Source organism: Micromonospora sp. WMMA1947 (genome assembly GCF_027497355.1).
GTDB lineage: Bacteria > Actinomycetota > Actinomycetes > Mycobacteriales > Micromonosporaceae > Micromonospora.
In genome coordinates, this window is the sequence record NZ_CP114909.1 from 1,424,023 (window position 1) to 1,478,817 (window position 54,795).

Genomic DNA, 54,795 nt, shown 5'->3' on the forward strand with positions numbered 1-54,795 from the left:
GACCGGCGCCGGCGCGGCAGTCGGTGTGGGTCGGGCGTCCGGTTCGGGCGCGCTCGGTGCCGCCGCCGGCACGGTCCGCCGCACGTCGATGCGGTCCAGCAGGTCCGGGTGCCGGGCGGCGTACCCGCCTGCGGCGAGCGCGGCCCCGACCAGGACCACCGCCAGGAGCCGCGGTGATCGCGACCTCCGCCGTCGCCGGTGCAGCCCTCCGTCATGCCCGCCCACGTGATCTCCGTCCGTCGCGCCGCCCCGCTCCGGGCAGGAGTACGGACGCCGGGCACGGACGGTTGAACGGGCGGGCCGGGTACCGTCGGTGCCGGGGTGGGCGACCTGCCGCCTGTCGGAGTCCAGGGAGAGCCACCCGTGTCACCAGCCGAGCGACTGCTCGACGCCGCCGTCGCGACCGCGCGCGGCACCGACGTACGCGCTGCCGAGCGGGCCCTCGACGGGCTCGTGGTGGCCGACGGCGCGGCGGTGGACGCGGCGCTGCTCGCCCGGCTCACGCGGGACGTGGGCCGGCTCTGGCCGCGTGGCTGGCAGCCCGCCGACCTGGACCGGCTCGCCATCCGGCGGCTCACGCCGCGTGGCGCCCGGCTGCTGCGCGACGCGATGGCCGCGCAGCGACGCACGCTGCCCCCGCCGGTCCCGGCCTGGTTCGACGAGCAGCTCACCGAGACCGGCGCCCGCTGGGACGACGACGCGGGCTGGCTGGACCGGCGCGCCGACGGCGACCGGATCACCACGTTGCGGGACGCGGTCGACGCGGTCGTCCTGGTGGCGGGGCTGCCGCCGATCGCGGCGCTGCGGCCGCCACCCGGCTCGGCCGGCACCGCACTAGCGGCCGCGACACCGAGCGGTTCCCGGATGCTCGACCGGGTACGCGCGCTGCTCGCCAAGGCCGAGTCGACCGGCTACCCGGCCGAGGCCGAGGCGTTCACCGCGAAGGCGCAGGAGCTGATGGCCCGGCACAGCATCGACGTGGCGCTGCTCGACGCCGGGGCCGAACGTTCCGGCGGCCCGGGTGGGGTACGGATCGGCGTCGACGCCCCGTACGCGGCCGCGAAGGCGCTGCTGATCCAGGAGGTGGCGGCGGCCAACCGGTGCGAGTCGGTCTGGTCCGACGACCTCGGTTTCGCCACCGTGCTCGGCTTCCCGGCCGACCTGGCGGCGGTCGAACTGCTGCACACCTCGCTGCTCGTGCAGGCCACCGCCGCGATGCTGCGCGGCCGGGGCGAGCGCGGCAAGGCCGGCGGGCGGCGTACCAAGGGCTACGACGAGTCGTTCCTCAACGCGTTCGCGCTGCGCATCGGCGACCGGCTGCGGGAGGCGAGCGCGGCGGCGGCCGAGGAGTTGGCCGACGACCGGCTGCTGCCGGTGCTCGCGGCCCGCTCCGACGCCGTCCGGGAACGCGTCGACCAGCTCTTTCCCGGCACCACCCGGCACCGCCTCCAGGTGCGTGACGAGCAGGGCTGGGTCTCCGGGACCAGCGCGGCCGACCGCGCCTCGCTCGACCCGGGCCGCCCGGCACGCCGTCCGGTACGCGGTGGTCGCTGACTTTCCCGGGTGATGATGTCGGATCGGGCGGACCGGCTCCGACCCGTCTGCGAGGCGCCACCGCCGGTGGCCCGCATCCGAGGAGTACACCGTGAAGTACATGCTGCTGATCTGGAACCGGCCCGGCTTCGTGGAGGAGCTGACCGAGGCGGAACGCACCGCGATCTTCGGTGAGGTCGACGAGATCATGAAGGAGCTGACCGAGTCCGGCGAACTGGTCGGCGGCGAGGCGCTGGCCCACCCCTCGCAGACCCGCACGGCCCGCCCGGCGGCCGGTGGCGGCACCGAGGTCACCGACGGGCCGTTCATGGAGAGCAAGGAGCAGTTCGCCGGCTACCTGACCGTCGACTGCGAGACCCCGGAGCGGGCCGCCGAGATCGCCGCGCGCTGGCCGGACGTACGGCACGGTTTCGGGGTGCTGGAGGTGCGGGCGGTGATGGAGCAGGCCGGGACGGAGATGTGACAGCACCTGTGGTCGAGGACCTGCTGCGTACGCTCGCGCCGCAGGTCCTCGGCGTGCTCGTGCGCCGGTACGGCCAGTTCTACGCCTGCGAGGACGCCGTGCAGGAGGCGCTGCTCGCCGCCGCCGTGCAGTGGCCGGAACAGGGCCTGCCCGACCACCCCCGCTCCTGGCTGGTCACCGTCGCGACGCGGCGGCTCACCGACGAGTGGCGCAGCGAGCACGCCCGCCGGGCACGCGAGGTCGCGGTGGCGGTGCGGCAACCCGCGTACGCCACTGTCGCCCCGCCCGCCGACGAGGAGCCGCCGAGCGGGGACGACACGCTGAAGCTGCTGTTCCTCTGCTGCCATCCGGTGTTGCCGGTGAGCGGGCAGGTGGCGCTCACGCTGCGCGCCGTGGGTGGGTTGAGCACCGCCGAGATCGCCCGCGCGTACCTGGTGCCGGAGGCGACGATGAGCCAGCGGATCCGCCGGGCGAAGCAGCGGATCGAGGCGGCCGGCGCGCGATTCACGCTTCCGTCACCGGCCGACCGCGACGAGCGGCTGAGCGCGGTGCTGCGCGTGCTCTACCTGATCTTCAACGAGGGCTACACCGCGTCCAGCGGCGAGGCGCTGCACCGGGCCGAGCTGACCGGGGAGGCGATCCGGCTGACCCGGGAGCTGCGCCGGCTGCTCCCGGACGACGGCGAGGTGGCCGGGTTGCTGGCGCTGATGCTGCTCACCGACGCCCACCGGGCCGCCCGTACCGGGCCGGTGGGCGAACTGGTGCCGTTGGCGGAGCAGGACCGCACCCGCTGGGACCGGGACGCGATCGCCGAGGGGGCGGCGCTGGTGACCGAAGCGCTCACCTGGTCGGCGCCGGGGCCGTACCAGGTGCAGGCGGCGATCGCCGCGGTGCACGCGGAGGCACCCACCGCCGAGGACACCGACTGGCGGCAGATCGTCGCGCTCTACCGGGTGCTGGCGCGGGTCGCGCCGAACCCGATGGTCACGCTCAACCAGGCCGTCGCGGTGGCAATGGTGGACGGCCCACGCGCGGGGCTGGCGCTGCTGGCCACGCTCGACGCCGACGACCGGACCGCGGGCCACCACCGGCTCGCCGCCGTCCGCGCGCACCTGCTCGACCTGGCCGGTGATCGTGCCGGGGCCCGGGTCGCGTACCTGGCCGCCGCGCGGGCCACCACGAGCCTGCCGGAGCGGCGTTATCTGGAGGTGCGCGCGGCGCGCCTGGCCGACAGGTGAGTCCCGTGCGGATCGGCTCGGGTCAGAACAACCGTCCCCGGTACGGATGCGGCCGCCCCCACCGCTCCTCCCACTGGAGCAGCTCCGCCTGCCACCGCGGCAGGTCGGGCCGGTACTCGCGAATCAGTTCGCGGTTCTCCGGGCGGTCGACCAGGAACCGCCAGTAGGACTCGACCGCCTCCCGGGTCTCGTCCAACGAGTAGCGACCCCGCTCGTCCGCGACCCACTCGTTGACGAACTCGACCCCGTCGGGCGAGAAGCCGACCTCGTACTTGTCGCTGTCCCACGCCTCGTCGAGCGGACGGCCGTTCGCCACGTCGTCGATCATCTGAAGGGCGTCCAGGCAGGCCGAGTAGGAGACGGAGATGTCGGTGATCAGCCAGGCGCCGAGAGCCCGATAGCGCTGATCGGCCACGTTGAACAGCGGGAGCCGGAACTCATCGACGGAGAAACTGATGAACGCCAACGGAAGTCCTCCGGATCATGGGATGACGACCGGCCATCCGTGGGTGAAGCCGCCCGAGCCATTGTAGAAACCCTCGATCACCAGGCCCTTGTGAGTGCCGCGCCACATGCTGGTGCCGGGCACCGGCTTCGCGTTCTGGAAGGCACCGGTGATGGCGTTGTCGACCTGGGCCGGCGTCCAGTCGTCGGGGAAGAAGGAGCTTTCGCCGCCGTTGCCCTTCTTCGGCTTCCAGGCCCCGTGCGGAGGGTTCAGCGTCGGATCGAAGAACTCGGGTTTGGCGGTGTAGGCGCCGGTCTTGGGGTCCTTGACGACGCTGCCGGGCTGGAGCCGCCGGCCGGGAAAGTCCTCACCGCCGGGCCGGTAGTGGTAGCCCGACCCCTTGGGCATGCCCGGCTTCACGTGGCCGCCCATCACGTGCTCGGTGAAGTGCGGGTTCATCCGGTCGGGCCGGTTACGCGTCTTCGTGCGCTTGAGAAAGCGCAACGCGGCCCGCATCAACCGGCCGCCTGCTTTGCCCCCGCCCATGTCACCTCACCCGTCGACGAGTTTCCAGAGGGCTTCCTGGACGAGGTTGCCGACGATGGTCCGGGCCAGCGCATGGAAGATCGGGATCTCCAGCAGCGAGGCGCCGAACGTGACCGCCGCGGTGGCGATGGCCTGCGCGATCTGGATGGCGAGGACGACCAGTTGCACGATGACGGCGACCTTCAGGGCGAGCACGATCGCGCCGCAGATGATCAGGCCGGTGCCGGTCAGTACGGCGGCGGTGACGCCGTCGCGCAGGCTGTCGGCCGGGCTGTCCTCCTTGTTCCACCAGGTCTGGAACGCGGTGATGTCCTGGCCGGTGTGCTGGGTCCAGACCGTAGCGGCGCCGGTGTTCGCCTCGCTCACCACGCCGGAGAGGGTGTCGGAGAACCGGATCCAGGCATTGCCCATCTCGAACAGCTTGGTCTCGTCCGCCTCGGGCCAGGTGTAGCCGAGGACGCCGAGCAGCGAGCGCAGCTCGCCGGGGAGTTCCATGCCCATGCTCAGCCTCCCAGCATCCGGCGCAGGCCGTCGAGGTTGCTGGTGATGGCCGCTTCCGTCTCGGCATAGCGGACGGCCATCTTGCCGAGGTCGGCGCCGGCGGAGGCGATCTCGGTGAGCGCGCTGTCGAAGCACTCGAACGCGAACGCGGAGACCTCGTCGTGGGCGGCACCGATCAGCGAGCCGATGTCGTCGGTCCCCCAGGGCCGGCCGAAGGCCGACAGCTCCGCCCGGAAGGCGGTGAGCGCCGTGCCGAACCGGGTGGCGACGGCGTCCAGCGCGGACCCGGAGGCGCCCAGCCGCTCCGGATCGATCTCGACCGGCATCAGCGCCCGTCCTGGCGGGCGAGCCGGTCCTGCGCCTGCATCAGGGCGTCGGTGAACATGCTGAACTGGCGTCCCGCGTCGGCCTGGACGCGGCGCAGCTGCTCACCGAGCGAACCCAGGTCGACCTCGCCCGGGGCGGTGGTGGCCTGCTCCCGCAGGTCGGCGAGCGCGGCGTTCACCGCCGCTTCGATCTCCTCGGCGAGGGCCTCGCTGGCCATCCGCATCACGCGGGGATCGAGCGTCAGCCCGGTGACCTGACCGGGTGGGCCGGCGGTGACCCGGATCAGGCCGTCGGCGGCCTCGCCGACACCTTCCGGTGGTGCCACCTGTTCGCTCGCGTCGGTCTGCCGCTGGAGCGCGGCCATGGTTTCGGACAGCACCCGGCCGAAGCCGGACGGGTCGGCGGCATCGGCCATCGAGAAGCTCCTCCGCGTTCGAGGTCGCCTCGCATCCTATGCACCGGAGCCGATCCCGGTGGTCCCGCCGGATCGCTGTGGACGGTGGCATCCGCCACTGGGGACGGTCACCGTCCGTACACAGCACTCCGGGCCGGCCCGTGGGCCGACCCGGTGGTGTGTGTGCGTCGCGTGCTCAGCTCTTGAAGGCGTCCTTGACCTTCTCGACGGCCTGCTTGAGCTTGGCACCGGCCTGGTCGTTGCGGCCCTCGGCCTCGAGGCGCTCGTTGTCGGTCGCCCGGCCGATGCCCTCCTTGACCTTGCCCGTGGCGTCCTGCGAGGTGTTGTCGATCTTGTCGTCGAGACCCATGATGACCTCCACTGGTGCGGTTGCCTGACGACAACTGGTTACCCCGGGGGCCGTCCGCTCAATCCCATCACCCGATCGGGCGAAAGCGTCGTAGCCGCAGGCTGTTGCCCACCACGAAGACCGACGAGAACGCCATCGCCGCCCCGGCGAGCATCGGGTTGAGCAGCCCGGCCGCCGCCAGCGGCAGCGCCGCGACGTTGTAGGCGAACGCCCAGAACAGGTTGCCCTTGATGATCGCCAGGGTCCGCCGGGAGAGCCGGATGGCGTCCGCCGCGGCCATCAGGTCGCCCCGGACCAGCGTCAGGTCGGCGGCCTCGATGGCCGCGTCGGTGCCGGTGCCCATGGCTAGCCCGAGGTCGGCCCGGGCCAGCGCGGCGGCGTCGTTCACCCCGTCGCCGACCATGGCGACCACCCGGCCCTCGCGCTGGAGCCGCTCGACCACGTCGACCTTGTCGGCGGGCAGCACCTCCGCGATCACCTCGTCGATGCCGACCTCGGCCGCCACCGCCTTCGCCACCGTGGTGTTGTCGCCGGTGAGCAGCACCGGCTTGAGGCCCAGCTCACGCAGCCGGGCGACGGCCGCCCGGCTGGTCGGCTTCACCGCGTCGGCCACCGCGAGCACGCCCCGGGCCCGCCCGTCCCAGCCGGCCAGGATCGCCGTCCGCCCGGCGGCCTCCGCGCCGGTCGCGGCCCGCTGGACCTCCTCGGGTACGTCGAGACCCCGCTCCCGCAGCAGCCGGGCCCGGCCGACCACCACGGTCCGGCCGTCGACGGTGCCGGTCACGCCCAGCCCCTCGGCGTTGGCGAACTCGCCGACCGGCGGCAGCGGCCCGGCGTCGGCGGCAGCCTCGGCGACGGCACGCGCGATCGGGTGCTCGGAGGCGGCCTCCAGCGCGCCGGCCACCCGGAGCAGCTCGGCGGCGTCCTCGCCGTCGGCGGGCAGTACCTCGGCCAGCGCCATCCGGCCGGTGGTGACGGTGCCGGTCTTGTCCAGCACCACGGTGTCGACCCGGCGGGTGGACTCCAGCACCTCCGGCCCCTTGATCAGCACACCGAGCTGCGCGCCGCGCCCGGTGCCGACGAGCAGCGCGGTCGGCGTGGCCAGGCCGAGCGCACACGGGCAGGCGATGATCAGTACGGCCACCGCGGCGGTGAACGCGGCGGTCGTACCGGAGCCGGTGCCGAGCCACCAGCCGAGCGTGCCCGCGGCCAGCGCGATCACGATCGGCACGAACACGCCGGAGATCCGGTCGGCGAGCCGCTGCACCGCCGCCTTGCCGGTCTGCGCCTGCTCCACCAGCCGCGCCATCTGGGCGAGCTGGGTGTCGCCGCCGACCCGGGTGGCCCGGACGACCAGCCGGCCGCCGGCGTTCACCGTCGCGCCGACCACGGTGTCGCCCGGCCCCACCTCGACCGGCACCGACTCGCCGGTGAGCATGCTGGCGTCGACGGCCGAGGTGCCCTCCTCGACCACGCCGTCGGTGGCGACCTTCTCGCCGGGCCGGACCACGAAGCGGTCACCGACCGCCAGCCGGCCGACCGGGATCCGGGTCTCCTGCCCGTCGCGCAGCACCGCCACGTCCTTGGCCCCGAGTTCCAGCAGCGCGCGCAGCGCCGACCCGGCGGTGCGCTTGGAGCGGGCCTCGAAGTACCGCCCGGCCAGGATGAACACGGTCACCCCGGCGGCGGCCTCCAGGTAGATGTTGCCGGCGCCGTCGCCGCGGGTGATGTCGAAGCTGAACGGGTGTTTCATCCCGGGCATGCCGGCGGTGCCGAGGAACAGCGCCCAGAGCGACCAGCCGAACGCGGCCAGCGTGCCGAGCGAGACGAGCGTGTCCATGGTCGCCGCGCCGTGCCGCAGGTTGACCAGTGCGGCGCGGTGGAACGGCAGCCCGCCCCAGACCACCACCGGGGCGGCCAGCGTGAGCGAGGCCCACTGCCAGTAGTCGAACTGCCAGGCCGGAACCATGGCGAGCACGATCACCGGCACTGTGAGCACGGCGGAGACCCAGAGCCGGGTACGCGCGGTGCGCAGTTCGTCCACCGGCTCGCCGCCCGCCGCGGCCTCCGCCTGCTCGGGCGGCGGCGGCACCACTGCGGTGTAGCCGGTCTTCTCGACGGTGGCGATCAGGTCGGCCGGCGCGATGTCGTCGGCGTACCGGACGGTGGCCTTCTCGGTGGCGTAGTTCACAGTCGCCTCGACGCCGTCCATCCGGTTGAGCTTCTTCTCGATCCGGGCGGCGCAGGACGCGCAGGTCATCCCGCCGATCGCCAGTTCGATCAGGTTCGGCGCGGTGGGCAGCGCCTTTCCCGTGGCAGTCATCGCGGCACCTCCGGCGCTCAACTGTGCCCGTGCCCCGGAGTGCCGTGTCCGGCGTCCGGGGTCGGTGCGGTGGTGGATGCCGGCGCGGCGGGCGGCGGCGCGGTCGGGTCGCCGGCCAGGACGGTGAACTCGGCGGTGTGCACCGCGTCGCCGTGCCGGAAGTCCAGGTAGAGACGGTACGCCCCGGGTGAGGGCACCTCGGCGGCGAACGTGATCGCCGGACCGGCCGGCGTGCGCCCGTCGCCGGGCCTGCCCTCCGGGTGCACGTGCAGGTACGCCAGGTCGCCCTGCCGCAGCGCCACCAGGTGGCCGTACGCGCCGAGGTAGGGCTGCAGGTCGGTGACCGGCTGCCCGTCGCGGCTGACGGAGAGCGTGAGCCGGCTGGTGCGGCCCGGCTCCGGCGTGCCGGTCAGGGTGACCGTGTAGCCGTCGACGGTGGTGCTGGTCGCCGGCGCCGGCAGCGGCCGGGCGGTCAGCTCGCCGGGGACCGTGACGTCCAGGCCGAGGGTCAGCGGCTCCCCGCCTTCGGGGGTGAAGTCGGCGAACGCCCGCCAGACACCGGGGCCGCCCAGCGGCGAGGCGATCCGCCAGGTGCCGTCTCCGGTCATCTCCGGGTGGACGTGCCGGAACCCGGACAGGTCCCGGCGGGCGACGATCAGGTGCATGCGCTTGTCGTGGGCCACCTCGAAGCGGGTGACAGGCGCGCCGTCCGGGCCGGTGATCCGGAAGGCGAACTGCCCGGCCGGCGCGGCGGCGGGCTGGAACGTGTAGCCGCGTTCGGAGACGAGCAGCCCGCCGGGCAGGTGCGCGGAGGCGCCGCCCGCGTTGCTCTCGTCACCGTGACCGGCGTCGCCGGCCCCGTGGTCGCTGTCGCTGTCGTCGTGGCGGGTCTCGGCGGCCGGGGCGACGGGATCGGCCAGGTTGCCGATCCCGTACGCCGCGCCGAACACCGCCACGAGGCCGAGGGCGAAGCCACTGAGCTTCGTCGCCGTGTTCATGGTGTCTCCTCGGTTCTCGCGGGTCCGTCGGACCCGTCACGCACCGACGAGGTCGTAGCCGGCCTCGTCGACCGCCGCGCGGACCGCGTCCGCGTCCAGCGGGTTCTGACTGGTGATGGTGACCCGGCCACTGGCCAGGTCGACCTGGACGTCGGTGACGCCCGGAAGCGCGCTCAGCTCGGTGCTCACCGAGTTGACGCAGTGCCCGCAGGTCATGCCGCTCACCTGGTAGGTGGTCTCCATCTCGCCCTCCGATCCGATACCCCCCAGGGGTACGTTCGGAACGTTAGCATACCCCCGAGGGGTACGCTATCCTCGGTGTCATGACCGCGCCGTCCAGCCCCACCCGGGGCTACACCGCCAGCAAGGACCAACTCCTCGCCCGGCTCCGCCGGATCGAGGGTCAGGTCCGCGGCATCGAGAAGATGGTCGAGGACGACCGCTACTGCATCGACGTGCTGACGCAGATCTCGGCCATCCAGGCGGCGCTGGACAAGGTCGCGCTGGGCCTGCTCGACGGGCACGCCCGGCACTGCATGCACGAGGGCGCCGCCGAGGGCCGGGCCGACGAGATGGCGACCGAGATGATGGCCGCCGTCGGCCGCCTGATGAAGCGCGGCTGAGCGGGACCTCCGACCCCCGGGGCAGGGCACATCGACCCGCGCCGACGCGTCGTGCCGGTCGTACCGTCGAAGTGGCGGGCAGGCCGGACCGGCGGACCCGCGGCGACGGACGGAGGGCGGCCCGATGATGTGGCAGAGCCCGATGATGGGCTGGATGTGGATCTGGTCCCTGCTGGTGCTCGCGGTGCTGGCGGGGCTCGTCTGGGCGGCCGTGCGGTGGACCGGCCCGCAGTACCTGGGCCCGACGACGGCCCGGCGCATCCTCGACGAGCGGTACGCCCGCGGCGAGATCGACGAGGACGAGTACCGGCGACGCCGAGCCGGACTGACCTGACCCGCGCGGCTCGCGTGTCACCGGCCACGGCGTCCGGGAGCGCCCGACCGGGCTGCCTACCATGGCCGGGCGACGACCCGGACGTGGTCGACACGTCCGCGCCGGCCGGGTGACCACACCGGTCCGGCGGACCAGGCGTCGCCGCGACCGTTGGGAGAGACCTCATGGGTGCCGACCACACCCACCCCGCGCCCGCCGCGCCGCCGGGCGTACGACGGCTGCTCGTCGCCGTGGTGGTGCCGCTGTTCGCGCTCACCGTGATCGCGGCGCTGGTGCTCTGGCCCCGGCAGGACCGGGAGCCGGTCGGCGGGGCAGACGTCCCCCGCTACCACGGCACGGTGACCCGGGTGGTCACCGAGCCCTGCCCGCCCACCCCGGAGGCCCCGGAGGGCGGCGGTGGCCCGTGCGGCACCGTGACGGTCACCGCCGAGCAGGGCCCGGACGCGGGCCGGCAGGTCGAGACGCCGATCCCGGCCGGGCCGGGCGCGCCCCGGGTCGCGGTCGGCGACGAGGTCGTCCTGGTCGAGCTGACCGACCCGGCCGACCCGTCGGCGAAGTCCTACAACATCGCCGAGCACCAGCGCGGTACGCCGCTGATCTGGCTGATGGTGCTGTTCGCCGCCGCGATCGTGGCGTTCGGCCGCTGGCGCGGGCTCGCCGCGCTCGGCGGCCTGGTGGCCAGCTTCGCCATCCTGCTCGGCTTCGTGCTGCCCGGTATCGGTGCCGGCCAGCCACCGCTGCTGGTGGCGATCGTCGGCGCTGCGTTGATCATGTTCGTGGTGCTCTACCTGACGCACGGGATCACCGCGCAGACGTCGGTGGCGGTGCTCGGCACGCTCGGCAGCCTGGTGATCACCGGCGTGCTCGGCCTGCTCGCCACGTCCGCCACCCACCTGACCGGCTTCGGCAGCGAGGACGCCACCACGCTGTCCATGTTCCAGGGCGACGTGGACCTGCACGGACTGCTGCTAGCCGGCATCATCATCGGCTCGCTGGGCGTCCTGGACGACGTGACGGTCACCCAGGCGGCCACCGTCACCGAACTGGCGCACGCCAACCCCGGGCTGTCCCGGCGGCAGCTCTACCGGGCCGCGACCCGGGTCGGCCGGGCCCACATCGCGTCCACCGTCAACACCATCGTGCTGGCGTACGCGGGCGCCTCGCTGCCGCTGCTGCTCCTGCTGGTCGCCGACTCCCGCCCGGTCAGCGAAATCCTCACCAGTGAGTTCCTCGCCCAGGAGATCGTCCGCAGCGCGGTGGCCACGCTCGGCCTGATCGCCGCCGTACCGCTGACGACCGGACTGGCCGCGATCGTGACCACCGCCGGACGGCGCTCACGCGGCGCGGAGCCGGCGCCGCCCGCGCCCCGGCCGCCGGCCGGACGGGACGACGCGCTGGAGGCGCTCGGCGGCGGAAAGAGTACGGAGGCCGCATGGTGACACTCCGCAGCGTGACCATCGATTTCAAACGCGACGCTGGTCACGGTGCGCCACGGCGAAATCTCGCTATTGGTCGGCTTCCGGACGTAGATCCTCAGGAGTGCTGTCAGGTAACCTCGCTGCCGGTCACCGCCGAAGGCGCGCACCGGCGCCAGCGGTGCCGCCGCCCAATCGCCCGCGGGCGAGCCGGGGAACCAGGTACATGGGGTGAATCCGCGACAGCGGTAGGGGCCACTTCCGTCCCGAACCCGTCAGCTAACCCGGTCGGCGGCCGACGGAAGGGAACACTGTGACGGCACCCCTGCGCCGCTGGCTGACACCCGTGGTGGCCGTAATGGCCTCGCTGGCCGTGCTGGCCGGGCCGACCCCGGCGACCGCGGCACCCACCGCGGCGGCCCCCGGCACCCCCTCGGGCCACGAGGAGGACGGCGAACCGCCGCTCATCACCGAGGCGATCGACGCCGCCAACCGGAACTACCTCCAGGCCAAGGCGAAGCTCGCCAAGTCCCAGGACCGCCAACGGCGGCTGGCGGCCGAGGTGAAGACGGCACAGGCCGAACTCGACGCGCTCAGCCCGCAGGTCAACCAGCTCGCCGCCCAGTCCTACCGGACCGGCCGGATGGGCGCCATGGCGATGCTGCTGGAGAGCAACTCGCCCGACTCGTTCGTCCGCCGGGTCAACGCCCTGGACGAGCTGAACCTCCTCAACGCGCAGCGCCTGGCCGCCATCAACGCGGTCAAGACCCGCGCCGAGCAGGCCAAGATCGCGCTCGACGCCGAGGTGCGCGAGCAGGAGAAGCAGAAGAACGCGATGGAGCGCGAGAAGGTGCAGGCCGAGCGCGCGCTGAAGCTCGTCGGCGGTCTCGGCTTCACCGGCGGCCTGGTCTCCGCCACCTCACCGGTCGCCAGGATCGCCCCCGGCCGCACCGCGGACGGCGGCTGGAAGTCCGAGTCGTGCAGCGAGGACGACCCGACCACCTCGGGCTGCGTCACCCCGCGCACGCTGCACGCGTACAAGGAGGTCCGGCGCGCGGGCTTCAAGCGCTTCGTGGGCTGCTACCGGTCCGGCGGGCCGTGGGAACACCCCAAGGGCAAGGCGTGTGACTGGTCGCTGCAGAACAGCGGCTTCGCGCCGTGGCACAACAACGACACCCGCCGGTACGGCAACGAGGTCGCCGCGTTCCTCATCCGCAACGCCGACCGGCTGGGCATCTACTACGTCATCTGGAACCGGCAGATCTGGTTCCCGGCCACCGGCTGGCGTTCCTACAGCGGACCGTCGAACCACACCGACCACGTACACATGTCGCTGCTCTGACCCGGACACCACGAAAAGGGGCCGCCCTCGGGCGGCCCCTTTCGCGTCCGAATGTGTCAGCTCGCCAGCGCCGGGTCGGCGGGCGCCGCCGGCGCGGGCACCGGGGCCGGGGACTGCGCCACGGTCCGCACCTCGCCGCCGGCGAGCCGGTACGACATGCCCACCACCGTGCACCGCCCGGCCGCCACCCGCTCGGCCAGCACGGCGGACCGGGCCAGCAGCGTCTCCACGGTCTGCGCGATGTGCACGTCGATGATGCCGTCGAGGTCCTCCACGCCCTGACGGGCGGCGCGCAGCAGGCTGGGCGAGACCGCGTCCACCACCGCGCCCAGGTGCCCGACCGGGGCGGCCCCGGTCCGCACCCCCTCCCGGGCGGCCTGGACCGCGCCGCACGAGTCGTGCCCGAGCACCACCACGAGCGGCGTGCCAAGCACGGTGACCGCGTACTCGACGCTGCCGAGCACCTCCGGTCCGGCGGTGTGCCCGGCGGTACGCACCACGAAGAGGTCACCCAGGCCGCGGTCGAAGATGATCTCGGCGGCGAGCCGCGAGTCGGAGCAGCCGACGATCACCGCGAAGGGATGCTGACCGTCGGCGACCGCTGTCCGGTGCCCGGCGTCCTGATTCGGATGCTGCGGGGCGCCGGTGACGAACCGGTGATTACCGGCACGCAGCTCGTCCAGTGCCTGCTCCGGGGTGCTCGGCGTCATGTCCCTCACCTCGTCTACCTGGGGAACCACCAGGCCGAACGGCCTCGCGACCCACGGTCACACGCACCTCGGGGCCCGTCAAGATTCGTGATACGCATTTCATACTTTCCCCGTCGCCGGACGCACCGGCCCGCGCCGATTCGGCCGGTGACGCGGGTGGCCATAGCATGACCACCATGGCGACCACACCAGTTGAGGACGGGAGCCGCCGTAACTGGACCTTCCTCACCAACCACGGCCATGTGCTGCTGGCGATCGCGCGCAACCCCACCGCCCGGCTGCGGGACGTGGCGGACGAGGTGGGCGTGACCGAACGGGCGGCCCAGGCCATCGTCGCCGACCTCGAGGCCGGGGGTTACCTGCGGCGTACGCGGGTGGGACGGCGCAACGAGTACACGATCAACCCGAAGGGCCGCTTCCGGCACCCGGCCGAGGCCGACCAGCAGGTCGGCGCGCTGCTGGCCCTGTTCGCCGCCGAGCCGGCCGGCGACGCCACCGCCGGCAGGTGACCCGGACGGGCACCACGTGTGCCCGCGCGGACGGGTGCGGCGGGTAATCTCACCGCGTGCGCGACAGCTTGCGGCCGGGCGCGACCACGGGACGCGTCCGGGCCGGACACCGGATCAGGTCCGTCCTCTCCGGAGCGGCGGTGACCGCCCTGCTCGGCGGCGCGCTGGCGGTGCCCGCGCCCGCGCTGGCCGCCCCGAAGTGCGGGCCGACCGGCGGCCCCGCACCCACCGAGGTGCCCTGGGCGCTGAGCCGCCTCGACCCGGCCGCCGCCTGGCGGGTCGGCAAGGGCGCCGGGATCACCGTCGCGGTGATCGACTCCGGGGTCTCACCGACCCATCCCCTGCTGCGCGGACGGGTGCTGCCGGGTGACGACTTCAACCAGCTCGTCCGCCTCCAGGGGCAGTGCGACCTGGTCGGCCACGGCACCATGGTCGCCGGCATCATCGCCGGCCGGGAGGGCACCGGCTCGCCGTACACCGGCATCGCGCCGGAGGCGAAGATCCTGCCGCTGCGGGTACTGGCCGAGAACAAGGAGAACTTCGACCCGGACGTGCCGGCCGAGATCGGCAAGGCGATCCGCTGGGCTGTCGACCACGACGCCGACGTGATCAACCTGTCCCTGGTCACGCTCGACGACCCGGCGCTGAAGTCCGCGGTGCAGTACGCGCTCGCCAAGGACGTGGTGGTCGTCGCCTCCGCCGGCAACCGCCAGGAGAACCGGGAGGACCGGCCGGCCTATCCGGCGGCGTACGAGGGTGTCATCGCCGTCGCCGGGATCGACGAGCAGGGCGGGCATGTCGGCAGCTCGGTCAGCGGGGACTATGTGGACATCGCCGGCCCCGGCCTGAACATCGTCGGGCCCGCGCCGCAGGGATCGGGCTACCGCGCCGAGCCGCAGGGCGGGACGAGCTTCGCCACCGCGTACGTCTCCGGAGCGGCCGCGCTGGTGCGGGCCGCGCACCCGGACCTCAGCGCCGACGAGGTCGCCTACCGGCTGACCCGTACCGCCGACAACCCGCCCGACGGGCACAACGCCGAGGTCGGCTTCGGGATGGTCAACCCGTACCGGGCGGTCACCAGCCTGCTGGGCACCCGGGACGATCCGCCGCTGGGCGCGATGCCGCCGCCGGCGCCGCCGGCCGACCCGCTGGCGTGGCAGCGCACCGTCGCGATCTGGGTCGCCGTCGTGGGCGCGCTGCTGGCCGGCGTCCTGCTGACGCTACGGCCCGTCGTGGTACGCGGACGGCGGCGTGGGTGGCGCCCCGGACGGCGCGACGTCCCGCAGGACGCCTGAGAACGCACGACGGCTCCGCCCGGCACGAGCCGGAGCGGAGCCGTTGTGCAGACCGGTCGGGGGTCAGCTGCCCCAGACCTTGGAGTTGCTCATCTCCGTGGTCATGTAGTTCTCGCGCGCGATGCCCACAGCGCCGCCGATCTCGTTCAGGACCTTGTTGATGTCCCGCACGGCGGCGTCCCACTGGGCCTGGTGCTGCTGGTAGGCGGCCCGGTCCTGGCCCTCCCACTCGAGCTTGGTCAGCATCGCCCGAAGCGTGTCCAGCTTCTCGTCGATGACCCGCGAGATGGCCTGCATCTGCTGGTTGCTGCTCTCCAGAACAGCGTAATCAACCTTGATGCTCATCGATTCCTCCTCTGCCTGTCTTCGCGGATCACGGGTTGAGAGCAGCGTGGAACTTGTCCAGCATCTGCTGCTGCTCTTCGTCGTTGACCTGGTGCGTGGTGCCCGACTTGTCGAGCAGGTCCGCGATGTTGTCCATCGCGGTCAGCAGCTTGCTCGTGTCCTCGGTCCAGCGGTTCATCAGGCCCTGGAAGCCCGTGGACGCCTGGCCCTTCCAGGCCATCGCGAGGTCGTCGACCACGTTCCACAGCTTCTTGAGCTCGCCGTCAACCTCGCTGCGCGTGGACCGCACGTCACTCGCGGCGGTGTGCAGAGTTGCTGCGGTTACCTCGAACGCCATGCTTCACACCCTTCCGTCATCTTGTGGCGGCGGTTCCGCCGCGCCCCTCCCCCGCGGCAAGGCGGACACACCCCACCGACGGACACTTCATCCGAACCGTAGCGGACGATGTCCAACCCGCGCAGCCCTGCCGGCCCGTCGTTCGCATTCGGACACCCCATTGTCGACAGACGCGACCGGGGGTCAGGACCGTTCGCGTGACGATTTGACGACCGTCGACACGCCGAAGGCCAGCACCGCGACCAGCAGCACCACCACGATCCACAGCACCGGCTTCTCGAACGCCCGCTGAAACGCCAGGACCAGCAGCGCCGCGCAGGTGCTCAGCGACACCACCTCGGCGGCCCGCCGCAGCCGCGCCGAGCGGGTCAGCCCGGCGACCAGCATCAGCACCACGAAGACCGGAATGGTCAGCAGGACGTACAGCAGCAGCGAGAAGAGCAGGGTGTCCACGCGTCGCCCCCGTCAGCCGTAGAACTTGGAGTCCCGCACCCAGTCGATCTTGATGTCCTTGATGTCGGGGTCGGTGCCGGTCGGCGCCCAGCCGGGACGGGAGTCCGCGGTGAAGGTGAACCGGTTGTCGGTGTGGAACGCCGCCAGCAACGCGTGCAGCAGCGCGCTGATCTCACCGAAGACCAGGACCAGGATGGCAGCGGTGGCGGCCAGGCCGGCGATGCCGATGGCCTGGGCCAGCGCGGTGGTGGCGGGGAAGAACTGGAGCGCGATCGAGGCGATCACCGCGACCAGGATCGGCATGAGCGCCTGGGCCAGGCCGGAGACCGCGTCGTTGTACGCGTCCCGGGCGGCGGTGAGCGTGTCCCGGTTGGCGGCGAACGCCTCGGCCAGCGAGTTGATCTCCGCGCCGAGCTTGCGCAGGAACAGGTCGAACGCGTCCCGGTCGTCGAAGTCCCACTCCGCCGCGTCCGGCGGGACCGCCGCCATGGCCGCGCCGAACTGGTCCGCGCCGAGCAGGCGGGCCGCCTCGTCCCACTTCTTGATGGCCTCGTTCACCTCCTGGTTGTCGAACGACTCCAGGTAGAGGATCGTGCCGATCAGTGCCGCCGAGGCGGCGATCCAGACCAGGTTGCCCTTGGCGATGGCCGCCGCCGACCGGACCGGCGCCGTGGTCTGCGCGACCGACACCGAGCCGGTCACCGTCCCGGACGCGTTGGCGATGAGGATCTCCGGTGGCATCAGGCGCCCCTCCCGTGACGGGCCCGGCCGGTCACTTGACCACCCAGGGCTGATCCGACTTCTCCCAGTTCTTCGCGGTCTGTTCGAGCTGCGCGGCGGCCCGGCGCAGATGCTCCACGCCGGTCCGGACGTTGTCCAGGTGCCCGTCCACCGCCGCGTTGTGCCGCTCGACCGCGCCGGTGCCGAACCAGCTCAGCGCACACCCGGGCAGCTTCACCTCGGCCAGCAACGTCTCGACGTTGCGGAGGTACTGGATCGGGCCGTCCGGGGCGTCGAGCCGCCGGCCCGCCTTCCGGATTGCGTCGACGTCGACCGTGTTCGGCATCCTCGGCCTTCCTCTCGCTCAGCGCCGCAGATTGCGGGTCGGGTCGGACAGGTCCACCCCGAACTGGCGGAACCAGTCCTCCGGGGTCAGCGTGCCATCCTGGGCCCGGCGGACCATCTCCGAGTCGCCGAGCATCTCGCCCAGCAGCTCGCGCTGCCGCTCCTCGAAGGCGGCGTAGGCCGCGTCGATCGCCGCCTGCATCGCCTCGGCCAGAGAGAAGCTGTCCAGCCGCATCGCCCGCGCGTTCAGCTCGATGTCGCCGACCTTCATGTCGCCGTCCACCGTCACCCGCACCAGGCCGTCCGGGCTCTCCCCGGTCACCCGCAGCTCGGCGCGCTGCCGCTGGACCTCGGCCAGCCGGCGCTGCTGCTCCTGAGCCTGCCGCAGCAGGCCCTCCAGGGCTCCACCGATACCCGACGGGCTGCTCAACTCCGGGCCCTCCCCGTAATCGCGACGATCGATCGGGCCGACGCTACCGGAAACCCGCGACGATCGTCCGTCCCGTCAGGCCGGCTCCGTCCACGCGGTCTGGATCAGCTGCTGGCCGTCGCGGCGGCGCACGAGCGTGCCCCGGCCCGGCGGCTGCGGAGTCGGCCGCAGGTTGCCGAACACCGCGCCCTCCTCGCGGCTGCCGGACATCAGCAGGCCCGGCGAGTCCAGCTCGCGCAGGCGCTGCAGCACCGGCTCGTACAGCGCCCGGGCCACACCGCCGACCCGGCGCGTGATGATCAGGTGCAGGCCGATGTCCCGCGCCTGCGGCAGCAGCTCGTGCAGCGCGCTGAGCGGGTTGCTGCCACCGGAGGCGACCAGGTCGTAGTCGTCCACCAGGATGTACAGGTCCGGGCCCTTCCACCAGCTCCGGTCGCGCAACTGGGCGGTGGTCACGTCCGGGCCGGGCAGCCGGTTCTGCAACGCGCTGCGGATCGAGCCGAGCCCCTGGCTGAACACCTGGTTCGACGGCGCGTAGTCGAGCAGGTGGTCCCCCTCGACCGCGCCCAGCAGACCGCGCCGGTAGTCGGCGATGACCAGCCGCGCCTGGGCCGGGGTGTAGCGCTCGGCGATCCCCCGGGCGATCAGCCGCAGCAGGTTGGTCTTGCCGCACTCGGCGTCGCCGAACACGGTCAGGTGCGGCTCGCTCGCCAGGTCCAGATAGACCGGGGCGAGCGCCGACTCGTTGACGCCGATCGGGATGCCCGGCGCCGACCTGTCGACCACCTTCGCCAGCTCGGTGACCGCGAGCTTGCGCGGCAGCAGCCGGACCTTCGGCGCCGGCTGCCCCGGCCAGTTCGCCGCGACGTGGCCGGCGAGCGCCACCGACGCCTCGGTCAGGTCCTCGATGTCGCGCTTGCCGTCGATCCGCGAGATCGCGGTCAGGAAGTGCAGCTTGTCCCGGGTCAGGCCGCGACCCGGCGCGCCCACCGGCACGTTCTGCGCGGCCCGCCGGTCGATCTCCGACTCCGACGGGTCACCGAGCCGCAGCTCCAGCTTGGTGCCGAGCAGGTCCCGCATGTTGATCCGGATCTCCGCCCAGCGCACCGCCGTGATCACCACGTGGACGCCGAAGCCCAGACCCCGGTTCGCCAGGTTCGTGATCGTCTGCTCCAGCTCCTCGTACTCCTGGCGCAGCGTGTTCCAGCCGTCCACGACGAGGAAGACGTCACCGAACGGGTCGTCGGCGAACTCACCCGCCGCCCGGCGGCGCCGGTAGCTCGCCACCGAGTCGATGCCGTGCTGGGTGAACCGGTTCTCCCGCTCGTCGATCACGGCGACCACCTCGGCCACCGTCCGCCGGACCGCCTCGGTGTCCCGCCGCCCCGCCACGCCCGAGGTGTGCGGCAGTCCGTCCAGGCTGCGCAGCGCGCCGCCACCGAAGTCGAGGCAGAAGAACTGCACCTCGCGCGGCGTGTGGGTGAGCGCCAGCGACGCCAGCATCGAGCGCAGCATGGTGCTCTTGCCGCTCAGCGACGCCCCGACGATCACCACGTTGCCGCCGGCCCCGGCCAGGTCCACCATCATCGGGTCGCGGCGCTGCTCGTACGGCCGGTCCACGATGCCCACCGGCACCGCGAGCCGGCCACGGCCCGGCCAGTCGGCGGTGGTCAGCCCGTACGCCGGGTGCACGCTCAGCTTCGGCAGCAGCTCGGCCAGCCCGGACGGCTCGGCCAGCGGCGGCAGCCACACCTGGTGCGCCGGCTTGCCGCGGCCCTTGAGCTGCTCGATCAGCACGTCCAGCATCGCCACTGCCTTGCCGTCGCCGCTCTGCTCCGGCTCCGGGGCGGACTCGGCGGGGCTCGGCTGGGCGGGCACCGGCACGTAGTCGATGCCGTACGGGACGATCCGGCGCTGCACCTGCGCCCGGGTGGAGCGCTGCACCTGCCCCGGCGCCCGGTACGGGCCGGACACGTACGCGGCGCGGAACCGCAGCATGGTCGCGGTGTCCGTCTTCAGATAGCCGTGACCGGGCGCGCTGGGCAGCTCGTACGCGTCCGGCACGCCGAGCACGATCCGGCTCTCCACCGCCGAGAACGTGCGCAGACCGATCCGGTACGACAGGTGCGTGTCCAGGCCGCGCAGCTTGCCCTCCTCCAGCCGCTGCGAGGCGAGCAGCAGGTGCACCCCGAGCGAGCGGCCGAGACGGCCGATCATCACGAACAGGTCGATGAAGTCCGGTTTGGCCGCGAGCAGCTCGGAGAACTCGTCACAGATGATCAGCAGACTCGGCATCGGCTCCAGCGGCTCACCCGCGGCCCGCGCCTTCTCGTAGTCGTACCGGGAGACGTAGTTGCCCGCCGCCCGCAGCACCTCCTGGCGGCGGTTCATCTCACCGGCCAGCGCGTCCCGCATGCGGTCGACCAGCGGCAGCTCGTCGGAGAGGTTGGTGATCACCGCGCTGGTGTGCGGCAACGCGTCCAGCGAGGCGAACGTGGCGCCGCCCTTGAAGTCGACGAGGACGAAGTTCAGCTCCTCCGAGGAGTGCGTCACCGCGAGCGCCGCGACGACCGTACGCAGCAGTTCGCTCTTGCCGGAACCGGTCGCGCCGATCACCAGGCCGTGCGGGCCCATGCCCTCGTGCGCGGACTCCTTGAAGTCCAGCTCCACCACGTTGCCGTCCGGGCCCAGGCCGAGCGGGATGCGCAGCCGGTCGCGGTTGCTGCGCGGACGCCAGGTCTGCCGGACGTCCACGGTGGCCGCGTCGCCGACACCGAGCAGGTCGGGCAGCTCCATGCTGCGGGACAGCGGCTCCTCGGTGCTGGCGCCCTGCTGCTGGGAGAGCCGGAACGGGGCGATCTGACGGGCCAGCCCCTCGGCCGCGCTCAGGGACAGCCGGTCCGGGCGGCCGAGCCGCGAGGTGGCGGTGCCGCGGACCAGGTCGAGCCCGGTGCCGTCCCCGGCGTCCAGGCAGAGCAGCCAGCGCCCGGCGTCGCGCGGGACCGCGCCGGACAGGTCGAACACGGTCGTGCCGAGCAGACCCGGCCCGGTCAGCGCGCAGGTCGCCGAGACCTCGCCGCCGTCCAGCACCACCACCACGTGCGGCGCGGTCGTCAGCGGCTTCGCCTCCGGCGCGAACCGGGGCCGCCCGCCCAGGTCCTGCGCCAGCGCGGTCTCCGCCTCGTCCAGCGCGGCGAACACCATCCGGCGCGCGCCCGCCGCGTCCGTACGCCCCGGGTGCTGGGCGTGCGGCAGCCACTTCACCCAGTCCCAGGCCGGCTGCCGGTCCGGCGCGGCCACCACGACCACCAGGAGATCCTCCGGGGCGTGGAACGTGACCAGCTGGCCCAGCGCGGCCCGGGCCAGGTCCAGCACCGGCTCCCGGTCGCCGCGCAGGGCGATCCGGCTGAACGCGCGCAGCGACAGCGCGGTCGGCAGGTCCGGCACGCTGGAGTGGGCCCGGACGAACCGGCGCAGCGCGATGGCGCTCATCGGCTCCAGGTCCTCCACCGGCTTGGTCTCCGGCGGCACGATCTCCACGGCGAGCCGCTGCGGGCCGAGCGCGATCCGCACCTCACCGAAGTCGTCCTCGGTGATCCGCCGCTCCCAGAGCCGGCGCGAGGCGGCGATCGACCAGAGCGCGTCCGGCTCCGGGTGCCGCCAGGTCATCGCGGCGCGCTGCTGCTCGGCCGCCCGCCGGGTGCGCTTGCGCATCTGCGCGAGGTAGCGCATGTAGTCGCGCCGCTGCGCGTTCAGCTCGGCCTTGTCCTTGCCGCCGTTGCCGAGCGTGCCGATCGCCATGCCCAACATGGACACACCGAACAGGCCACCCGCGACATACGTCATCATGCCGCCGCCCCGGCCGGCGTAGAGGAACGCCATCGCGCCGACGCCACAGAGCATCGGCAGGATCATCAGCACCTGGCCCATGCCCTTGGCCTGCGGCTCCGGCAGCTCGGGCGGGGATTCCAGCAGCACCTCGCCGCGCGGCAGCGCAGGCCCCGGTTGACGCGGAAGTCGGCGGAACACCACCGTACTCACGGCTCTCCCCTCCCCAGAAGCGGCCCTGATCGTGGTCTGCCACCGCCGGTGAGCGTCGGGTGGGCAACCTGTGCGACCGCCATCGTAGGTAATCTCCGTCAGGCGTCGTGGACCCGTGGGGGCGACGCCGACGGCCCAGCGGATCGTATGCGAGCACGAGGAGGCCACTGTGGCGACGAAGACGGCGACCGGCGGGCTGAGCCGGATCACCATCGTGGCGCCGCGTACCAGGATGGATCTGGCGCTGCCGTCCGACGTGCCGCTCGCCGACCTGCTTCCCACGCTGCTGCGGTACGCGGGCGAGGACCTGGCCGACGAGGGCGTACGGCACGGCGGCTGGGCCCTGTCCCGGCTCGGCGGGCAGCCGCTCGACGGTGGCCGTACCGCCGCGCAACTCGGTGTCCGCGACGGTGAGGTGCTCTACTTCAACCCGCGTGCCGCGACCGCCCCCGAGATCGTCTTCGACGACGTGGTGGACGCGGTCGCCACCTCCACCACCCAGCGGGCGGGCGCCTGGCAGGTGGGCACGACGCGGGTGTTCGCGGTCCTGCTGGCCGCCTCGGCGCTCGCCGGGGGCGCGGTGGCGGCGCTGCTCACCGGTCCGCCGCAGCTGCCCGGCGCGGCGGCCGCGTTCGTGGCCGCGGTGGCGCTGCTGGTGGGCGCCGCCGTGCTGTCCCGCGCCGCCGGTGACAGCCGCACCGGCGCGGTGCTGGCCCTGGTCGGGATCGGTTACGCGGGCGTCGGCGGCCTGCTGGTGCTCGCCGGGGACCGGACGCTCGGCGAACTGGCCGCGCCGCACGTCCTGATCGCCGGGACCGCCGTGGTGGTCTTCGGCGCGATCGCCGCCCTCGCCGTCGGCGACCGGCTGCCGCTGTTCCTCGGCGCGGTGGGCGTGGGTGCCGCGGTCGGTCTCGGCGCGGTGCTCAGCCTGTCCTTCGGCATCGGGGCGGCGGCCTCGGCGGCGGTGGTGGCGACAGTCGCGTTCGGCGCGCTGCCCGCGCTGCCGATGCTCGCCTACCGCCTGGCCCGGCTGCCGGTGCCGTCCATCCCCACCGGCCCGGACGACCTCAAGACCGACACCGAGTCGGTGGACGGGCCGTCGGTGCTGCGCAACAGCGAGCGCGCGGACGCGTTCCTCACCGGTCTGCTCTGGACCGTCTCGCTGCTTGTGCTCGGCGGCGAGGTGGTGCTGGCCGAGGACGGCCGGCTCCCGGCGGTCCTGCTCTGCCTGGTGCTGGCGCTGCTGTCGCTGCTGCGGGCGCGCCCGTTCCTCAGCCGCGCCCAGCGCACGCCGGTGCTGCTGTCCGGCACCGTCGGCCTGGGACTGGTCGCCGCCGCCACGTTCGCCGCCGGCTCGCTGGCGGTACGGCTCGGGCTGATCCTCGGCGGCCTGGCCGTGGTGGCCGTGATCAGCCTGGTCTACGGCCTGACCGTGGCCGGCAAGCGGATCTCCCCGGTCTGGGGCCGGACCCTGGACATCATCGAGATCCTGCTGATCATCGCGCTGGTGCCGCTGGCCGTCTGGGTCTGCGGCGCGTACGGCTGGATCGTCAACCTTCGACCGTGACGGTGCCCATCGCGGTGCCGACCGGTGCGGTGGCGTAGACGCCGGGTCCGTGCTGGCCGTCCAGTGGGCGGGCCGGCACGCCCGCACGCCGGGCCATCTCCCGGACCGCCTTCACCAGCGCCTCGGCGTGCCCGTCCATGGCGGCCACCCGCAGCAGCGGCGGCACCCGCCGGCCGCCCGGGAGCACCACCGCGGCGACGGTGTGCGAGGGCGCGGAGGTGGCGGTGACCGCGTCCACGAGCGCGCCGAGTGAGCCGTTGGGGCGTACCCGCAGGGCCAGGCAGCGCTGCGTCCAGCCGCCCCCGCGCAGGCTGGTCCACGTCTCCACCGGGGACTCCGGCGCCAGGTCGAGCCCGGCACCGGACACCACCGCCGCGTGCAGCTCGTTGCGGTCGAGCACCCGGTGACCGAGGCCGGCGGCGTTGAGCGCCTTGCCGAGCCGGCCGACCCCGGCCGCCACCGTGCGGTGCACGCCGCGCAGGCCGCCGCCCCGGCTCACCGTCTCGGCGCGCGCGTCGGACACCGACAGGCGCAGCGCCACCCACACGGTCCGGTACGCGGACGGCGGCGCGCCGGGTGCCGGGTACCAGACCAGGGTGTGCGAGACGACCTGGGTCTGGGTGACCGGGCCGGAGAAGTCGGCGAGCACCGCGAGTGCGCGGTCCACCGCCGCCGCCTCGATCGTGCCGGCGGGCGCGCCGGGACGGCCGGTCAGCGCCAGCGCGGCGAACCAGCCCCGGTCGTCCTGCCCGATGCCGAGCCGGGTGCCGCGCTCGGTCAGTTCCACCACCGACAGTTCCGGGGCGAGCGCCGCCAGCCGCGGGTCACCGCCGGGCACCGCGCCCCGGGCCCGGTCGCGGCGCCGGCGCAGCCGGCGGCGGAGCATCAGATCCTCGTACCACCAGCGGCCGCCCCGGCGCGCGAACGCCGCGACCACCGCCAGCAGCGCCAGGACGGCGACCACCGCGAGCAGCCACGTCGGGCCGGCGGTGGCGAACCAGACGGCGAGCGCCGCGCACTCCACCACCACCAACTGCCCGACCACGACCGGGCCGAGCCGTCCCCGGCGGCGCTTGTCCGCCGGGGCGACCGGCCGGTCCCCCGGTACGGCGGCAGCGGTGGCGGTACGACCGGGTGGCGCCTGGAGCTGCGTCATCGGTGTGCGTCCCTTCTGGACATCCTGGGCATCCGCCGGGCGGGTGCGGTCGTTCGGGCGGCGGACGGGGTCCGGCGCACCCCCGACGGCCCCTTATCGTAGGGAAGCCCGCGGCGCTGTTCGGACCTGTCGCCGTGGACCCACCCCCGCCGGAGGTTAGTCATGCGGACCCGCCGCGATCAGGTGCAGGCGTACCGCTTCGTCACCCGCCGCATCGTCTCGGCGCTGCTCGCCGGTGATCCGGAGACGAACGACCTGCCGATGCGCCGCCTCGGCATGGCGGTGTTCGGCAGCGTCATCGCGGCCGCGGTGGTGCTCGGCGCCGTCGGCGCGTACGGGCAGCTCACCAGCAACTCCGCGCCGTTGGAGCCGAACACGGTGGTGATCGAGCGGGAGACCGGCGCGACGTACTACTTCGGCGAGGACAAGGTGCTGCGCCCGACGCTCAACTACGCCTCGGCGCGGCTGATCGTCAACGACGCCGGTGCGACGCCGCGCACCATGTCGCAGGCGTCGATCAAGGACCGTCCGCGCGGGCGGCTGGTCGGCATCGTGGGCGCCCCGGACGACCTGCCCGATCGCAAGTCCCTGGTCGGGCTCCCCTGGTCGGTGTGCGACGTACCGGATCCGAACGACCCGCGGCGCTCGACCACGCACCTGGTGATCGACCGCGCGCTGCCCGGCGGGACGGCGCTGACCGACCGGGCCGTGGTGGTGCGGACCAGCGACGCCCGTTACCTGCTCACCGGCGGCTCCCGGCTGCGGGTGGCGGGCGACGAGCAGGCGCTGGTGGCGTTGAAGATGGCCGGTGCGACGAACCTGACCGTCGGGCAGCAGCTGCTGAACGCGGTGCCGGTCGGGCCCGTGCTGCGCAAGCCGTCGATCGCCGGGGACGGCGGCGCGAGCGGGCTCACAGTGGCCGATCGGCCGGCCCGGATCGGCCAGGTGTACCAGGCCGCCGGCCAGTACTACGTGCTCACCCGGCAGGGCCTGGCGACCGTCCGTGAGGTCACCGCGCTGCTGCTGCTCGGCAGCGGCGGCGAAGTGACGCAGATCACTCCCGACGAGGCCGGACGGCTCCTCACCGATCAGCGGCTGGACGCGGACGGTCTGCCGGCCCGGCTGCCGACGCTGCACGAGGTCCGGCCGGGCCGCACGGTGCTCTGCGCCACCTACCGGCCCGGGCCCGCCGGTCAGCCGCCCACCACCACGCTCGAGGTGTTCGACTCCCCGCCGGCCGAGCTGACCTCGGCGACCGCGATGCCGGCCCGGCAGGGCGGCCGGGACGCGGTACGCACCGCCGAGAACGTGCTGCTGCCCGGCGGCAAGGGCGTGCTGGTGCAGGCCACGGCCGGGGAGACCGGCAAGGCGGCGGCCGGTTCGACCGTCTACCTGATCACCGCGCAGGGCATCCGCTATCCGCTCGGCACCACCGGGGGCGACGCGAAGAGCGCGCTCGGGTACGGCGACGTGACGCCGATCGCCGTACCGGCCTCGCTGCTGGCGCTGGTGCCGACCGGCCCGACGCTGTCCCGCGAGGACGCGATGAACTACTTCGATGCGTCAGCGCCTCCGGGGGCCACCCCGACACCTTCGGCCGGCGGTGCGGCGGCGCAGGTCCAGGGCGGTTGACCGGCCGCCACCGGATCCGAAGTGGAGGAAGTCCGTCACGGGTCGCCCGGGTTGGCTCGCTTCGACTAACCTGAGTGCGGCGAAGGTTATCGACGATGACTACGGGGATGCAGCCATGACGGGGCGCACGACGGTAGACGTACTGTCCTTGGAGGACTTCCACCAGCGGCTCGAGCGGCGCCTGCAGGAGGCGGAGTCGGTGTTGCGCAAGCTCAACACCCAGATGCAGTGCCGCCCGCCGGCGCTCGGCACGTTCACCGACGCGACCGACAACGCGCGTCGCTACTCCGAGACGCACCAGAGCTACGTCAACCACGTCGACCGGTTGCGCCGGGCGATCCTGGCCGCCCGCGAGGCGACCCACAAGATCATGACGAACTACAAGACCGCCGAGGCCCGCAACGCCGCCGCCGCGGCCGACATCGCCGCCGCCCTCTCCGGGCTGAACGAGGCGATGAAGCAGCCGAAGGAGGACCCGCGTGTCTGAGTACACCCGGCGCTACGAGCACGTCAGCCACGAGGAGCTCTACCAGGGCGTCAACGCCGGCGACCCGAAGCAGATCGAGGCGCTCAGCGCCCAGTGGACCTCCCTGAAGAGCACGCTCGACGACCTCGGCCGCGACCTGACCGCCGACCTGGAGGCGCTGTCCAAGAGCTGGACCGGCGACGCCGCGCGCGAGTTCACCAGGCGGCTGGACATGGTCGTGCGCTACTCCGGCAACCTCGCCGAGGGCATGACCGGCATCCGGCAGGGCCTCGACATGATGTCCAGCGAGCTGCGGGCCGCGCAGTCCAAGGCGGAGACCCCGGAGAAGACCGACGACAACGACAAGCTGCTCGCCGGCGCCGGCAAGGGCTTCCTGCTCGGCGGCGCCCCGGGCGCGGTGATCGGCGGGATCGTCGGCCACCAGCAGGACAAGGCCGAGCAGGAGAAGGCGCACCAGCGGATGGTGCAGGTCGTGGCGAAGCTCGCCGAGGGCTACGACTTCTCCGCGTACGGCCGCATCGTCGTGCCGGACCCGCCGGAGACCGAACTGCCGGGCCACACCAGCAACGGCGACCCGACGCTGCAGAACGGCCCGTCGGTGAAGACCCCGACGTCCGGCCCGAGCCTGGGCAGCTTCGGCCCGGGCGCCGGCGCCACCGCGACCACCTCGGGCGTGCACCACACGGCTCCGACCGGTGGCACGCCGGGCGAGGGCACGCCCGGTGCGGGCACTCCGGGCGGCCAGCCCGGCGCCGGCGCTCCGGGTTCGGTGCCGACCAGCGGCACCGTCGAGCCGGGCGGCACCTCGCTGGCCGGTGCCACTCCGCTGACCAGCACCGTCGGTGGTCCGACTGTCGGCGGCGGCCCGGGCTTCGGCCCCGGCGGCGCCGGCTCGACGACGATGACCGCGGGCGGACCGGGTGGTGCGCTCTACGGCGCCCCCGGCGTGCTGAGCACCGGCTCGCTGGCCGGCACGGGCGCCAACTCGGCGTCGGCGGCCCGCCTCGGCGGCATGCCCGGCGCCGACAACCGCTCCGCCGCCGGCACGGGCCGGCTCACCTCCGGTCGTGGCCTCGTGGTCGACGCCGGGAGCAAGTCCGCCGAGCGCACCGGCGGCGCCACCGGGCGGCCCGCGATGGCCGGCCGCAGCGGCGTGCTGGGCGGGCGCGGCGGCCACGGCGACGACGAGTCCGACGGCCGGCTGACCTGGCTCACCGAGGACGAGATGGTCTGGGGCGACGGCGACGCCGCCCCGCCGCCGGTGCTCGGCGGCAACTGAGTCCGGCATCCACGGCACGGCGCGGCACCCCGGCAGGGGCGCCGCGCCGTTCCGCGTCCGGCCTGCGTCGGTGTCCGTCCACAGCGACCCGTGGGGTGGCTCACGTAACCCGCAAGATCCTTGAGCTGCGAGATCGTCCGCCGACGGATAGGTTGAACAGGTGCTGCCCGTAGCGTTCGCCCCGTCCACCTGGACGGCGACGCTGCGCCGGATCGCCCGCACGGCCGTGGCCAGCCTGGTGCTGATCGCCGGCCTCCAGGGCATCGCCGCCACACCCGCCCACGCCGCCGCGGCCCCGCACGCCACCGTCGCCTCGCACGCCGTCGCCACCGAGCACGTCCTGGCGATCGAGAACGTCGTGGCGATCGAGCACGCCGCGACGCGGCAGGCGGTCACCGCCGATGCCGCGCGTCCCGCCGAACTCATGACGGGCGACGCCACGACCGCCGCCCTGCGCGCCACCGGCCCCGGCAGCGGCCCGGCCGTCACCGAGGCCCCGTCGACCGACTCCGCCGCGGGCGTTCCCGGCGTCGAGGTCGTCGCCGCCGCCGACCCCGGCCGGGCGGACATCGCCCGTCGCGGTCCGCCGCGCGCCTGACCGGGCACCCTTCCGGTACGCCCCGGCGCGGCCCCACCCGCCGCACGCCGCGCGCCCTGCCGCGCGTCCCGTCGCGTCCGAGTCACGACGCGCACCCGCCCGGATCTCCGGGCCACGACCGTTCATCGTCTTTCGTTCCACCCTGAGGTGCTGGTGATGCAGACCGTCTTCTCCGCCGTCCTGCCCGACATGCCCGCGGCCGCCGTGATCTGGCTGGTCCTGCTCGCCGTGGCCGCGACAGTGGTCGCCGCGCTGATCGTCCGCCCGTCGCGGTTCCGCTCGGAGCTGGTCGACCGGATCAGTGACGCGGCCCGGCCGAGCAGCATCGAACGTGCCGAGCGAGCCCGCGTACGGGACCAGGAGCGGACCCGCTACGCCGACGAGGTGGCGGTGGCCGCCTCCCGCGCGACGGCCACCGCGGAGCGGAGCCGGGCCGAGTGGCTGACCGCCCAGGAGGAGTCCGAGGCCGCCTGGCAGGCGTACCAGGCGGCTGAGGAGGACGTCCGGCGCCTCACCGCCGCCGCGGCGCTGCCGCTGCCCCGTACCGCCAAGACCCCGGCCGAGTACGCGGACCGGGAGCGCTGGCTGCACCGCGCCGCGATGGACGCCCAGTGGCGCAACGAGATCACGGTGCGGCAGCTCAGCGACATCCTCGGCGGCAACGGCTGGGACCCGAGCCGGCACCCGGTCGAGCAGGAACTGCTGCTGCGCCGGCTGGTCCGGGACAACATGGCGGCCCGGCACCGGGCCGCCACGCAGCGGGAGCAGGCCGCCTGGCAGGCAGCCGAGCTGGCCGCCGCGGCGGCGCAGAGCCTGCGCGACGAGGCGTTCGCGGCGCTGCATCCGGTCGCCGAGCCGCAGACCGCGCTCTCCATCGTGGGCTTCGCCGGGCCGGAGACCACCCGGGAACTGCCGGCCGGCACGGTCGCCGACGTCACCCGGGAGCTGCCGCCGGTGGCTCGCGGCCGCGCGGCCGTGGCGACCTGAGCCGGCTCCGCGCTGCATTCCTTCCGAGCGATATGACTGAGGGGCATATTTATGCCTCTCAGTCATATGCGTTTCCGGGAGTCATCTCTCGGCGGTGGCTACGGCGAGTAGCCGACGCTTTCCCGAGCGGGGCGGGGGGATGGACCGCGCCCGCGGGCGGCCTGGGCCCGGCTCGGCTAGCGTGATGCCGTGTCCCGTGAATCCTGGGTGCTTGTCGCACTCGCCGCCGTCCTCGCGGTGGCCATGCTGGCCGGGGCGGTGCTGCTCGCCATCCGGGTGGTCCGCACCCGCCGTATGCTCGGCGCGCTCGGCGCCGGCGGCAAGGTCGCGTTCTACGGCGCGCTGATCTACACCATCCTGCCGGTGGACCTGCTGCCCGACCCGATCTACCTGGACGACATGGGCGTGCTGGCCGGCGCGCTGTTCTACCTGGGCCGGCTGGTCACGAAGCACCGTGCCGAGCAGCGGGCCGCCCAGTCCGCCCAGGCGATGCCGCTGGCCGTAGCGCCGCCGCGTCCGTCGGATCGTCCCTGACGAGGAGACAGCATGGCTGGGCGTCACCGGTTGGACCCGCACGACGAGCGGGTCGCCCGGTTCTTCGCGGACCGGCACCTCGCCACCCTCACCACACCGCGTGCCGACGGCACCCCGCACGTCGTACCCGTGGGGGTGACCTTCGACCCGGCGGCCGGGCTGGCCCGGGTGATCACCTCGGCCGGGTCGGCCAAGGCCCGGCACGTCGCGGCGGCCGGGCCGGACGGCGTGCCGGTCGCCGTGTGCCAGGTCGACGGCCGCTGGTGGCTGACCGTGGAGGGCCGGGCGGTGCTGCGCCGCGACCCGGAGTCGGTGGCGGAGGCCGAGCGGCGGTACGCCGAGCGTTATCGCACGCCGCGCCCGAATCCGGAGCGGGTGGTCATCGAGATCGCGGTGACCCGGCTCCTGGGAAGCCTCCCCGGCTGAGGCGTCTGTCCGGTTCCGCGGTGGCCCCGGTCACGCCCGGAAATGGGCTGCCGCGGCAGGGCGGTTGAACTCTCCGTACGCCGAGCGCCACTCCTGGTGCCGCGTCTCCCCGCACGGAGCCGTCGACCCCCGAATGGAGCCTCGACCATGAACCCGATCATCCGTAAGTGTGTGCTGTCCGTCGCCGGCCTGGCCGCGGCCGGCGGTGCCGTGGCCGGCCCGGCCGCCGCCCACGCCGCCCCGGTCAAGAGCAAGGGTGACCGTGCCGCCGACTACGAGTACCAGGCCCAGCCGAACTACTTCTACTGCGGTCCCGCCTCGACCCGGATCGCGCTGTCGGCCGAGGGCAAGGACGTGAGCCAGGACGAGCTGGCGGCCAAGCTCGGCACCACCGAGAACGGCACCGACTCGGCCATCGACATCACCCGGGTCCTGAACGAGTACACCGGCGGCAAGTACCGGACCACCGAGATCCGCGACGACGTGGCCACCCGGGAGCAGGTCGACCGCCTGCGTGCGGACATCCGTACCGCCGTGGACGACGACCGGCCGGTGGTGGCGAACATCCTGGGCGGCGCCCGGGACATCGACGGGGTGGAGCACAGCTACCCCGGCCACTACGTGACAGTCGTTCGGTACGAGGGCGACGGCGACCGGGTGCTGATCGCCGACCCGGCCCGGCCGGACGAGCCGACGTACTGGATGGACGTGACCGAGCTGGCCAACTGGATCGCCGGCCGCGGCTACAGCTCCTGACCCGCACGGGCCGGTCCCCTTCTGGGGGGCCGGCCCGACGCCGGGGTACGTCAGCGGCCGGTGTCGCCCTCGCCGGTGCGCTGCTGCGCCATGTCGACGCCCTTGTCGATCTGCGCGTCGTACTTGCCGCCGCTGCGCTTGTCGGCCGCGTCACCCGCCTTCTCGATGCCCTGGTCGACCTGCTTGTCATGCTTGTCCGCGAAGTCCTTCGCCTTGTCCATGAAGTCGCTCATCCCCGATCTCCCTTCGATACGGTGAATGCCTTCCCTGAGGCCGAGGGCACAAACACGGGGTGGGCGGTTACGGCCCTGGTGTCGGATCGGCCCGCGTCGGGTACCAACGGCCCGGATCGAGGAGGGCGACGTGGACGACGACGCTGGAATACCTGGCCGGGCACCGACCGCCGGACCGCGGCAGACCTGGGCGGGACTGCCCTGGCCGGTACGAACGGCGGTCACCTGGAGCGCCTGTCTCCTGGTGGTCACCGCAGGGCTGTGGCTGCTCGGGCAGATCGCCGTACTACTGGCGCCGCTGGCGGTGGCGCTGGCCGGCACGCTCTTCCTCGCCGCGCTGCTCGACCCGGTCCTGGTACGCCTGCGCCGGCTCCGGGTGCCGGCCGGGCTCGCCGCCCTCCTGAGCATCCTGCTGCTGCTCGGCATCCTGGGCGGCGCCGGCGTCCTGGTCTGGAACCTCACCGCGAGCCAGTTCAGCGAGCTGAGCCAGCAGCTCGACGAGGGGTTGCAGCGCACCCGGGACTTCGTCACCTCCAGCCTGCCGGTCACCGACCAGCAGCTCGACCGGCTCGTGGAGCAGATCCGGAAGGGCCTGAGCAGCGGCGCGCCCGATCCGGTCGCCGGGGCGCGCAAGGTCGCCGAGGTCGCGGGCGCGGTGCTGCTCGCCTTGGTGCTGCTGTTCTTCCTGCTCAAGGACGGCCGTTCGATGTGGCACTGGGTGCTGCGGCGGCTGACCGGACCACGCCGGGAGCTGACCGCCGAGGCGGGACGGGCGGGCTGGCGGACGCTCGGCGCGTACAGCCGGGGCACGATGATCATTGCCGCGATCGACGCCATCGGCATCGGGCTGGCGCTTGTCGTGTTGCGCGTCCCGCTGGCCCTGCCGCTCGCCCTGATCACGTTCCTCGGCGGGTTCGTACCGATCATCGGCGCCACAGTGGCCGGTGCGGTGGCGGTGCTCGTCGCGCTCGCCGCGAACGGTCCCACCACCGCGTTGCTGACCCTGGCCGCCGTGATCGCCGTCCAGCAGATCGAGGGCAACCTGCTGGAACCACTGGTGATGCGGCGGCAGGTGCAGCTGCACCCGGCGGTCATCCTGGTCGTGGTCACCGCCGGCACGCTGGTCGCCGGGGTGGCCGGGGCATTCGTGTCGGTGCCGATCGCGGCGGTGCTCTGGCGGGTGCTCGACACCGTGCAGCGCCACCGCGCCGCCGAGCGGAGCGGTACCGAGCGCAGCGGCACCGGCGTACCCGCGCCGACCGCCGACCCGGGCCGCGCCGCCGAAGCAGCGGGCTGACGACCGGCGCGGCCGTTCAGGCGGGGTGCGGCTGGCGCAGGTGCGTGATGAACCACGTACCTGCCTGGTCGGCCACCTGCTCCAGCGTGCCGGGCTCCTCGAACAGGTGCGTGGCGCCGGGCACGATCCGCAGCTCCGCCACTTCGCCGAGCGCGTCCCGGGCCTGCTCGTTGAGCACGATCACCTGCTCGTCCAGGCCGCCGACGAGCAGCAGCGTCGGTGCGCGTACCGCCGTCAGTGAGCTGCCTGCCAGATCCGGCCGGCCGCCCCGGGAGACCACCGCGCCCACCCGGTCCGGCCGGGCCGCGGCGGCGACCAGCGCGGCGGCGGCGCCGGTGCTGGCGCCGAACAGCCCGATCGGGAGCCGCCCCAGCTCCGGGTCGGCGCCCATCCAGTCGACGATCCCGGCCAGGCGCTCGGCCAACATGCCGATGTCGAAGCGCAGCTCGGCGGTGACCTCGTCCCGGGCCTCCTCGTCGGCGGTCAGCAGGTCGACGAGCATCGTGGCCAGCCCGCGCTCGTTGAGCGCACGCCCGACGGCCATGTTGCGCGGGCTGTGCCGCGAACTGCCGCTGCCGTGCGCGAACAGCACCACCCCACCGGCGTTGCCGGGCACGCTGACATCCCCGACGAGCCCTCCGTCCACCACAGGCACCGAAACCTCACGCATATCCCTCCACCCCCACCCACCCGATACCCGCCAGCCGAACGATCATGAAGTTGACGGCCCAGAAAGCGCTTCCCCACCCCGCCAACTTCATGATCACGCCATCCGGGCAAGACCACGGGGAACGCCCGCGGGGAACCCCGCGCGGGGAGGCCGACGCGTGCGGGGTTGCGTTGACGTCGGCGGCAAGGTTTAGCGTCGATTCACGGAGACGGACGGGGGCGGCGGATGCGGATCGGGGAACTGGCGCAGCGGGCCGGTACGAGCACCCGCACCCTGCGCTACTACGAGGCACACGGGCTGGTCCGGCCGAACCGGTCCGCAAACGGATACCGGGTCTACGACGAGGCGGAACTGCGCGTCGTCCGCGAGATCCGGGCCCTGCTGGCGATCGGCTTCGGCCTGGACGACATCCGCCCGTTCGTCGCCTGCCTGCGCGCCGGAAACGACTCCGGTGACGTCTGCCCCGATTCGGTGGCGGTGCTGCGGCGCAAGCTCGCCGAGGTGGACGACTACCTCGACCGGCTCGGCGACGTCCGCCGCCGGCTGCACGACCAGCTCGCCCACGCGATCGCCCAACGGGAGGAAACATGCCTCAGGACACGGGGACCGGCCGGCTGACCCCGGTCACCGACGACACCTTCGCGGCCGCCGTGCTGGCCGCCGACCGGCCGGTGGTGGTGGATTTCTGGGCCGAGTGGTGCCCGCCGTGCCGGGTGGTGTCGAAGCACCTGGCCGAGCTGGCCGAGGAGTTCGGCGACGCACTGCGCTTCGTCACCCTCAACACCGACGAGAACCCGGCCACCACCCGCGCCCACCGGATCATGTCCGCGCCGACCATGCTGGTGTTCCGGGGCGGCGAGGTGGTCGGCTCGATCGTCGGCTCCCGCCCGAAGGACCACCTGCGGCGCAGCTTCGCCCAGCACGCGGACGGTTGAGCCGCCGCCGGGCGGGAACGCGCCGGGTGACCACGGACCCCGACCGATCGCGAGGATCGTCATGGCGAAACAGGACAGGTCCCGGGAACAGGAACTCACCGACCAGGAACGCCGTAAGCAGGAACTGAAGGGCTCACCGGACTGGGCCGACCGCGCCTCGACGGCGCGCACGTCCGACGATCCGCGGGCCACGGCGCCGCGCGACGCCGGCGGGCGTCCGTCCAACGGCCGCCAGTTCTGAGGTACGCGTACCGAGCGGCCCCGCCCGTCGTGGCGGGCCGCTCAGTTCGTGCGTTCCGGCAGGTGCATCAGCGGCGCGCGGCCCTGCGGCTGCTCCGGCTGCGACCCGCTCGGGTGTGCCGGCGGCACCGCCACGGTCACCGGCTGCGCGGAGGTGACCCGCACCGGCTCGCCGTGGTGCCGCAGCTCGACGACGGTGTCCGGCCCGCCGTTGCGCAGCGAGTACGTCGTCTGGTGCGGCCGGACGTCGACCCGCAGCCGCATCCCGCGCCACTGGAGCGAGAACTCCAGGCGGCTGAGGCGGCTGGAGAGCCGGGGCGCGAAGGAGAGCGTCCCGTCGTGGTCGCGCAGCCCGCCGAACCCGGCCACGAGCGCGATCCAGGCGCCGGCCAGTGATGCCATGTGCACACCGTCGCGGGTGTTCTCGTTGAGGTCGTGCAGGTCCATCAGCGCGGCCTCGCGCAGGTAGCGGTGGGCCAGTTCGAGGTAGCCGACCTCGGCCGCCAGCACCGCCTGGGTGCAGGCGCTCAGCGACGAGTCGCGTACGGTGCGCCGCTCGTAGTAGACGAAGTTGCGCAGCTTCTCGGCGGCGCTGAACGCGTCGCCCCGCCAGTGCATGGCCAGCACCAGGTCGGCCTGCTTGACGACCTGCTTGCGGTAGAGGTCGAAGTACGGGTAGTGCAGCAGCAGCGGGTACTTCTCCGGCGGCGTGTGCTCGAAGTCCCACTCCTGGAAGCGGGTGAACCCCTCCACCTGCTCGTGCACGTCGGTCTCCGCGTCGTACGGGACGTGCATGTCGTTCGCGGCGTCCCGCCAGGCGGCGGCCTCCTCCTCGGTCACGCCGAGGTCGAGCGCCTGGTCGCGGTAGCGCATCGCGCAGTCCGCGGCGGTACGCAGGTTCCGCTGGGCCATGAGGTTGGTGTAGACGTTGTCGTTCTTGACCGCCGTGTACTCGTCCGGGCCGGTCACGCCGTCGATGTGGAACCGTCCGGCGCGGTCGTGGTGGCCGAGCGAGCGCCACAGCCGGGCGGTCTCGACAAGCAGTTCCAGACCGATCTCCCGTTCCAGCGCCTCGTCGCCGGTGACCAGTACGTAGCGGCGCAACGCGTCGGCGACGTCGGCGGCGATGTGGAACGCGGCGGTCCCGGCCGGCCAGTACGCCGACGACTCCGGCCCTTCGATGGTGCGCCACGGGAAGGCCGCGCCGGCGAGGTTCAGCGTGCGGGCGCGTTCCTGCGCCTGGGCCAGCGTGTCGTACCGCCACTGCAACGCGTCACGCACCGCGGTCGGCTGCGTGTAGGTGAGCACCGGCAGTACGAACATCTCGGTGTCCCAGAACGCGTGGCCGTCGTACCCCGGGCCGGTGAGGCCCTTGGCCGAGATCGGCCGGCGTTCCGCGCGGGCGCCGGCCTGGAGGACGTGGAACAGGCCGAACCGGACGGCCTGCTGCACCTCGGGGTCGCCCTCGACGCGCACGTCGGCGGCGTCCCAGAACGCGTCCAGGTATTCGCGCTGGGCCCGGCGCAGGCCGTCCCAGCCGTCGAGCCGGGCCGCTGCGAGCGCCGCGCCGACCTGGTCGCGCAGCGCCGGGAGCGACCGGCGGCTGGACCAGCCGTACGTGAGGTACTTGACCACGCGGAGCGTCTGGCCGGGCTTGAGCACGCAGCCGATGGTGGTGCGGACCCAGTCCTCGTACCCCTCGCTCTCGATCGTGGTGCGTTCGGGCCCGTCCACGTCGTGGCCCATGGCGGCGGCGACCCGCAGGCCGCTGACCTTGGTCCGGTGGATGAGCTGCCCGCCGTCGTCGGTGGTCAGCTCCTCCTCGGCCTGCAACGGCGACTCGAGTACGGCGGCGACCCGGGGGTCGCGGCTCTGCGGCGGCAGCGACTCGTTGGCGACCAGCTCGGACTGGAGGATCAGGCGCAGCGGCCCGTCGACCGGCTCCACCTCGTAGTGGATGGCGGCCACCGAGCGCTGGGTGAACGACACCAGGCGGGTGGTACGGACCTTGACCTCGCGACCGGCCGGGGAACGCCAGTGCAGATCCCGCTGGAGGGTGCCGGCGCGCATGTCGAGGACCCGCTCGTGGGCGAGCAGTTCGCCGTAGCGCACGTCGAGCGGCTCGTCGTCGACGAGCAGCCGGATCAGCTTGCCGTTCGTGACGTTGACGATGGTCTGCCCGGACTCGGGGAAACCGAAGCCGGCCTCCGCGTACGGCAGCGGGCGCAGCTCGTAGAACGAGTTCAGGTAGGTGCCGGGCAGCCCGTGCGGCTCGCCCTCGTCGAGGTTGCCGCGCAACCCGATGTGCCCGTTCGACAGCGCGAACACCGACTCGGACTGGGCCAGCACGTCCATGTCGAGCTGCATCTCCCGGACGTGCCAGGGCTCGACCGGGTACGCCCGTTCCCGGATCACGCGGCCGGCTCCGGGGCGAGCAGGTCGGCGAGGTCGGTGACCACCACGTCGGCGCCGTTCGCCAGCAGCTCGTCGGCCTGGCCGACCCGGTCGACGCCCACCACGTACCCGAATCCGCCGGCCCGCCCGGCGGCCACACCGGCGAGGGCGTCCTCGAAGACGGCCGCGTGCGCCGGTTCGACGCCGAGCAGTCGCGCGCCCTCCAGGAACGTGTCCGGGTGCGGCTTGCCGCGCAGCCCGCTCGCGCGGGCGACCACGCCGTCCACCCTTGCCTCCAGCCAGCGTTCCAGCCCGGCGGCGTGCACCACGGCGGCGCAGTTGGCGCTGGCCGAGACGACGGCGCGGCGCAGCCCGGCCGAGGTGGCCGCTTCCAGGTAGCGCACCGATCCCTCGTACACCTCGACGCCGTTGTGCTCGATCCGCTGGAGCAGCACGACGTTCTTACGGTTGCCGAGGCCGTTGACGGTGTCCGCCTCGGGCGGGTCGTCCGGCGATCCCTCGGGCAGCGTGATGCCGCGCGAGGCCAGGAATGTGCGCACCCCGTCGGCGCGCGGTCTGCCGTCCACGTACCGGTTGTAGTCCGGTCCGCTGTCGAACGGGTGGAACGGCTCGCCGGTTTCCGCGGACCGTCGCCGCAGATACGCGTCGAACGTCTCCGCCCAGGCGGCGTTGTGCACCTTGGCGGTCTGCGTCAGCACACCGTCCAGATCGAAGAGACAAGCGCGCACGTGCGCGGGGAGGCCCAGCATCGCTTGAATCTAACCAGAGCCCGCGCCGGGCAAACACCATTCAGGGCTCAGCGGTTCGGGCGGAGCGTCCAGATCACGGTGAGCGAGGAGGTGAGCGTGCCGTCCTCGGTGCGGACCTCCACCTCGACCGGGAACTCCGGCCGCTGCCCGGCGTCCAGCTCGGCCAGCACCTCGGCGGGTACGCCACCGAGCCGTGCGGTAGCCAGCACCGACCCCATCGCGATCTTGCGGAAGTGGACGGAGGCGGTCACCGGCAGGGGTACGGCCCGGTCGAGGACGTGCCCGAAGGCGGCCAGGACGACCGCGCCCGAGGCACTCTCCCCGAGCGTGAACATGGCGCCGGCGTGCGGCCCGCCGAGGTGGTTGTGGTGCGCCGCGATGTCGGGGAGCCGGGCCACGACCCGGACCCCGCCTTCGGCCTCGGGCGCCACCTCGACGAACTCGATCCCGAGCGTGCGGGCGAACGGCACGGCGTCGAGGATTCCGGCCGCCACCTGGCGAGAGTCGATGCTCATGCCCGAACGCTACTCGCCGGTAACAACCCCGGCAAGATGCCGGAACACGCTGGCCAAATGTCACCAAGTAAGTGACATCCGCACCGCATGGAGCTAGCGTTGTCTCTTATTAAGAGACATTGGGACATGAGATGATCTTCTCCACCCCTGAACTCAGCGATCACGACGAGACCGTGCTGGCCGAGGTGCACGACATGCGTCGCGTGCTCGCCGATGTCCTGCGCACTCCTCGCCGGTGGACCGGTGGCCTCCGGCGCACGATGTTGGCCCGCGCGATTCTCGGCTCCAACAGCATCGAGGGCTACGTGGTCGCCGAGGACGACGCCGCTGCCGCGCTGGACGGCGAGGAGCCGCTGAGCGCCGACGACCGAACCTTCGCCGAGATTCGGGGCTATCGACAGGCTCTGGGATACGTGCTGCAGACCGCCGGGGATCCGCATTTCCGCTTCGAGACGTCGGTGATCCGCAGCATGCACTACATGATGCTCTCGCACGATCTGGGCAAGAGCCCGGGGCAATATCGCAAGGGCCCGATCTACGTACACGATGAGCGGACCGATGAGCGGGTGTACGAGGGCGCGGACGCCGACCACGTGCCTCACCTCATGGAGGAGCTAACCGAAGATCTACGGTCGGATGTCACCGCCTCCCCGCTCGTCAAAGCAGCCATGGCGCATCTGAACCTGGTGATGATCCATCCGTTCCGTGACGGCAACGGACGGATGGCACGCGCCCTTCAGACGCTGGTGCTCTCCCGCCGTGCGATCGTCGAGCCGGCCTTCTCCAGCATCGAGGAGTGGCTGGGCAGCAACACCGAGGACTACTACCGCGTGCTGGCGGTTACCGGGCGTGGCCGCTGGAACCCCGAAGGTTCGGCGCGCCTCTGGGTGTCGTTCAACCTGCGCGCCCATCACATGCAGGCACAGACCGTCGCTCGCCGCTTCGATGAGGCGTCCGGCATCTGGTCGGAGTTGGACGCGATCGTTGCCGAGAAAAGACTCCCTGAGCGGGTGACCGATCTGCTCTACGAGGCAGTCCTGGGCTACCGCATCCGTCGCTCCGGGTACGTCAAACTCGCCGATGTCGAGGATCGGACCGCATCTCGTGATCTGGCCAACCTGGTCGAGCAGGGCCTGCTGGAAGCACGAGGTGAGCGGCGGGGAAGGCATTACGTCGCCGGCCCCACGCTGGTCGTGGTACGGGAACGGGTCCATGCGCGGCGCAAGCCGATCAGGGATCCCTACCCGGCCATGCCGGTCGTTCTCGCGACCGAGGCTGCCAATTCGACCGGCTCGGGTGAGCGGTTGTAACCACGGTCCATGTCACGGCGCTGTCCGGCCCGATGGATCAGCTCAGCGGCGTTTCGGCGGCTGTCGACTTCGGGTAGCGAGTGGCCCATGAACCGCGATCTCGCGCGCGGGCTGACGGTGGCGTGGGCACTGCCGGAGTTCCGCGACGGGCTACGTCACCTCGTCGACCTCGACGAGGTGACAGTGCTGCTGGCCGCACTGTCCCTTCCGGACCGCGACCGCGAGGTGGAGCGGAGCGCGCTGGGCCTGCTGCGGTCCGGGCTCGACAGCACCGAGGTCCGGGAGGCGGTGTTGCTGCTGCTGGAGCGGGACACCGTACGCCGGCCGCTCGTCGCCGCGGCGGTCGAGCCGCTCGCCGACCGGCCCGGCCTGGTCACCGCCGTCACCTCCGCGGCCGAGGATCCCCGGGTACGCCACGAGGTACGGGCGATGCTGGACAGCGCGGGCGTCCGCGAGCTGATCTGGCGGGCGGTCGACGACCAGGTGAGCGACAACCGGTTCGGGCTGGTCCGCCGGGCGGCGGTGCTGTTCGTGCGGCACCCGAGCGCGCGGCGCCTGGGGTGGGCGCTCCGCCGGCACGGCGTTCTCCGCGAACTGCGCCACAGGGCGTGACCTGATCCTGCTGTTGCCCGGTCGTGTCACCGCCGAGATCTTCGGGCCCTACCGTCCAGTCGATGCGATCCCGTGCGGCGAAGGCGGCAGCGACTCTGGTGACCGTGCTGGGCACGCTGCTCGTCGTCGCGAGCTGTCTCAGTTGCATCCCGCTTCTGGCGCCGTCGGCGCCGTGCGACGGTGACACCTACGCTTCGGCGCAGGCGGCGAGGGACGCGTACGCCCTGCTGGTCCTGGCGATGACGGCGACGGCGGTCCTCTCCGTCGTCGTGGCCCGGGTAGGCATCCGGCCCCGCGTCCGGAACCCCTGGCCGTGGCTGTCGGTCGCCGTACTGGGAATCGCCGTGAGTGCCGGCCTGCTGATCCCGATCGATCGCGCCGGCTCCTGCTGAGGCCGATCGGCAGTCACTCGTATCCCATCGCGGGGATGATTTCGCCCATTTCGCGCTCGACGTACGCGCGGGTGCCGGCGTCGAATTGGTCGTCGCGGTGCGCGAGCTTGCCCGCCTGGAACGTCGACGGGGTGACGGCGTCCTCGACGCCGAGCCGCTCGAACAGGGCCCGCCGCTGCCCGGGCCAGTCGGCCGCCAAGTCCTCCGCCCTCACCTCGACGTACCGCCGGCTCGTCAGGTCGGCCGCCTTCTTCCAGGCCAACCATCGCTGGTAGACCGGCACCAGATAGGCCAACGCCCCCTCGACGGTGGACGGCGCCCACGGCTGGGCCAGGTGGGAGGCGAGCACCGCGACCGGATGACGCTTGATGTGCACGATCGTCGCCTCGGGCACCAGCTCCCAGAGGAAATCCATGGCGAAGAGGTTGAACGGCGTCTTCTCGCACCAGGTCGGCTTGCCCGCGTCGGCCGCCGCCCCGGCGAACAGGGTGTCGACCAGGCCGCGCAGGACGCCGATCAGTTCGCCCCGCTCACCGAAGTACCTCGGGACGACCCGCCGTCGGCTCGCCGCCACGAACGGTCCGGCGGGCCGGTCGCCGTCCCCGAAGCCCTCCGGGGGTGCGGGTTCGTCGTACGCGTACGCGATGACCTGCGGCCAGAGCCGGTGTAGGGCCTCCCGGTAACGACCCACGCCGACCAGCTCGGGCACGGTCTTGCCCCGGTCGTCACGCCGCCCGGGCACGCGTACGGTGAGGAAGTCGCTCAGCCGGTGCAGGGCGTCCTCGCCGACGATGGGGTCGTACCGGTCGGTGAGCGCGTCGGCCAGGTCCCGCAGGCCACCGGGCTCGACAATGAACTTGGTCTCCATGGGGATCCGGTGGATCAGCGGATGCTGGCCGATGACGTCGGCGATCCGCGACGTGCCCGAGCGGCCCGTGCCCGCGACGAAGACCGGTGAGGGAGACGGCATGGACGGCAGTCAAACTTCCGGCCCGGCGCGGGGGCAACCTCATTATCCCCGCCGCGATCAGCTGATCGACCTCCTAGCCGACGCGGTCGGGTCCGTCACCGTGGCACACCCGACCCGGGTCGCCGTCGACGGGCCGCCCGCCGCCGGCAAGACCACGCTCGCCGACGAGCTGGCCGCCGTCCTGCGGGCCCGGGGCCGGTACGTCATCCGGGCGACCGTCGACGACTTCCTCTTCCCCCGGGCGCGGCGCTACCGGCGCGGCGAGTTCTCGGCCGAGGGCTGCTACGTCGACACCCACGACCACCAGTCGCTGAACCGGGTGCTGCTCGACCCGCTCGGCCCCGACGGCGATCGACGCTTCCGGCGCACGATCTACGACCACACCACCGACGCGGTGCTGTCCCCGCTGCCCACCACCGCCCCCGCCGACGCCGTGCTGGTGTTCGACGGCGTCTTCCTCCTGCGCCCGGAACTGGTCGACCGGTGGGAGCTGCGCGTCTTCGTGTCGACAGCGCTGGACCGTACCGTCGATCGTGCGGTGGTCCGGGAGAGCCCGGTGTCGTCCCGGGCCGACGTCGAACGGCGCTGGCGCGAGCGTTACCTGCCCGCCCAGCGGCTCTACTTCGCCACTGCCCGCCCGGTCGAGCACGCCGACGTCGTCGTGCACAACGACGACCCCGGACAGCCGATGTGGGAGACCCGGACGGCCTTGGATGGCAGGCTGCAACCATGGACAGGAAGCGGGTGACCGCCTGGATCGCGGCGTACGAGCAGGCGTGGCGCACGCCGGGAACGGCGGCGCTCGGCACGATGTTCACGACCGACGCGAGCTACCGGCAGGGGCCGTACCGGGATCCGGTCGTTGGCCTGCCCGCCATCACCCGCATGTGGGACAGCGAACGCGACGGGCCCGACGAGGTCTTCGACATGACCGCGGAGGTCGTCGCGGTCGACGGCGACACCGCCGTGGCACGGATCCAGGTCCGGTACGGCGACCCGGTCCACCAGGAGTGGCGCGATCTCTGGATCATACGCTTCGCCGAGGACGGCCGGTGCGCGTCGTTCGAGGAGTGGCCCTTCGCGCCGGACAAGGGGGCTACCGGTTGAGGCCGGCCGCCTGATCCGTGAGGATCACCCCGAGAACGCGGTGCGCGTCGGCTGCCTCCTCCGCGTCCTCGGGGTCGTCGAAGGTGCGGGACCAGGTGGAAAGGGTCTTCCAGAGGGCCCAGCCGCGTCCGCGCGCCCACGTCGCGTCGTCCACCGACAGGCGCTCGCGGAACGCCGCCCGGCCCTCGGCGGTCAACAACGTCCAGGCGATCGCCAGGTCGCAGGCCGGGTCACCGACGCCGCAGGTGCCGAAGTCGATGACGGCCGCCAGCCGGCCGTGCGTGAGCAGCAGGTTCCCCGGGGCGATGTCGCCGTGGAACCAGCGGTCCACCCCGTCCCAGCGGGCGCCGACCGCCCGCGCCCAGATCTCGCGTACCAGCGCGGCGTCGACGTGGCCGTCCAGCGCCACGAGCGCATCCTCGACTTTCTTGTCGTACGTGCGCAGCGTGCCGCCCCGGAACCAGTTGTGGACACCCGGCTGCGGGCCGTCCGCGGCGTCCACGTCCCGCAGGGCCGCGAGGAATTCGGCCAGGTCGAGCGCGAAGCGCACCGGGTCGGCGATGCGGTCCGGCCGGGCGGGCTCGCCGTCGAGCCATCGGTAGATCGACCACGGGTACGGGTAGCCCGCACCCGGCTCGCCCTTCGCCACCGGGGCGGGGACGGGCAACGGCAGCCGAGCCGCGAGGACCGGGAGCCACAGGTGTTCCTTGTCGACCGCCAGGGCGTACGCGGCAGCGCTGGGCAGACGCACCAGCAGCTCGGGGCCGAGGTGGAAGGTCCAGTTGTCCCAGCCGCCCTTGGCGACCGGCTCGATCGGGAGGCCGGCCAGGTGCGGGAACTGGCCGGCCACGAGGCGGCGCACCTGCTCCACGTCGACGGCGATGCGCCGTGGGGGAGGGCCGAGGTCGTAGCCGGAGTCGTCCGCTCCCACCGGGCGGTGGTTGTTAATAAGGGGCCCTTCCTCTACCGGAGGCGTTAACAGGGTGCCCTTCCTTTCACCGCCAGCCGACGTCGATGCGGTCGCCCCGCTCGTCGAAGAAGTGCAGCGCGTCCATCCGCACCTGCACTGCGAGCGGGTGCCCGGGCGACACCTGCGGGTACGGCGCCAGCCGTACCGCCAGTTCCGCCGGACGACGGTGGTGGCGGCCCGGGTCGGGCAGCACGCTCGTCCGGTTGCCGCCACCCCCGCCCGGTTCCAGGGCGGGCGCGGAGGACTCCGTCGCGCGCCCGGTGAGCCGCTGCATCACCTGGTTGAACCGGCGCAGGCCGCGCTGGCCCGGTGCGGCCTGCTCGACCGGGGTGCCCATCTCGTCCACGACGATCGCGGTGGCGCCGATGTCGAGGAACGCCAGCGACTCGTGCCCGTGGTGCTCCAGGTAGCGGATCCGCCCGTGCAGCACGTCCCCGGCGGTGTCCGGCGCGACCGGGGTGAGCGCCTCGGCACGCATGCCGACCACGATCCGCTCACCGTGGTAGTGCGCCACCGCCCGGCTGCGGATGTCGTCCCAGGGCAGGTAGAGCGACTGCTCACCGAGGTTCAGCGCGACGTACCGGTCGAGGTGGACGTAGACCGACGCCTCCAGCAGGTTCATCCGGGGACTGCCCAGGAACGCGGCGACGTAGAGCGTCGCCGGCCGGCCGTACACCTGGGTGGGGGTGCCCACGTCCTGGAGGACACCCTTGCGCATGATGGCGACCCGGTCGGCCATGGTCAGCGCCTCGGCCTGGTCGTGGGTCACGTAGATGGTGGTGACGCCCAGTTCGCGGGTGAGGCCGGAGATCTCCGCCCGCAGCTCGGCGCGCAGCCCGCTGTCCAGGTTGGACAGCGGCTCGTCCATCAGGAACAGGCCGGGCCGGCGCACTATCGCCCGGCCCATGGCGACCCGCTGCCGCTGGCCGCCGGAGAGCTGGCTGGGCTTGCGCGCGAGCACGTCGCCGATGCCGAGCGCGCTCGCCACGTCCTGGATCCGCTCGCCGCGCGGGCCCGGCTCGACGCCGCTCAGGCGCAGCGGGAAGCCGATGTTGTCGCCGACTGTCATGTGCGGATAGAGCGCGAAATCCTGGAAGACCATGGCGATCTTCCGGTCGCGTGGCGGCAGGTCGTTCGCCAGCTCACCGCCGAGCATGATGGCGCCGGTGGACGGATCCTCCAGCCCCGCGATCATGCGCAGTACCGTCGACTTCCCGCAGCCCGACGGGCCGAGCAGCACCATGAACTCGCCGTCGTTGACGTCCAGATTGATGGTGTCGACCGCGACCGTTCCGTCCGGGAACACCTTGGTGACATCCTTGAGCGCGACGGTAGCCACCGCCACCTCCCCAGTTTTCTCTCCCAAACCCGGGAATGACTGTGACCAGGATCATCTGATCCGCACATCGGGTAAACGTGCCATGTTCGGCTCGTGACAGTCCTATTAAGCGGTATTCGCCGGGCTCCACGATTAAGTGACCAGCGAGTAGCCGCTTTTACGGCGTTTCGCCGAGGAACACCCGGCGCACCACGCGCTCGGCGGCGTGCCCGTCGTCCAGGGCGCAGAACCGCGACCGGAACGCCGTCCGGGCCCGCTCGGCCGCCTCGTCGTCGACAGCACCGCAACGGAACAGGTCGAGCAGACCGGGGAAGTCCAGCGCGACCGCGCCGGGCGGCTCGGCAAGCAGGTCGAAGTAGACGCCACGAGCCACCCGGTAGGCATCCCAGTCCGGCGCGTAGACCACGATCGGCCGGTCCAGCACCGCGTAGTCGAACATCGCCGAGGAATAGTCGGTGATCAGTACGTCCGCCGCCAGGTAGAGGTCCTCCACCCGGTCGTACGCGCTCACGTCCAGCACCCCGTCCGCAGCCGGTCCCCGGGGATGCCGCTCCCGGTCGTGGAAGTAGTGGCTGCGCATCAGCAGCCGGCCCCGGGGCCCGAGCACGTCGAGCATCCGGTCCGGGTCGAACGGCGGCCGCCACCCGGGCAGGTGCTCGCGGTGCGTCGGCGCGTAGAGGACCACGTACTCGTCGGGTGCGATGCCCAGCGCGGCGCGGACCTGGCCGCGGTCCTCGGCGGTGGCCAGCGCCAGCCGGTCGTTGCGCGGGTAGCCGACCTCCAGCGTGGTGTAGTCCGCCGGGTACGCCCGCTCCCACATCTGCGTGGAGAAGCTGTTCGAGGTGATGCTGTAGTCCCACCGGTCGACCCGGCGCAGCAGCCCGGCGAAGTTCATCCCCATCGCGCCCACCGGGTAGCGCTGCTGATCCAGCCCCATCACCTTCACCGGCGTGCCGTGGTGGGTCTGCACGTGCACCGAGCCCGGCCGCTTGCGCACGAAGTCCGGGAAGTTGACGTTGTTGACGAGCCAGCGGGCACGGGCCAGGACGCGGTGGTACTCGCGGCTGCCGGCCACCACGTACTCGACGCCCGGCGGCAACGCGGCCACCCGGTCCCGGCGGACGATCCACACGCCACGCACCTGCGGCGCCAGCCGGCGGGCCGCCTCGTAGATCGCCGCCGGATTGCACGAGTAGCCCCGGTACCAGTAGGCCGCGTAGACGGCGAGCGTCGGGTCGACCGGCCGGTGCAGCTCCGCCCGGTAGTACTCGCCCAGCGCCAGGTCACGCGCCCGCCGGGCGGTACGCCGCACCACCGGCGTGACCCGTCGCCGGGCCCGCCGCGCGGTCCGCCGGGCCGTCTCCCCCGCCTGGTGCGCCTCCCGCAACGCGCTGAACGTCCGCCAGCGGCCGGCCGCCACCAGCCGATGCTTGAGCCCTTCCGCGCCGGGCGGGACCGGATAGCCCTCGGGCGGCAGGAACCGCACGTAGTCGGCGTGCATCTGGGCGAAGAACGGCGCCCGCAGCTCGGGCGCGATCCGGTCGCCGTTGCCGAGCACCGTGAGGTAGTGCCAGATCATCCGCTCGAAGACCGCCGGCCGCAGCCCGGTCACCTTCCAGCGGTCCATCAGCCCGAACACCCGGTGCCACTGGGCGAAGACCTCGAAGTGCCGGTCCCCCCGGGTCTTCGTGATCGCGCCGGTGCGGCGCTGCCGGTAGTTCAGGCAGATCCGGTCGAGTACGCCGATCCGCTCGGCCGCCATCAGCGCCGGATAGCTGAACGAGACGTCCTCGTACCAGCCCGGCTCGAAGCGCAGCCCGCGTTCGAGCAGGAACTCCCGGCGTACCACCCGGTTCCACGCGGTGTGCAGCAGTTTCAGCGTCTCCGGCCGGTCCCGCAGCGCGAATGTCGTCGCGCCCGGCGGCACCGGGAACACGTCGCGCATCGCGCTGCGGGTGCCGACGTTGTTCCAGTGCGCCCGGACGTGGTCGACGATCAGCACGTCGGGCGCGGTGTCGCGGAGCCGGTCCGCGACGTGCGGCAGGCAGCCGGGCACCAGCCAGTCGTCCCCGTCGACGAACCACACGTACTCGCCGACGGCCCGGTCCAGCCCGATGTTGCGGGCCGGACCGAGCCCGACGTTCTCGGCGAGCCGCACCGGGCGGACCCGGGGGTCGCGCAGCGCGTACTCGGCCAGGATCTCGCCGCTGTCGTCGGGGGAGGCGTCGTCGACACCGATCACCTCGATGTCGCCGAACGGCTGGTCGAGGATCGAGTCGAGGCATTCCCGCAGGTAGCCCTGCACCTTGAAGGCCGGCACGACGAAGCTGATCAAGGTCACCCCGGCCCGCCCTCCGTCAGCCCGGCGAGCGCACACCCCCACGGGCGCGGGCCGGCAGGACCACCCAGGCGAGGACCACGCTCGCGACAAAAACCACGAGAAGGTACGCAGCGAGTGTAGCCAGAGCGATACTCGCATATCCGGCGATCAGCCCGATTGCCAGTAACACCGAACGTGCCGGCCAGCCCAGCGTGGCGGCGTGCAGCGGCGGCGCCGACTGCCGCTTCTCCAGCCGGGCGGTCAGGTCGTAGTGGTGCAGCGTCAGCACCAGCACGTACCCGAAGATCAGCCACGCGGGCGCCCGGCCCGCCACCCCGATCGCGATCGCGAACAGGTACTCGGCGGCCCGCAACGCGGCCGGCACCAGCCAGTCCAGCGACCCGTCGTGCGACGCCCGCGAGCCCTGCGCCGCACCGAGCAGCAGCACCAGCGCGAGCACCGGCACCCAGACCGGCAGATCCCCGCCGCCGTGCACCGCGAGCAGCGCCCACACCAGCGTCCCGGCCGCGCCGAGCGCGCCGAACACCGCCAGCAGCAGCGGCCGTCGTGCGACCGGCAGCGTCCGGGCCAGCAGGCCGTCGTCCCGGTGCAGAGCCGCGTCCACGGTGGCCATCACCGGCACCCGCATCCACCGCGCCCGCAAGGTCCGCAACCCCCCGGTGTACGCGAACGCCAGCGTCCCCCAGACCAGCACCGCGACCAGCGCCACCAGCGGCCCGAACAGCGCGGCGGCGATCGCGATCAGTGCCCACCGCTCACCGATCGGGAACACCACTGTGCGCTTCAGCCAGTACGACACCGAGCCGGTGTCCGCCTGCACCCGCGTCGACGCGGCGTTCAGCTTGCCGCCGATGCCGCCCGCGTCGGCGCTGACCACCTTGGGCCGCCGGGCCGCCTCGTCGTGCAGCGCGCCGTACCAGGTGTCGGTCATGTGCCGCACGGTCTGCAACGTCATCGCGGCCAGCGCCAGCGCCCAGCCGTACCGGAACCCGGCGTGCGTGGCGCCGTAGCCGAGACCGGCGTAGACCACGTACTCCTTGAAGCGGTCGGCCATCGTGTCCAGCCAGCCGCCCCAGGCGCTGAAGTGCCGGGTGTAGCGGGCCAGCTGCCCGTCCACGCAGTCGAGCACGAACCCGAGGTAGAGCAGGACCGCGCCGGCCACCAGCGCGGGCCGTCCCCCGGCGCCGAACAGCACCGCCGCGGCCACCGCGAACGCCACCGAGACCATGGTGACCCCGGTCGGCCCGATCCCGATCCGGGCCGCCGCCTTCGTGACGAACGGGGACCAGGTGCTGACGAAGTACGTGGTGAAGAAGTCGTCCCGCTCCTTCACCGACAGTCTCAACTCGGCGCGGTCCTCGTCCACAGCGGCCACCGCAGCCTCGGCCGCCACCCGCTGCGCCTCGTCGCCGACCCGGTGCGCCACGAGCAGACGTACCCTCTGGGCGAAGATCAGCGTGCCGCGGGCGGCGAGGTCGGCCACGAGCCGGTCCACCGCGTTCCGCGGCCCGCCGTCCGCGGCTCGGCGGGCGGCCTCGGCGAGCGCCGGCAGGTCGGCCGCGCCCACCCGCAGCGCGCCGCCGAACACGCCGCTCGCGTCGGCGGCGTCGACCTCGACCACCTGGCCGCGCTCCTCGCGCACCGTGGCCTGCCCGGGCGCGGGCGGATCGGTGAGCACCAGCGCCACCGTCGGCCCCACCGGGCTGGTCGCGAGGTGCTTGAGTACGGCCGTGTGCGCCACCAGGTCGGCGCCACTGACCAGCACCGGGCCGGTCGCGGCGGCCACCAGGTCGGCCAGCTCGGTCAGGTCGGCGGCGACGCGCACGTCGTCCGCCCCGGCCCGGCGCCACTGCGCCGCCAGCCGTTCGGCGAGCGGTTCGATCGGGCGGCCCGGCTCGGTCGGGCGGCTCGACGGCTCGGTGGAGCGGCCCGCCGCCGGGTCGGCGGCGAGCACGATCGCGAGCGTCACCGCTTCGCCGCGTCGGCGTAGGCGGCCAGCGCCTCGTCGATCGTCCCGTCGACGATCAGCCGTCCGGCATCGAGGTAGAGCCCCCGACGGCAGAACCGGGTGAGGTCCTTGTCGTTGTGTGACACCAGCACCAGCGTGCGCCCTTCCGCGAGAAGTCGCTCGATGGTCGCATAGCACTTCGCGCGGAACTCCGCGTCCCCGACCGCTGTCACTTCGTCCACAAGCAGTACGGGGTGCGGCAGGTGCGCGATCACCGCGAAGCCCAGCCGCACCTTCATCCCCGACGAGTAGTGCCGCACCGACGTGTCGATGGCGCGTTCCACCTGCTCACCGGCGAACGAGACGATCTCGTCGAAGTGTTCCCGCAGGTACGCCGACGACAGCCCGTGCAGCCCGCCCACCAGGTAGAGGTTCTCCCGGCCGGTCAGGTCGCCGGAGAACCCGGCGGACAGTTCGAGCAGCGGCGCCACCCGGCCGTGCACCCGGATCGAGCCCTCGTCCGGGATGAGCACACCGGCGATCAGCCGCAACAGCGTGCTCTTACCGGTGCCGTTGCGGCCCACCACGCCCACCGTCTCGCCCGGCTCGACCCGGAACGACAGGTCGCGCAACGGCCAGAACCGGCCCGCGTCCGGGTCGCGGGCGCCCCGGTGCACGATCAGCTCCCGCAGCCGCAGCTGGCGGCGCCGGTTGCGGACGAACCGGATGCCGAGCCCGTCCGCCTCGATGATCGGGGCCATTCAGAGTTCCTTCAGCACTGCCGGTTCGAGGCGGTGGAACGCCCACCAGCCCAGCGCCAGCACCAGCACGCTGCCGGACACCGTGATCGTGAGCAGCCGGGCGTCCGGGAACTCGTCCGGATACCAGACCGCGTGGTGCAGCTGGAAGATCCCGACCAGCGGGTTCAGCTCGTACCCGATCTTGAGCCAGCCCGGCATGCCCGACTCCCGGACCAGGTCGAGCGGATAGATGATCGGCGTCGCGTAGAACAGCAGCCGGATGACCAGCCGCATGGTGCGCTCGATGTCGCGCATCAGCACATTGCCCGCCGACAGCAGCAGCGCCAGGCCCACCAGCAGCACGAACTGCACCGCCACCGCCAGCGGCAGGGCGAGCAGGCTCCAGCCGGGGCGGATCTTCCCCTGGCTCGCGTAGAGCGCCGCGACGGCGGCCAGGATCGGCAACCCGGCCAGGTACTCGGCAAACCGGCCGGCGACCCGCCCGATCGGGAAGATCGGCCGGGGCAGGTTCATCGTGGTGATCAGCCGGGACTGCCCGGTGAGCGCGTTCGCCGCCTCGGTCAGCGCCGAACTCGCCCACATCCAGGCGAAGATCCCGGTGATCAGAAACAGCGGGTACGACCCGGCCGCCTCGCCAAGGTGCCGCCGGGTGGCGCCGGAATAGAGCACGCCGAAGACGAACCAGTAGATCAGGCCCATGCCGAGCGGCTCGATCAGCGACCAGAAGTAGCCCAGCACCGACTGCTGGTACTTCACCGCGAGATCCCGCCGGACCAGGATGCGCAGCGAGGTGCGGGCGGACCAGAGCGCCGCGACGCCTGACGTCACCGCATGATGGTCGCTTTGTCAGTCGCGCTCCCGGGCCGGGTGCGGGCCGGGATCACCCCAACGAGGTCAGCACTCGATCACGTTGACGGCGAGGCCGCCGCGCGCGGTCTCCTTGTACTTGACCTTCATGTCCGCGCCGGTCTCCCGCATGGTCTTGATGACCTTGTCCAGCGACACGTGGTGCACCCCGTCGCCGCGCAACGCCAGCCGGGCCGCCGTGATCGCCTTGATGCTCGCCACCGCGTTGCGCTCGATGCACGGGATCTGCACCAGGCCGCCCACCGGGTCGCAGGTCAGCCCCAGGTTGTGCTCCATGCCGATCTCGGCGGCGTTCTCCACCTGCTCCGGCGTACCGCCGAGCGCCTCGGCCAGCCCGGCCGCCGCCATCGAGCACGCCGAACCGACCTCGCCCTGGCAGCCCACCTCGGCGCCGGAGATCGACGCGTTCTCCTTGAACAGCACGCCGATCGCGCCCGCCGCCAGCAGGAACCGGACCGCGCCCTCCTCGGAGGCGCCGGGTACGAACCGCGTGTAGTAGTGCAGCACGGCCGGGATGATCCCGGCGGCGCCGTTCGTCGGCGCGGTGACCACCCGCCCGCCGGCCGCGTTCTCCTCGTTGACCGCGAGCGCGAACAACGTCACCCAGTCCATCGCCCGCAGCGGGTCCTGGCTGCCGGTCTCCGCCTCCAGGCTGCGCCGCATCTCCGCCGCGCGCCGCCGGACCTTCAACCCGCCCGGGAGTACGCCGTCGCGGGTGCAGCCGCTCTCCACGCACTCGCGCATCACGCGCCAGATCTCCAGCAGCCCCGCGCGGACGTCCGCCTCGCTGCGCCACGACAGCTCGTTGGCGAGCATCACCTCGCTGATCGACAGGCCGGTCCCGGAGGTGACGGTCAGCAGTTTCGCGCCGGTGAGGAACGGGTGCCGTACGCGGGTGGTGTCGGCCTTGATCCGGTCCGCCCCGGCGGCCGCCTCGTCCACCACGAACCCGCCGCCGACCGAGTAGTACGTGCGCGTCCGCACCTCGTTCCCGGCCGCGTCGTACGCCGCGAACGTCATCCCGTTCGGGTGGTACGGCAGCGAGCGCCGACGGTGCAGCACCAGATCGGCGTCCGGGTCGAAGTCGATCCCCTGGCTGCCGAACAGGTCGAGCCGCCGCTGCGTGCGGATCCGCTCGACGCGCGGCCCCACCGAGTCGGTATCGACGGTCTCCGGGACCTCGCCCTCCAGCCCCAGCAGCACCGCCCGGTCACTGCCGTGCCCGTGGCCGGTCGCGCCGAGCGAGCCGAACAGCTCCGCCCGTACCCGCGCCACGTCGGCGAGCTGTCCGTCGGCCTTCAGGCCCGCCACGAACGTACGGGCGGCCCGCATCGGCCCGACGGTGTGCGAGCTGGACGGCCCGATACCGACGCTGAAAAGATCGAAAACACTGATCATGTGCTGCTTCCTCGCCGTCGTCCCCGTTGTGCGGAGCCGAGCCGGTGCGTGGGTGCCGCGCCCGCCGGGCGGGTGGACGGCCGGCGCCCGGGGTGGGGGCGCCCAACCGGCGAGCCTACCTCGCCCCCGTGAATACCCGCCCCCACTCCACGCCATGCCCGCCCTTGTTGCGCGCGGTCCGCCCCACCCTCCACCGCTCCGTCCGGGCCGGCTTCCGGGGCGGCCACCTCAAGATCGCCCCCACTCTCCCCGTCGATCTTGGAGTTGTGGCACCCGGAATCGACGTCTTTGCGGCATACACGAACTGCCACAACTCCAAGATCGCCGCTCCCAGCCCTGCCGGCTCCCGGCTCCCGGCTCCCGGCTCCCGGCTCCCGGCTCCCGGCTCCCGGCTCCCGGCTCCCGGCTCCCGGCTCCCGGCTCCCGGCTCCCGGCTCCCGGCTCCCGGCGAGATCTTGGTACAAAACGGCCCCCATAGGGGCACTTTCCTACCAAGATCTCCACCAATCCCACTTCGCGGAACGCTTGTCTCATAAGACGGAAGGCGCTCGACGCAGCAGGCAGCCGAACGAGGAGCCCTCGCCCAGCCCACCCCACAACTCCCGCGACGCTTCTATAGGTGGGCCGGTTCCGGGAGGGGTTGGTATCGGTAGGGTTCGACGTCGGTGATCGACGAGTGACTCATGCAAGATCTGGCCACCGCAGAAGGGTGTGCCGTGAAGCGCGACCTGTCCTCGTGGGTTGCCGGCGTCGGCCCGGCCCACCTTGCTGGCCTGATCAGAAGCCTGTCCGCGATTGGTGTCGCGTGACTCATCACAGATGTGCCGCCGGGTGATCGTCTCCCGGGCCGACGCCGTCCGAACGTCGTCCCGTGCAAGGGAGAACCGTCCGTGCCTTCCATCCTGGCAGATCGTCTGGCCGGCCGTGTTGACGCGGTCATCGGTGTGGATACCCATACCGATACGCACACCGCCGCGGTGACCACCCCGGTCGGGACAGTGCTGGCCGAGATCACCGTGCCGGCCACCGCCGACGGCGCCGCTGTTCTGCTGGCCTGGGCCGGGCGGCAGACGACCGGGCTGGGAACGGGCCGGCGGGCCTGGGCCCTGGACGGCGCCCGGTGTCACGGGGTCGGCCTGCTGCGTGTCCTGCGCGCCGCGGGTGAGGACGTCCTGGAAGCACCCAAACCCGCTGCCGGACGCCGTCGGCGAGGCGGCAAGTCCGACGCGTTGGACGCCGTGCACGCCGCTCGCGCGGTGCTGGCCGCCGACCACGTCGCCACGCCCCGCGCCGACGGCGACCGGGAAGCCCTGCGCCTGCTGCACGTCTGCCGCCGCCACTACAGCGACACCCGCACCGCCACCATCAACCTGTTCAAATCGCTGATCCTCACCGCCGACGACGATCTACGCACACAGATGCGCGGACTGAACACCCTGCGGCAGGTCCAACACGCCACCACCCTCACCACCGGCACCGGCAGCGGCACCGGCAGCGGCACCGGCAGCGGCAGCGGCAGCGGCAGCGGCAGCGGCAGCGGCAGCGGACTTGACCGACTGCGCCGCACTCAACTGGCAGCCCTGGCCGAGCAGATCCTGACCCTCGAGAAGCTCCTGAAAGCCAACCTCGCCGAGATCCGCACCCTGGTCGACAAGCTCTGCCCCACCCTGCTCGACCAACCCGGGATCGGCCCCGTCACCGCCGCGATCGCACTGACCGCCTGGTCACACCCCGGCCGGTTCCGCAACGAAGCCGCCTTCGCCTCACTCGCCGGCGCCAGCCCCGTCCCCGCCAACTCCGGACGCACCATCCGCCACCGCCTCAACCGAGGCGGCGACCGCACCCTCAACGCCGCCCTACACACCATCGCGAAAACCCGCCAACGATGCCACCAACCCACCAAGGACTACGTCGAACGCCGCACCACCGAAGGCCGCACCCCAGCCGAAATCACCCGCAGCCTCAAACGCTACATAGCCCGCCAAATCTGGCGCACCCTCGAAACCAACGCTTGACAAACACCTTCACAGATCTTGCATTTACGGCCCTCAACAATGGTGCGAATCGGGCACCACGAGGGCCCCAAGTGCAAGATCGCGGGGGCGGGGGCGGGGGCGGGGGCGGTGCGGGGCGGGGAGCCGGGAAGCCGGGAGCCGCCCGCGGCGGGGCTGGGCGCGGGCGGATCGGGGGTCGGAGCGGGCGGGAAGGGCGCGCAAGCGGGGCGGGAAGCGGCGCGGTGGCGCTCG

Annotated in this window: 60 protein-coding genes and 1 riboswitch (1 of these 61 only partly in view); of the genes, 28 read left to right on the top strand and 32 right to left on the bottom strand. The window is 72.8% G+C overall.

What is annotated here, in order from left to right; translation table 11 throughout:
• Positions 1–159: the 5' end (the start) of a DUF3152 domain-containing protein gene (locus O7604_RS06755; protein ID WP_281579161.1), read on the bottom strand. The gene continues 624 nt to the left of window position 1, outside the view; 159 of the gene's 783 nt are visible here — the first part of the coding sequence; the start codon lies at positions 157–159; its stop codon lies beyond the left edge, outside the window.
• A gap of 204 nt (positions 160–363) precedes the next feature.
• Here O7604_RS06755 and O7604_RS06760 point away from each other — a divergent pair, with 204 nt between their 5' ends.
• The 3 genes from O7604_RS06760 to O7604_RS06770 all read left to right on the top strand — a co-directional run bounded on the left by O7604_RS06760 (position 364) and on the right by O7604_RS06770 (position 3,255).
• Positions 364–1,554 (top strand): DUF2786 domain-containing protein, encoded by a 1,191-nt coding sequence (locus O7604_RS06760; RefSeq protein ID WP_281579162.1) that lies wholly within the window; start codon positions 364–366, stop codon positions 1,552–1,554.
• Positions 1,555–1,654: 100 nt separating this feature from the next.
• Positions 1,655–2,017, top strand: coding sequence for a YciI family protein (locus tag O7604_RS06765; protein ID WP_281579926.1), 363 nt, complete (start codon positions 1,655–1,657; stop codon positions 2,015–2,017).
• Positions 2,014–3,255 (top strand): sigma-70 family RNA polymerase sigma factor, encoded by a 1,242-nt coding sequence (locus O7604_RS06770; protein WP_281579163.1) that lies wholly within the window; start codon positions 2,014–2,016, stop codon positions 3,253–3,255. Before O7604_RS06765 ends, O7604_RS06770 begins: the two co-directional genes overlap by 4 nt.
• A 22-nt stretch (positions 3,256–3,277) precedes the next feature.
• Here O7604_RS06770 and O7604_RS06775 read toward each other — a convergent pair whose 3' ends face one another.
• The 9 genes from O7604_RS06775 to O7604_RS06815 all read right to left on the bottom strand — a co-directional run bounded on the left by O7604_RS06775 (position 3,278) and on the right by O7604_RS06815 (position 9,402).
• A complete protein-coding gene (locus tag O7604_RS06775) occupies positions 3,278–3,721 on the bottom strand; it encodes a hypothetical protein (protein WP_281579164.1) in 444 nt (147 codons plus the stop codon).
• 15 nt (positions 3,722–3,736) lie between these two features.
• Entirely contained in the window at positions 3,737–4,246 is a 510-nt protein-coding gene (locus tag O7604_RS06780) for an EndoU domain-containing protein (protein WP_269702582.1), read from the bottom strand.
• Between the two features lie 6 nt (positions 4,247–4,252).
• Positions 4,253–4,747, bottom strand: coding sequence for a hypothetical protein (locus O7604_RS06785; RefSeq protein ID WP_269702584.1), 495 nt, complete (start codon positions 4,745–4,747; stop codon positions 4,253–4,255).
• A gap of 2 nt (positions 4,748–4,749) precedes the next feature.
• The gene (locus O7604_RS06790) at positions 4,750–5,073 is read right to left on the bottom strand and encodes a hypothetical protein (protein WP_281579165.1); all 324 of its coding nucleotides are present in this window, start codon (positions 5,071–5,073) and stop codon (positions 4,750–4,752) included.
• Positions 5,073–5,489 (bottom strand): YbaB/EbfC family nucleoid-associated protein, encoded by a 417-nt coding sequence (locus O7604_RS06795; protein WP_281579166.1) that lies wholly within the window; start codon positions 5,487–5,489, stop codon positions 5,073–5,075. Before O7604_RS06795 ends, O7604_RS06790 begins: the two co-directional genes overlap by 1 nt.
• Positions 5,490–5,664: 175 nt before the next feature.
• Positions 5,665–5,838: a CsbD family protein gene (locus tag O7604_RS06800; RefSeq protein ID WP_269702589.1), complete on the bottom strand. Its 174-nt coding sequence runs from the start codon at positions 5,836–5,838 to the stop codon at positions 5,665–5,667.
• Positions 5,839–5,905: 67 nt separating this feature from the next.
• Positions 5,906–8,161, bottom strand: coding sequence for a heavy metal translocating P-type ATPase (locus O7604_RS06805; protein ID WP_281579167.1), 2,256 nt, complete (start codon positions 8,159–8,161; stop codon positions 5,906–5,908).
• A gap of 17 nt (positions 8,162–8,178) precedes the next feature.
• On the bottom strand, positions 8,179–9,159 hold the full coding sequence (locus O7604_RS06810) for a hypothetical protein (RefSeq protein WP_281579168.1): 981 nt from the start codon (positions 9,157–9,159) through the stop codon (positions 8,179–8,181).
• A gap of 36 nt (positions 9,160–9,195) precedes the next feature.
• A complete protein-coding gene (locus O7604_RS06815; protein WP_281579169.1) occupies positions 9,196–9,402 on the bottom strand; it encodes a heavy-metal-associated domain-containing protein in 207 nt (68 codons plus the stop codon).
• Between the two features lie 80 nt (positions 9,403–9,482).
• Here O7604_RS06815 and O7604_RS06820 point away from each other — a divergent pair, with 80 nt between their 5' ends.
• The 4 genes from O7604_RS06820 to O7604_RS06835 all read left to right on the top strand — a co-directional run bounded on the left by O7604_RS06820 (position 9,483) and on the right by O7604_RS06835 (position 12,873).
• Complete coding sequence (locus O7604_RS06820; RefSeq protein WP_269702597.1) at positions 9,483–9,782, top strand: metal-sensitive transcriptional regulator; 300 nt, start codon at positions 9,483–9,485, stop codon at positions 9,780–9,782.
• 124 nt (positions 9,783–9,906) lie between these two features.
• A complete protein-coding gene (locus tag O7604_RS06825; RefSeq protein WP_210895789.1) occupies positions 9,907–10,116 on the top strand; it encodes an SHOCT domain-containing protein in 210 nt (69 codons plus the stop codon).
• A 164-nt stretch (positions 10,117–10,280) separates the two neighbouring features.
• Complete coding sequence (locus O7604_RS06830; protein ID WP_281579170.1) at positions 10,281–11,555, top strand: YibE/F family protein; 1,275 nt, start codon at positions 10,281–10,283, stop codon at positions 11,553–11,555.
• A 154-nt stretch (positions 11,556–11,709) separates the two neighbouring features.
• Positions 11,710–11,841, top strand: a riboswitch (cyclic di-AMP (ydaO/yuaA leader).
• Positions 11,842–11,844: 3 nt separating this feature from the next.
• The gene (locus tag O7604_RS06835; protein WP_281579171.1) at positions 11,845–12,873 is read left to right on the top strand and encodes a hypothetical protein; all 1,029 of its coding nucleotides are present in this window, start codon (positions 11,845–11,847) and stop codon (positions 12,871–12,873) included.
• A 56-nt stretch (positions 12,874–12,929) separates the two neighbouring features.
• Here O7604_RS06835 and O7604_RS06840 read toward each other — a convergent pair whose 3' ends face one another.
• Positions 12,930–13,583, bottom strand: a complete 654-nt coding sequence (locus O7604_RS06840) for a carbonic anhydrase (protein WP_269702604.1) — start codon at positions 13,581–13,583, stop codon at positions 12,930–12,932.
• A 167-nt stretch (positions 13,584–13,750) separates the two neighbouring features.
• On the opposite strand from O7604_RS06840, the gene O7604_RS06845 reads away from it, so the two are divergent.
• Entirely contained in the window at positions 13,751–14,092 is a 342-nt protein-coding gene (locus O7604_RS06845; RefSeq protein ID WP_135243016.1) for a MarR family winged helix-turn-helix transcriptional regulator, read from the top strand.
• 56 nt (positions 14,093–14,148) lie between these two features.
• The gene (gene mycP / locus O7604_RS06850) at positions 14,149–15,387 is read left to right on the top strand and encodes a type VII secretion-associated serine protease mycosin (RefSeq protein WP_281579172.1); all 1,239 of its coding nucleotides are present in this window, start codon (positions 14,149–14,151) and stop codon (positions 15,385–15,387) included.
• A 63-nt stretch (positions 15,388–15,450) separates the two neighbouring features.
• Here mycP and O7604_RS06855 read toward each other — a convergent pair whose 3' ends face one another.
• The 7 genes from O7604_RS06855 to eccCa form a co-directional block, all read right to left on the bottom strand.
• On the bottom strand, positions 15,451–15,732 hold the full coding sequence (locus tag O7604_RS06855) for a WXG100 family type VII secretion target (RefSeq protein WP_030503508.1): 282 nt from the start codon (positions 15,730–15,732) through the stop codon (positions 15,451–15,453).
• Between the two features lie 28 nt (positions 15,733–15,760).
• Positions 15,761–16,069 (bottom strand): WXG100 family type VII secretion target, encoded by a 309-nt coding sequence (locus tag O7604_RS06860; protein ID WP_281579173.1) that lies wholly within the window; start codon positions 16,067–16,069, stop codon positions 15,761–15,763.
• Positions 16,070–16,252: 183 nt separating this feature from the next.
• Positions 16,253–16,522, bottom strand: coding sequence for a hypothetical protein (locus O7604_RS06865; RefSeq protein ID WP_281579174.1), 270 nt, complete (start codon positions 16,520–16,522; stop codon positions 16,253–16,255).
• 12 nt (positions 16,523–16,534) lie between these two features.
• Positions 16,535–17,263 (bottom strand): hypothetical protein, encoded by a 729-nt coding sequence (locus tag O7604_RS06870; protein WP_269702611.1) that lies wholly within the window; start codon positions 17,261–17,263, stop codon positions 16,535–16,537.
• 31 nt (positions 17,264–17,294) lie between these two features.
• Positions 17,295–17,588, bottom strand: a complete 294-nt coding sequence (locus O7604_RS06875; RefSeq protein WP_281579175.1) for a hypothetical protein — start codon at positions 17,586–17,588, stop codon at positions 17,295–17,297.
• A gap of 18 nt (positions 17,589–17,606) precedes the next feature.
• On the bottom strand, positions 17,607–18,017 hold the full coding sequence (locus O7604_RS06880; protein WP_269702615.1) for a YbaB/EbfC family nucleoid-associated protein: 411 nt from the start codon (positions 18,015–18,017) through the stop codon (positions 17,607–17,609).
• Positions 18,018–18,092: 75 nt separating this feature from the next.
• Positions 18,093–22,058, bottom strand: coding sequence for a type VII secretion protein EccCa (eccCa, locus tag O7604_RS06885; RefSeq protein WP_269702617.1), 3,966 nt, complete (start codon positions 22,056–22,058; stop codon positions 18,093–18,095).
• A 169-nt stretch (positions 22,059–22,227) separates the two neighbouring features.
• On the opposite strand from eccCa, the gene eccD reads away from it, so the two are divergent.
• Complete coding sequence (eccD, locus tag O7604_RS06890) at positions 22,228–23,625, top strand: type VII secretion integral membrane protein EccD (protein WP_281579176.1); 1,398 nt, start codon at positions 22,228–22,230, stop codon at positions 23,623–23,625.
• Here eccD and O7604_RS06895 read toward each other — a convergent pair.
• Positions 23,609–24,781 (bottom strand): type VII secretion protein EccE, encoded by a 1,173-nt coding sequence (locus O7604_RS06895; protein ID WP_281579177.1) that lies wholly within the window; start codon positions 24,779–24,781, stop codon positions 23,609–23,611. The genes eccD and O7604_RS06895 overlap by 17 nt on opposite strands.
• Positions 24,782–24,943: 162 nt before the next feature.
• Here O7604_RS06895 and eccB point away from each other — a divergent pair, with 162 nt between their 5' ends.
• From eccB to O7604_RS06935, 8 genes are all read left to right on the top strand, one after another.
• Entirely contained in the window at positions 24,944–26,413 is a 1,470-nt protein-coding gene (gene eccB / locus O7604_RS06900) for a type VII secretion protein EccB (RefSeq protein WP_281579178.1), read from the top strand.
• Between the two features lie 115 nt (positions 26,414–26,528).
• Positions 26,529–26,900 carry a hypothetical protein gene (locus O7604_RS06905; protein ID WP_269702623.1) on the top strand — a complete coding sequence of 124 codons (372 nt, stop codon included), beginning with the start codon at positions 26,529–26,531 and terminating at the stop codon, positions 26,898–26,900.
• Positions 26,893–28,179, top strand: coding sequence for a WXG100 family type VII secretion target (locus O7604_RS06910; RefSeq protein WP_269702625.1), 1,287 nt, complete (start codon positions 26,893–26,895; stop codon positions 28,177–28,179). The genes O7604_RS06905 and O7604_RS06910 overlap by 8 nt, the downstream gene beginning before the upstream one ends.
• Positions 28,180–28,339: 160 nt before the next feature.
• Positions 28,340–28,777 carry a hypothetical protein gene (locus tag O7604_RS06915; protein ID WP_281579179.1) on the top strand — a complete coding sequence of 146 codons (438 nt, stop codon included), beginning with the start codon at positions 28,340–28,342 and terminating at the stop codon, positions 28,775–28,777.
• A 156-nt stretch (positions 28,778–28,933) separates the two neighbouring features.
• A complete protein-coding gene (locus O7604_RS06920) occupies positions 28,934–29,764 on the top strand; it encodes a hypothetical protein (RefSeq protein ID WP_269702629.1) in 831 nt (276 codons plus the stop codon).
• Between the two features lie 189 nt (positions 29,765–29,953).
• Positions 29,954–30,298: a YkvA family protein gene (locus O7604_RS06925; protein WP_281579180.1), complete on the top strand. Its 345-nt coding sequence runs from the start codon at positions 29,954–29,956 to the stop codon at positions 30,296–30,298.
• Between the two features lie 12 nt (positions 30,299–30,310).
• A complete protein-coding gene (locus tag O7604_RS06930; protein ID WP_269702633.1) occupies positions 30,311–30,724 on the top strand; it encodes a TIGR03618 family F420-dependent PPOX class oxidoreductase in 414 nt (137 codons plus the stop codon).
• 147 nt (positions 30,725–30,871) lie between these two features.
• Entirely contained in the window at positions 30,872–31,480 is a 609-nt protein-coding gene (locus tag O7604_RS06935) for a C39 family peptidase (RefSeq protein ID WP_269702635.1), read from the top strand.
• 50 nt (positions 31,481–31,530) lie between these two features.
• Here the strand turns inward: O7604_RS06935 and O7604_RS06940 are convergent, their stop codons facing one another.
• Entirely contained in the window at positions 31,531–31,713 is a 183-nt protein-coding gene (locus tag O7604_RS06940; protein ID WP_269702636.1) for an antitoxin, read from the bottom strand.
• 130 nt (positions 31,714–31,843) lie between these two features.
• Here O7604_RS06940 and O7604_RS06945 point away from each other — a divergent pair, with 130 nt between their 5' ends.
• On the top strand, positions 31,844–33,010 hold the full coding sequence (locus tag O7604_RS06945; RefSeq protein WP_269702638.1) for an AI-2E family transporter: 1,167 nt from the start codon (positions 31,844–31,846) through the stop codon (positions 33,008–33,010).
• A gap of 16 nt (positions 33,011–33,026) precedes the next feature.
• On the opposite strand, the gene O7604_RS06950 is transcribed toward O7604_RS06945, so the two are convergent.
• A complete protein-coding gene (locus tag O7604_RS06950; protein ID WP_269702639.1) occupies positions 33,027–33,680 on the bottom strand; it encodes a dienelactone hydrolase family protein in 654 nt (217 codons plus the stop codon).
• Between the two features lie 225 nt (positions 33,681–33,905).
• On the opposite strand from O7604_RS06950, the gene O7604_RS06955 reads away from it, so the two are divergent.
• The 3 genes from O7604_RS06955 to O7604_RS06965 all read left to right on the top strand — a co-directional run bounded on the left by O7604_RS06955 (position 33,906) and on the right by O7604_RS06965 (position 34,856).
• On the top strand, positions 33,906–34,298 hold the full coding sequence (locus tag O7604_RS06955; protein ID WP_281579181.1) for a MerR family transcriptional regulator: 393 nt from the start codon (positions 33,906–33,908) through the stop codon (positions 34,296–34,298).
• The gene (locus tag O7604_RS06960; protein WP_269702641.1) at positions 34,268–34,615 is read left to right on the top strand and encodes a thioredoxin domain-containing protein; all 348 of its coding nucleotides are present in this window, start codon (positions 34,268–34,270) and stop codon (positions 34,613–34,615) included. The genes O7604_RS06955 and O7604_RS06960 overlap by 31 nt, the downstream gene beginning before the upstream one ends.
• Positions 34,616–34,676: 61 nt before the next feature.
• Positions 34,677–34,856 carry a hypothetical protein gene (locus O7604_RS06965; RefSeq protein WP_281579182.1) on the top strand — a complete coding sequence of 60 codons (180 nt, stop codon included), beginning with the start codon at positions 34,677–34,679 and terminating at the stop codon, positions 34,854–34,856.
• A gap of 41 nt (positions 34,857–34,897) precedes the next feature.
• On the opposite strand, the gene O7604_RS06970 is transcribed toward O7604_RS06965, so the two are convergent.
• The 3 genes from O7604_RS06970 to O7604_RS06980 are packed head-to-tail and all read right to left on the bottom strand — an operon-like array spanning position 34,898 to position 38,534.
• Positions 34,898–37,270 carry a glycoside hydrolase family 65 protein gene (locus O7604_RS06970; protein WP_281579183.1) on the bottom strand — a complete coding sequence of 791 codons (2,373 nt, stop codon included), beginning with the start codon at positions 37,268–37,270 and terminating at the stop codon, positions 34,898–34,900.
• On the bottom strand, positions 37,267–38,019 hold the full coding sequence (locus tag O7604_RS06975) for a beta-phosphoglucomutase family hydrolase (RefSeq protein ID WP_281579184.1): 753 nt from the start codon (positions 38,017–38,019) through the stop codon (positions 37,267–37,269). The genes O7604_RS06970 and O7604_RS06975 overlap by 4 nt, the downstream gene beginning before the upstream one ends.
• Positions 38,020–38,066: 47 nt before the next feature.
• Positions 38,067–38,534, bottom strand: a complete 468-nt coding sequence (locus O7604_RS06980) for a DUF4442 domain-containing protein (RefSeq protein WP_269702650.1) — start codon at positions 38,532–38,534, stop codon at positions 38,067–38,069.
• Positions 38,535–38,665: 131 nt separating this feature from the next.
• Here O7604_RS06980 and O7604_RS06985 point away from each other — a divergent pair, with 131 nt between their 5' ends.
• The 3 genes from O7604_RS06985 (at position 38,666) to O7604_RS06995 (ending at position 40,848) form a co-directional block, all read left to right on the top strand.
• The gene (locus O7604_RS06985) at positions 38,666–39,844 is read left to right on the top strand and encodes a Fic family protein (RefSeq protein WP_269702651.1); all 1,179 of its coding nucleotides are present in this window, start codon (positions 38,666–38,668) and stop codon (positions 39,842–39,844) included.
• Between the two features lie 87 nt (positions 39,845–39,931).
• Positions 39,932–40,456 carry a hypothetical protein gene (locus O7604_RS06990; protein WP_269702653.1) on the top strand — a complete coding sequence of 175 codons (525 nt, stop codon included), beginning with the start codon at positions 39,932–39,934 and terminating at the stop codon, positions 40,454–40,456.
• Positions 40,457–40,518: 62 nt separating this feature from the next.
• Complete coding sequence (locus O7604_RS06995) at positions 40,519–40,848, top strand: hypothetical protein (protein ID WP_269702655.1); 330 nt, start codon at positions 40,519–40,521, stop codon at positions 40,846–40,848.
• Between the two features lie 13 nt (positions 40,849–40,861).
• Here the strand turns inward: O7604_RS06995 and O7604_RS07000 are convergent, their stop codons facing one another.
• Positions 40,862–41,818, bottom strand: a complete 957-nt coding sequence (locus O7604_RS07000) for a sulfotransferase (RefSeq protein ID WP_281579185.1) — start codon at positions 41,816–41,818, stop codon at positions 40,862–40,864.
• On the opposite strand from O7604_RS07000, the gene O7604_RS07005 reads away from it, so the two are divergent.
• Both O7604_RS07005 and O7604_RS07010 read left to right on the top strand, forming a co-directional pair.
• On the top strand, positions 41,817–42,566 hold the full coding sequence (locus O7604_RS07005) for an AAA family ATPase (RefSeq protein ID WP_281579186.1): 750 nt from the start codon (positions 41,817–41,819) through the stop codon (positions 42,564–42,566). The genes O7604_RS07000 and O7604_RS07005 overlap by 2 nt on opposite strands.
• Positions 42,548–42,925 (top strand): nuclear transport factor 2 family protein, encoded by a 378-nt coding sequence (locus O7604_RS07010; protein WP_281579187.1) that lies wholly within the window; start codon positions 42,548–42,550, stop codon positions 42,923–42,925. Before O7604_RS07005 ends, O7604_RS07010 begins: the two co-directional genes overlap by 19 nt.
• On the opposite strand, the gene O7604_RS07015 is transcribed toward O7604_RS07010, so the two are convergent.
• The 7 genes from O7604_RS07015 to O7604_RS07045 all read right to left on the bottom strand — a co-directional run bounded on the left by O7604_RS07015 (position 42,915) and on the right by O7604_RS07045 (position 52,549).
• The gene (locus O7604_RS07015) at positions 42,915–43,856 is read right to left on the bottom strand and encodes an aminoglycoside phosphotransferase family protein (RefSeq protein ID WP_281579188.1); all 942 of its coding nucleotides are present in this window, start codon (positions 43,854–43,856) and stop codon (positions 42,915–42,917) included. The genes O7604_RS07010 and O7604_RS07015 overlap by 11 nt on opposite strands.
• Before the next feature lie 64 nt (positions 43,857–43,920).
• Positions 43,921–45,234, bottom strand: coding sequence for an ABC transporter ATP-binding protein (locus O7604_RS07020; RefSeq protein ID WP_269702663.1), 1,314 nt, complete (start codon positions 45,232–45,234; stop codon positions 43,921–43,923).
• Between the two features lie 157 nt (positions 45,235–45,391).
• The gene (locus O7604_RS07025; RefSeq protein ID WP_269702664.1) at positions 45,392–47,575 is read right to left on the bottom strand and encodes a bifunctional glycosyltransferase family 2 protein/CDP-glycerol:glycerophosphate glycerophosphotransferase; all 2,184 of its coding nucleotides are present in this window, start codon (positions 47,573–47,575) and stop codon (positions 45,392–45,394) included.
• Positions 47,576–47,591: 16 nt separating this feature from the next.
• Positions 47,592–49,457, bottom strand: coding sequence for a DUF5941 domain-containing protein (locus O7604_RS07030; RefSeq protein ID WP_281579927.1), 1,866 nt, complete (start codon positions 49,455–49,457; stop codon positions 47,592–47,594).
• A gap of 83 nt (positions 49,458–49,540) precedes the next feature.
• Complete coding sequence (locus O7604_RS07035) at positions 49,541–50,284, bottom strand: ABC transporter ATP-binding protein (RefSeq protein WP_013283732.1); 744 nt, start codon at positions 50,282–50,284, stop codon at positions 49,541–49,543.
• Positions 50,285–51,112: an ABC transporter permease gene (locus O7604_RS07040; RefSeq protein ID WP_047893864.1), complete on the bottom strand. Its 828-nt coding sequence runs from the start codon at positions 51,110–51,112 to the stop codon at positions 50,285–50,287.
• A gap of 66 nt (positions 51,113–51,178) precedes the next feature.
• A complete protein-coding gene (locus tag O7604_RS07045) occupies positions 51,179–52,549 on the bottom strand; it encodes an L-serine ammonia-lyase (RefSeq protein ID WP_281579189.1) in 1,371 nt (456 codons plus the stop codon).
• 890 nt (positions 52,550–53,439) lie between these two features.
• On the opposite strand from O7604_RS07045, the gene O7604_RS07050 reads away from it, so the two are divergent.
• Positions 53,440–54,564, top strand: coding sequence for an IS110 family transposase (locus O7604_RS07050; RefSeq protein WP_281578051.1), 1,125 nt, complete (start codon positions 53,440–53,442; stop codon positions 54,562–54,564).
• Positions 54,565–54,795: the final 231 nt, after the last annotated feature.

Excerpts from the sequence above, each read along its gene's own strand:
- O7604_RS06765 (WP_281579926.1), top strand. The coding sequence starts at position 1,655 with ATGCTGCTGATCTGGAACCGGCCCGGCTTCGTGGAGGAGCTGACCGAG.
- O7604_RS06780 (WP_269702582.1), bottom strand. The coding sequence starts at position 4,246 with ATGGGCGGGGGCAAAGCAGGCGGCCGGTTGATGCGGGCCGCGTTGCGC.
- O7604_RS06785 (WP_269702584.1), bottom strand. The coding sequence starts at position 4,747 with ATGGGCATGGAACTCCCCGGCGAGCTGCGCTCGCTGCTCGGCGTCCTC.
- O7604_RS06790 (WP_281579165.1), bottom strand. The coding sequence starts at position 5,073 with ATGCCGGTCGAGATCGATCCGGAGCGGCTGGGCGCCTCCGGGTCCGCG.
- O7604_RS06795 (WP_281579166.1), bottom strand. The coding sequence starts at position 5,489 with ATGGCCGATGCCGCCGACCCGTCCGGCTTCGGCCGGGTGCTGTCCGAA.
- O7604_RS06800 (WP_269702589.1), bottom strand. The coding sequence starts at position 5,838 with ATGGGTCTCGACGACAAGATCGACAACACCTCGCAGGACGCCACGGGC.
- O7604_RS06805 (WP_281579167.1), bottom strand. The coding sequence starts at position 8,161 with ATGACTGCCACGGGAAAGGCGCTGCCCACCGCGCCGAACCTGATCGAA.
- O7604_RS06810 (WP_281579168.1), bottom strand. The coding sequence starts at position 9,159 with ATGAACACGGCGACGAAGCTCAGTGGCTTCGCCCTCGGCCTCGTGGCG.
- O7604_RS06815 (WP_281579169.1), bottom strand. The coding sequence starts at position 9,402 with ATGGAGACCACCTACCAGGTGAGCGGCATGACCTGCGGGCACTGCGTC.
- O7604_RS06820 (WP_269702597.1), top strand. The coding sequence starts at position 9,483 with ATGACCGCGCCGTCCAGCCCCACCCGGGGCTACACCGCCAGCAAGGAC.
- O7604_RS06825 (WP_210895789.1), top strand. The coding sequence starts at position 9,907 with ATGATGTGGCAGAGCCCGATGATGGGCTGGATGTGGATCTGGTCCCTG.
- O7604_RS06830 (WP_281579170.1), top strand. The coding sequence starts at position 10,281 with ATGGGTGCCGACCACACCCACCCCGCGCCCGCCGCGCCGCCGGGCGTA.
- O7604_RS06840 (WP_269702604.1), bottom strand. The coding sequence starts at position 13,583 with ATGACGCCGAGCACCCCGGAGCAGGCACTGGACGAGCTGCGTGCCGGT.
- O7604_RS06845 (WP_135243016.1), top strand. The coding sequence starts at position 13,751 with ATGACCACCATGGCGACCACACCAGTTGAGGACGGGAGCCGCCGTAAC.
- O7604_RS06855 (WP_030503508.1), bottom strand. The coding sequence starts at position 15,732 with ATGAGCATCAAGGTTGATTACGCTGTTCTGGAGAGCAGCAACCAGCAG.
- O7604_RS06860 (WP_281579173.1), bottom strand. The coding sequence starts at position 16,069 with ATGGCGTTCGAGGTAACCGCAGCAACTCTGCACACCGCCGCGAGTGAC.
- O7604_RS06870 (WP_269702611.1), bottom strand. The coding sequence starts at position 17,263 with ATGCCACCGGAGATCCTCATCGCCAACGCGTCCGGGACGGTGACCGGC.
- O7604_RS06875 (WP_281579175.1), bottom strand. The coding sequence starts at position 17,588 with ATGCCGAACACGGTCGACGTCGACGCAATCCGGAAGGCGGGCCGGCGG.
- O7604_RS06895 (WP_281579177.1), bottom strand. The coding sequence starts at position 24,781 with ATGACGCAGCTCCAGGCGCCACCCGGTCGTACCGCCACCGCTGCCGCC.
- eccB (WP_281579178.1), top strand. The coding sequence starts at position 24,944 with ATGCGGACCCGCCGCGATCAGGTGCAGGCGTACCGCTTCGTCACCCGC.
- O7604_RS06905 (WP_269702623.1), top strand. The coding sequence starts at position 26,529 with ATGACGGGGCGCACGACGGTAGACGTACTGTCCTTGGAGGACTTCCAC.
- O7604_RS06920 (WP_269702629.1), top strand. The coding sequence starts at position 28,934 with ATGCAGACCGTCTTCTCCGCCGTCCTGCCCGACATGCCCGCGGCCGCC.
- O7604_RS06930 (WP_269702633.1), top strand. The coding sequence starts at position 30,311 with ATGGCTGGGCGTCACCGGTTGGACCCGCACGACGAGCGGGTCGCCCGG.
- O7604_RS06935 (WP_269702635.1), top strand. The coding sequence starts at position 30,872 with ATGAACCCGATCATCCGTAAGTGTGTGCTGTCCGTCGCCGGCCTGGCC.
- O7604_RS06940 (WP_269702636.1), bottom strand. The coding sequence starts at position 31,713 with ATGAGCGACTTCATGGACAAGGCGAAGGACTTCGCGGACAAGCATGAC.
- O7604_RS06950 (WP_269702639.1), bottom strand. The coding sequence starts at position 33,680 with ATGCGTGAGGTTTCGGTGCCTGTGGTGGACGGAGGGCTCGTCGGGGAT.
- O7604_RS06955 (WP_281579181.1), top strand. The coding sequence starts at position 33,906 with ATGCGGATCGGGGAACTGGCGCAGCGGGCCGGTACGAGCACCCGCACC.
- O7604_RS06960 (WP_269702641.1), top strand. The coding sequence starts at position 34,268 with ATGCCTCAGGACACGGGGACCGGCCGGCTGACCCCGGTCACCGACGAC.
- O7604_RS06965 (WP_281579182.1), top strand. The coding sequence starts at position 34,677 with ATGGCGAAACAGGACAGGTCCCGGGAACAGGAACTCACCGACCAGGAA.
- O7604_RS06975 (WP_281579184.1), bottom strand. The coding sequence starts at position 38,019 with ATGCTGGGCCTCCCCGCGCACGTGCGCGCTTGTCTCTTCGATCTGGAC.
- O7604_RS06980 (WP_269702650.1), bottom strand. The coding sequence starts at position 38,534 with ATGAGCATCGACTCTCGCCAGGTGGCGGCCGGAATCCTCGACGCCGTG.
- O7604_RS06985 (WP_269702651.1), top strand. The coding sequence starts at position 38,666 with ATGATCTTCTCCACCCCTGAACTCAGCGATCACGACGAGACCGTGCTG.
- O7604_RS06990 (WP_269702653.1), top strand. The coding sequence starts at position 39,932 with ATGAACCGCGATCTCGCGCGCGGGCTGACGGTGGCGTGGGCACTGCCG.
- O7604_RS06995 (WP_269702655.1), top strand. The coding sequence starts at position 40,519 with ATGCGATCCCGTGCGGCGAAGGCGGCAGCGACTCTGGTGACCGTGCTG.
- O7604_RS07005 (WP_281579186.1), top strand. The coding sequence starts at position 41,817 with ATGGACGGCAGTCAAACTTCCGGCCCGGCGCGGGGGCAACCTCATTAT.
- O7604_RS07000 (WP_281579185.1), bottom strand. The coding sequence starts at position 41,818 with ATGCCGTCTCCCTCACCGGTCTTCGTCGCGGGCACGGGCCGCTCGGGC.
- O7604_RS07010 (WP_281579187.1), top strand. The coding sequence starts at position 42,548 with ATGGACAGGAAGCGGGTGACCGCCTGGATCGCGGCGTACGAGCAGGCG.
- O7604_RS07035 (WP_013283732.1), bottom strand. The coding sequence starts at position 50,284 with ATGGCCCCGATCATCGAGGCGGACGGGCTCGGCATCCGGTTCGTCCGC.
- O7604_RS07045 (WP_281579189.1), bottom strand. The coding sequence starts at position 52,549 with ATGATCAGTGTTTTCGATCTTTTCAGCGTCGGTATCGGGCCGTCCAGC.